The organism is Kitasatospora sp. NPDC059146 (assembly GCF_042786665.1).
Lineage (GTDB): Bacteria > Actinomycetota > Actinomycetes > Streptomycetales > Streptomycetaceae > Kitasatospora.
The window spans coordinates 1-44,294 of sequence record NZ_JBHZCY010000077.1; the positions used below are offsets into that span (position 1 = coordinate 1).

38 protein-coding genes and 1 pseudogene are annotated in these 44,294 nt (G+C 74.3%); 21 read left to right on the forward strand and 18 right to left on the reverse strand.

What is annotated here, in order from left to right; genetic code table 11:
* Positions 1 to 1,190 (forward strand): annotated as a pseudogene (locus ACFXPX_RS27990) (hypothetical protein); the annotation flags it as partial.
* 111 nt (positions 1,191 to 1,301) lie between these two features.
* Complete coding sequence (locus ACFXPX_RS27995) at positions 1,302 to 1,886, forward strand: hypothetical protein (protein WP_380527613.1); 585 nt, start codon at positions 1,302 to 1,304, stop codon at positions 1,884 to 1,886.
* A gap of 79 nt (positions 1,887 to 1,965) precedes the next feature.
* Here ACFXPX_RS27995 and ACFXPX_RS28000 read toward each other — a convergent pair whose 3' ends face one another.
* Positions 1,966 to 2,847, reverse strand: a complete 882-nt coding sequence (locus ACFXPX_RS28000) for a winged helix-turn-helix transcriptional regulator (protein WP_380527615.1) — start codon at positions 2,845 to 2,847, stop codon at positions 1,966 to 1,968.
* A 78-nt stretch (positions 2,848 to 2,925) separates the two neighbouring features.
* Between ACFXPX_RS28000 and ACFXPX_RS28005 the strand changes: the two genes are divergently transcribed.
* On the forward strand, positions 2,926 to 4,212 hold the full coding sequence (locus ACFXPX_RS28005) for an MFS transporter (protein ID WP_380527617.1): 1,287 nt from the start codon (positions 2,926 to 2,928) through the stop codon (positions 4,210 to 4,212).
* Between the two features lie 58 nt (positions 4,213 to 4,270).
* Here ACFXPX_RS28005 and ACFXPX_RS28010 read toward each other — a convergent pair whose 3' ends face one another.
* The gene (locus ACFXPX_RS28010; protein WP_380643921.1) at positions 4,271 to 5,842 is read right to left on the reverse strand and encodes an alkaline phosphatase family protein; all 1,572 of its coding nucleotides are present in this window, start codon (positions 5,840 to 5,842) and stop codon (positions 4,271 to 4,273) included.
* Between the two features lie 194 nt (positions 5,843 to 6,036).
* On the opposite strand from ACFXPX_RS28010, the gene ACFXPX_RS28015 reads away from it, so the two are divergent.
* Entirely contained in the window at positions 6,037 to 6,819 is a 783-nt protein-coding gene (locus ACFXPX_RS28015) for a GntR family transcriptional regulator (protein WP_380643922.1), read from the forward strand.
* A 55-nt stretch (positions 6,820 to 6,874) separates the two neighbouring features.
* Here ACFXPX_RS28015 and ACFXPX_RS28020 read toward each other — a convergent pair whose 3' ends face one another.
* Positions 6,875 to 7,714 (reverse strand): SDR family oxidoreductase, encoded by an 840-nt coding sequence (locus ACFXPX_RS28020; protein ID WP_380643923.1) that lies wholly within the window; start codon positions 7,712 to 7,714, stop codon positions 6,875 to 6,877.
* A gap of 113 nt (positions 7,715 to 7,827) precedes the next feature.
* Here ACFXPX_RS28020 and ACFXPX_RS28025 point away from each other — a divergent pair, with 113 nt between their 5' ends.
* On the forward strand, positions 7,828 to 8,292 hold the full coding sequence (locus tag ACFXPX_RS28025; RefSeq protein WP_380643924.1) for a winged helix-turn-helix transcriptional regulator: 465 nt from the start codon (positions 7,828 to 7,830) through the stop codon (positions 8,290 to 8,292).
* Here the strand turns inward: ACFXPX_RS28025 and ACFXPX_RS28030 are convergent.
* From ACFXPX_RS28030 to ACFXPX_RS28040, 3 genes are all read right to left on the reverse strand, one after another.
* Positions 8,268 to 8,978: a hypothetical protein gene (locus ACFXPX_RS28030; protein ID WP_380592914.1), complete on the reverse strand. Its 711-nt coding sequence runs from the start codon at positions 8,976 to 8,978 to the stop codon at positions 8,268 to 8,270. The genes ACFXPX_RS28025 and ACFXPX_RS28030 overlap by 25 nt on opposite strands.
* 175 nt (positions 8,979 to 9,153) lie before the next feature.
* Positions 9,154 to 9,942: a hypothetical protein gene (locus tag ACFXPX_RS28035; protein WP_380592912.1), complete on the reverse strand. Its 789-nt coding sequence runs from the start codon at positions 9,940 to 9,942 to the stop codon at positions 9,154 to 9,156.
* 270 nt (positions 9,943 to 10,212) lie between these two features.
* A complete protein-coding gene (locus ACFXPX_RS28040; RefSeq protein WP_380592910.1) occupies positions 10,213 to 12,306 on the reverse strand; it encodes a glycogen debranching N-terminal domain-containing protein in 2,094 nt (697 codons plus the stop codon).
* Between the two features lie 124 nt (positions 12,307 to 12,430).
* On the opposite strand from ACFXPX_RS28040, the gene ACFXPX_RS28045 reads away from it, so the two are divergent.
* The 4 genes from ACFXPX_RS28045 to ACFXPX_RS28060 all read left to right on the forward strand — a co-directional run bounded on the left by ACFXPX_RS28045 (position 12,431) and on the right by ACFXPX_RS28060 (position 16,799).
* A complete protein-coding gene (locus tag ACFXPX_RS28045; RefSeq protein ID WP_380527631.1) occupies positions 12,431 to 13,465 on the forward strand; it encodes a LacI family DNA-binding transcriptional regulator in 1,035 nt (344 codons plus the stop codon).
* Between the two features lie 128 nt (positions 13,466 to 13,593).
* On the forward strand, positions 13,594 to 14,847 hold the full coding sequence (locus ACFXPX_RS28050) for an extracellular solute-binding protein (RefSeq protein ID WP_380527633.1): 1,254 nt from the start codon (positions 13,594 to 13,596) through the stop codon (positions 14,845 to 14,847).
* Complete coding sequence (locus ACFXPX_RS28055) at positions 14,837 to 15,916, forward strand: carbohydrate ABC transporter permease (RefSeq protein ID WP_380527635.1); 1,080 nt, start codon at positions 14,837 to 14,839, stop codon at positions 15,914 to 15,916. The genes ACFXPX_RS28050 and ACFXPX_RS28055 overlap by 11 nt, the downstream gene beginning before the upstream one ends.
* Positions 15,903 to 16,799 carry a carbohydrate ABC transporter permease gene (locus tag ACFXPX_RS28060; RefSeq protein ID WP_380527637.1) on the forward strand — a complete coding sequence of 299 codons (897 nt, stop codon included), beginning with the start codon at positions 15,903 to 15,905 and terminating at the stop codon, positions 16,797 to 16,799. The genes ACFXPX_RS28055 and ACFXPX_RS28060 overlap by 14 nt, the downstream gene beginning before the upstream one ends.
* A 156-nt stretch (positions 16,800 to 16,955) precedes the next feature.
* Here the strand turns inward: ACFXPX_RS28060 and ACFXPX_RS28065 are convergent, their stop codons facing one another.
* Complete coding sequence (locus tag ACFXPX_RS28065; protein WP_380643925.1) at positions 16,956 to 17,129, reverse strand: hypothetical protein; 174 nt, start codon at positions 17,127 to 17,129, stop codon at positions 16,956 to 16,958.
* A gap of 22 nt (positions 17,130 to 17,151) precedes the next feature.
* On the opposite strand from ACFXPX_RS28065, the gene ACFXPX_RS28070 reads away from it, so the two are divergent.
* Entirely contained in the window at positions 17,152 to 18,267 is a 1,116-nt protein-coding gene (locus tag ACFXPX_RS28070) for a hypothetical protein (RefSeq protein ID WP_380643926.1), read from the forward strand.
* A gap of 120 nt (positions 18,268 to 18,387) precedes the next feature.
* Here ACFXPX_RS28070 and ACFXPX_RS28075 read toward each other — a convergent pair whose 3' ends face one another.
* The 9 genes from ACFXPX_RS28075 to ACFXPX_RS28115 all read right to left on the reverse strand — a co-directional run bounded on the left by ACFXPX_RS28075 (position 18,388) and on the right by ACFXPX_RS28115 (position 29,635).
* Positions 18,388 to 20,211 (reverse strand): DUF1003 domain-containing protein, encoded by a 1,824-nt coding sequence (locus tag ACFXPX_RS28075; RefSeq protein WP_380643927.1) that lies wholly within the window; start codon positions 20,209 to 20,211, stop codon positions 18,388 to 18,390.
* Between the two features lie 9 nt (positions 20,212 to 20,220).
* Positions 20,221 to 20,520: a hypothetical protein gene (locus ACFXPX_RS28080; protein ID WP_380533047.1), complete on the reverse strand. Its 300-nt coding sequence runs from the start codon at positions 20,518 to 20,520 to the stop codon at positions 20,221 to 20,223.
* A gap of 62 nt (positions 20,521 to 20,582) precedes the next feature.
* On the reverse strand, positions 20,583 to 21,296 hold the full coding sequence (locus ACFXPX_RS28085; protein WP_380643928.1) for a hypothetical protein: 714 nt from the start codon (positions 21,294 to 21,296) through the stop codon (positions 20,583 to 20,585).
* A gap of 90 nt (positions 21,297 to 21,386) precedes the next feature.
* Complete coding sequence (locus ACFXPX_RS28090) at positions 21,387 to 22,109, reverse strand: ribonuclease H (protein WP_380643929.1); 723 nt, start codon at positions 22,107 to 22,109, stop codon at positions 21,387 to 21,389.
* 42 nt (positions 22,110 to 22,151) lie between these two features.
* A complete protein-coding gene (locus tag ACFXPX_RS28095; protein ID WP_380643930.1) occupies positions 22,152 to 24,305 on the reverse strand; it encodes a trehalase family glycosidase in 2,154 nt (717 codons plus the stop codon).
* Positions 24,302 to 26,401 carry a beta-galactosidase gene (locus ACFXPX_RS28100; protein WP_380643931.1) on the reverse strand — a complete coding sequence of 700 codons (2,100 nt, stop codon included), beginning with the start codon at positions 26,399 to 26,401 and terminating at the stop codon, positions 24,302 to 24,304. The genes ACFXPX_RS28095 and ACFXPX_RS28100 overlap by 4 nt, the downstream gene beginning before the upstream one ends.
* A 7-nt stretch (positions 26,402 to 26,408) precedes the next feature.
* The gene (locus ACFXPX_RS28105; RefSeq protein ID WP_380592897.1) at positions 26,409 to 27,308 is read right to left on the reverse strand and encodes a carbohydrate ABC transporter permease; all 900 of its coding nucleotides are present in this window, start codon (positions 27,306 to 27,308) and stop codon (positions 26,409 to 26,411) included.
* Positions 27,305 to 28,231: a carbohydrate ABC transporter permease gene (locus ACFXPX_RS28110; protein ID WP_380592895.1), complete on the reverse strand. Its 927-nt coding sequence runs from the start codon at positions 28,229 to 28,231 to the stop codon at positions 27,305 to 27,307. Before ACFXPX_RS28110 ends, ACFXPX_RS28105 begins: the two co-directional genes overlap by 4 nt.
* Positions 28,232 to 28,240: 9 nt before the next feature.
* The gene (locus ACFXPX_RS28115) at positions 28,241 to 29,635 is read right to left on the reverse strand and encodes an ABC transporter substrate-binding protein (RefSeq protein WP_380527233.1); all 1,395 of its coding nucleotides are present in this window, start codon (positions 29,633 to 29,635) and stop codon (positions 28,241 to 28,243) included.
* Positions 29,636 to 29,731: 96 nt separating this feature from the next.
* Here ACFXPX_RS28115 and gcvPA point away from each other — a divergent pair, with 96 nt between their 5' ends.
* The 6 genes from gcvPA (at position 29,732) to ACFXPX_RS28145 (ending at position 36,194) form a co-directional block, all read left to right on the forward strand.
* Positions 29,732 to 31,090, forward strand: coding sequence for an aminomethyl-transferring glycine dehydrogenase subunit GcvPA (gene gcvPA, locus ACFXPX_RS28120; RefSeq protein WP_380527235.1), 1,359 nt, complete (start codon positions 29,732 to 29,734; stop codon positions 31,088 to 31,090).
* A 14-nt stretch (positions 31,091 to 31,104) separates the two neighbouring features.
* The gene (gene gcvPB / locus ACFXPX_RS28125; protein WP_380643932.1) at positions 31,105 to 32,733 is read left to right on the forward strand and encodes an aminomethyl-transferring glycine dehydrogenase subunit GcvPB; all 1,629 of its coding nucleotides are present in this window, start codon (positions 31,105 to 31,107) and stop codon (positions 32,731 to 32,733) included.
* Entirely contained in the window at positions 32,730 to 33,851 is a 1,122-nt protein-coding gene (locus ACFXPX_RS28130) for an ATP-NAD kinase family protein (protein WP_380592889.1), read from the forward strand. Before gcvPB ends, ACFXPX_RS28130 begins: the two co-directional genes overlap by 4 nt.
* Before the next feature lie 63 nt (positions 33,852 to 33,914).
* Positions 33,915 to 34,661 carry an SDR family NAD(P)-dependent oxidoreductase gene (locus ACFXPX_RS28135; RefSeq protein ID WP_380592887.1) on the forward strand — a complete coding sequence of 249 codons (747 nt, stop codon included), beginning with the start codon at positions 33,915 to 33,917 and terminating at the stop codon, positions 34,659 to 34,661.
* Positions 34,662 to 34,737: 76 nt separating this feature from the next.
* Positions 34,738 to 35,391 (forward strand): GntR family transcriptional regulator, encoded by a 654-nt coding sequence (locus ACFXPX_RS28140; RefSeq protein ID WP_380527241.1) that lies wholly within the window; start codon positions 34,738 to 34,740, stop codon positions 35,389 to 35,391.
* A gap of 134 nt (positions 35,392 to 35,525) precedes the next feature.
* Positions 35,526 to 36,194, forward strand: a complete 669-nt coding sequence (locus tag ACFXPX_RS28145) for a DUF4937 domain-containing protein (protein WP_380643933.1) — start codon at positions 35,526 to 35,528, stop codon at positions 36,192 to 36,194.
* On the opposite strand, the gene ACFXPX_RS28150 is transcribed toward ACFXPX_RS28145, so the two are convergent.
* Complete coding sequence (locus ACFXPX_RS28150; RefSeq protein ID WP_380643934.1) at positions 36,175 to 37,368, reverse strand: barstar family protein; 1,194 nt, start codon at positions 37,366 to 37,368, stop codon at positions 36,175 to 36,177. The genes ACFXPX_RS28145 and ACFXPX_RS28150 overlap by 20 nt on opposite strands.
* Positions 37,369 to 37,502: 134 nt before the next feature.
* Positions 37,503 to 38,558 carry an NAD(P)-dependent oxidoreductase gene (locus ACFXPX_RS28155; RefSeq protein WP_380643935.1) on the reverse strand — a complete coding sequence of 352 codons (1,056 nt, stop codon included), beginning with the start codon at positions 38,556 to 38,558 and terminating at the stop codon, positions 37,503 to 37,505.
* Between the two features lie 195 nt (positions 38,559 to 38,753).
* Between ACFXPX_RS28155 and ACFXPX_RS28160 the strand changes: the two genes are divergently transcribed.
* From ACFXPX_RS28160 to ACFXPX_RS28180, 5 genes are all read left to right on the forward strand, one after another.
* On the forward strand, positions 38,754 to 39,470 hold the full coding sequence (locus ACFXPX_RS28160; RefSeq protein WP_380643936.1) for a hypothetical protein: 717 nt from the start codon (positions 38,754 to 38,756) through the stop codon (positions 39,468 to 39,470).
* A 16-nt stretch (positions 39,471 to 39,486) separates the two neighbouring features.
* Positions 39,487 to 40,074 (forward strand): GNAT family N-acetyltransferase, encoded by a 588-nt coding sequence (locus ACFXPX_RS28165; RefSeq protein WP_380643937.1) that lies wholly within the window; start codon positions 39,487 to 39,489, stop codon positions 40,072 to 40,074.
* A 402-nt stretch (positions 40,075 to 40,476) separates the two neighbouring features.
* On the forward strand, positions 40,477 to 41,646 hold the full coding sequence (locus ACFXPX_RS28170; protein ID WP_380643938.1) for a damage-control phosphatase ARMT1 family protein: 1,170 nt from the start codon (positions 40,477 to 40,479) through the stop codon (positions 41,644 to 41,646).
* A gap of 165 nt (positions 41,647 to 41,811) precedes the next feature.
* The gene (locus ACFXPX_RS28175) at positions 41,812 to 43,194 is read left to right on the forward strand and encodes an amidase family protein (RefSeq protein WP_380643939.1); all 1,383 of its coding nucleotides are present in this window, start codon (positions 41,812 to 41,814) and stop codon (positions 43,192 to 43,194) included.
* A gap of 195 nt (positions 43,195 to 43,389) precedes the next feature.
* A complete protein-coding gene (locus ACFXPX_RS28180) occupies positions 43,390 to 44,271 on the forward strand; it encodes a S1 family peptidase (protein WP_380643940.1) in 882 nt (293 codons plus the stop codon).
* Positions 44,272 to 44,294: the final 23 nt, after the last annotated feature.

Genomic DNA, 44,294 nt, shown 5'->3' on the forward strand with positions numbered 1-44,294 from the left:
TCGCCGTGACCACCACCGGTTTCGGTGCCACCGTGCTCGACACCGTCGACCACGTCCGCACCCGGGCCGCGCGGATCGCCACCGGCGGGGACATCAGCGTCTCCCTGCCCGACTACGCCACCCTCACCGAGTCCTTCACCAAGGCCGCCGACACCCTGCCCGGCGTCCACGCCTCCACCGCGGTCTGGGTCGACAAGGTCCGGGTCCTCGCCGCCGACCAGACCTACACCGACGCCTACCTGGTGATGGTGGTCGACCCGGCGGCCTACGCCGAGATCTCCCGGACCCTCGGGATCGGCGAGTTCGACCCGGCGAGGCTGGCCGCCGCCCCCGGCGGCCGGGACACCCCGGTGCCCGCCCTGGTCAGCCGCGACCTGGCCAAGCGCCTGACCGCCACCGGGGCGTCCCAGGTGCGCACGGCCAACGGCAACGACCTGCGCCTCGGCGTCGCCGCGACCGTCGGCGCCACCGCCGCCCTGCCCGACCCCGGCGCGCCCTTCGCCGTGGTGGCCGCGGGCCCCGCCTGGGAGCGCCTGCCGGACACCCGGCGGGTGAACAGGTGGTTCGCCGTCGGCGGCGTGGATCCCGAGGCCGTCCGGACGGCGCTGCGCGGCAACGGCGGTGCCCAGCCGGTCGGCATGGCCAAGCTGGTCGCGGACGAGGCAACGGCCGTCGGCAAGGACGCGCACGGCCTGCCCGCCGGTTACGTCGTGCACAGCAGCCGGGACACCGCGGCCGCCCTGGCCGACGATCCGTTGCAGCACGCCGCCGAGCGGCTGTTCTGGTACGCGGCCGCCGCCGGAGCCGGCTACGCCCTGCTCGCCGTCCTGCTGACGCTGTTCCGCGCCGCACCCGACCGCACCGCCGTCCTCGCCCGCCTGCGCACCATGGGCCTGCGCCCCCGCCAAGGACTCGCACTGATCATCACCGAGGCACTGCCGCAGACCCTCGCGGCCGCCGTCGGCGGCGGCCTGGCCGCCCTCGCGGCCGTCGCCCTGCTCGGCGGCGCCTTCGACATCTCCACCCTCGTCGGCGCCGAGGTCGGCGACGCCATCACCCCCGTCCTGCTCCCCGTCCTGCTGCCCACCACCGGCCTCGCCCTGCTGGTCGGCCTCGGCATCGTCCTGGAGACCCTCATCGCCGGCCGACGCCAGATCGCCACCGAACTCCGCGCCGGGGAACAGGCATGATCCCCGGTCGGGTGGTCGAGGAGGCACCGGGCAGCCCCGGCCTCCCGCCTCCCGTGAAGATCGCGTCGAACTTCCTGTTCGCAGACGACGCACCGGAGTAGCCTGCGACCCGTGAACGAACTGGTGTTCCGGGGCAAGGACTTGTTCCGCCCCTCCAAGTCCCGTCTGGTCGGCGCGCTCGCCTTCCTCGTCCTCATGGTGTCCGTCGGGATGATGCGCTCCGGGCCGGTGTTCGTGGCCTGGTCGCTCGGCACCGTCGTGGTGCTGTTCGTGCCGGTCTTCTACAGCTCGTGGCGAGGCTGGAGCCGGGTCGGGCCCGAGGGCGTGACGATCTGCTGGGGGTTCGGGGCCGGGCGCACCTACTCCTGGGCGGAGATCCGCTGGGTCGACGTCCGCACCACCGCGTCCAGCGGCCCGTACGCCGGCTCAGGACCGACCCGCGCGGCGCGGATCTTCACCACGGGCGGGCGCCGGCGCTCGCTGCCGGGCCTGTCCTGGAGCCCGCTGTACCCGACCGAGGACTTCGACGTGAACGTCCGGCGGCTGCGCACCTGGTGGGAGTCCAGCACCGAGGAGGCGCAGCGGGTCGAGCCCGGGAAGCAGTTCCGGGACCGGCTGACGCCGACCGCGGTCGCGATCGTCGCCGTCGTCCTGATCATGGTGGTCGGCTGGTTCGTGATCGCCTCGCGGTACTGACCGCCGTCCGCCGCAGCACAGTTGAGCGGGTGCGCTCCCGGCCGGGCCGGGGGCGCACCCGCTGTCGTGCGTCCGGGGGTCAGCGGCGCAGCCCGTCCAGCAGGGTGAGGACGTCCTCGACCGAGCCCGCGGGGTCGGTGACGGGGTAGAGCACGCCGCGCACGGTGCGGCCGGCGTCGAGGACCAGGGTGAGCCGTTTGAGGCGTTCGACGCCCGCGGCGCGGAAGGTGGGCAGCCGAAGCCCGGCGGCGAGTTCCAGGCCGGCGTCGGAGAGCAGCGGGAACGGGATCCGGGCGTGCTCGGCGAAGGCCGCCAGCTGGTCCGGGCGTTGGGTGCTGACGCCGTGGACGACGGTGTCGCGGGCGGCGAACTCGCCCATCCGGTCGCGGTAGGTGCAGGACTCCAGGGTGCAGCCGGGCGCGCCGGGGATGTCGCCCCAGCCGGGCGGCTGGTCGGCCCCGCCCGGGGCGTAGGCGCCGGGGTAGCAGTAGAGCACCGTCCAGGCGTGGTCCGCGGCGACCGGGTCGACCCGTCCGCCGGCGGCGGCGTCGAGTTCCAGTGCGGGCAGCCGGTGGCCGGTGAGGGCCGTGACCCGGCGGGTCTCGGCGGAGTCGGGGGTGCTGGTGGCGGAGAGGGTGCCGTCGCCCAGGACGTAGCGTCCGCCCCAGTCCTGGAGGGCGACCAGGACGGGCAGGAGTCCGCGGCCGCGGTCCGTCAGGTGGTACTCGTAGCGCGGCGGGTGCGGGTGGTAGAGCCGTTTCTCCAGGACGCCGTCGGCGACCAGGGCCTTGAGGCGCTCGGTGAGCACCTTGCGGCTGATGCCGAGTCCGTTCTGCAGGGCGTCGAACTGGTGGGTGCCTCCGGCGACGTCCCTGACCAGGAGCAGGGTCCAGGTGTCCCCGACCACTGTCAGGGCCTGGGAGATCGCGCAGTCGGGGTCCGCCGCTTCCGTGTGCCGCATGATCACCCAGTATAGTGAGTTCCTAAAGGGAACTCACTCGGTCCCGCTGGTGGACCGGTGGCGGCGAAGGGGCGGACGTTGACGACCGAGACGGTGGGCGCGGCGAGAACGGCGGATCCGGCGGGCGGGGACGGGAGCGGGGGCGGCGGAAGCGGCCCCGGGGCGGGGGCGTTCTGGCGCTACTGGACCGCCTCGACCGTCAGCCGGCTCGGCGACCAGGTGACGACGGTGGCCCTGCCGCTGATCGCGGTGGTCACCCTGCACGCCTCGGCCTTCGAGGTCGGACTGATCACGGGCGCCGCCTACGTCGCCTGGCTGGTGATCGGACTGCCGGCCGGCGTGCTGGTCCAGCGGCTGCCCCTGCGCGGCACCCAGGTGGCGATGGACCTGCTGCGGGCCGCCGCCGTCGCCTCGGTGCCGCTGGCCGCCGCGTTCGGGGTGCTGGGGCTGCCCCAACTGGTCGCGGTGGCCCTGCTGGTCGGCTTCGCGAGCGTGCTCTTCGACGTCGGCAACTCGACCTTCCTGCCCGCCGTCGTCCCCAAGGAGGAGCTGACCGCCCGCAACAGCCTGCTCTCCGGCAGCGTCGCCGCCACCGACCTGGCCGGGCCGTCGCTCGGCGGCGTGCTGGTGCAGCTGGTCGGCGGCGCGGCCTCGATGCTGCTGGACGCCGTCAGCTACCTCGCTTCGGCGGCCCTGCTGGGCACCCTGCCGCCGGTCGCACAGCCCGCCGCCCGGCCGACCGGCGGCGCCGGGATGCGCGAGCAGATCCGCGAGGGCTGGCGGTTCGTCACCCGGCACCCGGTGATCCGGCCCTGCGTGGCCGACGCCACCGCGGTGAACTTCGTCTGCGGCGGGCTGATGACGCTCACCCCGGTCTTCCTGGTCCGCACCCTCGACGCCCCGGCCGCCGCCGTCGGCGCCCTGATGGCCACCGGCGGGCTCGGCAGCCTGCTCGGCGCGGCCGCCACTCCCCGGCTGGTCGCGCGGTTCGGCAGCGGCACCGCGCTGCGCTGGGCGGCCGTGGTCGCCACCGCCTTCGCCCTGCTGCTGCCGCTCGCCGGGCCCGGGTGGGCGACGCTGGTCTTCGCACTCGGCAACGCCGGGTTCTCGGCGGGGGTCGTGGTCACCAGCATCGTGACCCGCACCCACCGGCAGACCCGGACCCCCCCGGAGCTGCTGTCCCGGGTGATGGCCACGGTCCGCTTCGTCTCCTGGGGCGCCATCCCGGTCGGCGCCCTGGCCGCCGGGGCCGCCGCCGCGACCTGGGGACCGCGAACGGCGCTGCTCCTGGTCGCCGTGGTCAGCGTGGTGAGCCCGGTGATCCTGCTGGCCGGCCCGATCCGGCGGATGCGCGAGCTGACCTGACCCGGAGCCTGCGGGCGGGGGCCGGCGCACAGCCTCCGCCCGCGGGCCCGAGGGCGGTTCAGGAGGCCGTGAAGGTCACCTGGTCGACCGTCCAGAAGGCACTGTTGGTGCCGGTGTAGCGGAACTGGAAGCGGGCGCCGGTGGCGCCGGCCGGCACGGTGACCGGCAGCTGCTCGACGGTGTTGAGGTCGCTGCGGTAGGACTTCACCAGCTGCGGGGTGCCGTTGTCGAAGACCACGTACAGGTCACCGGTCTGCGGGCCGTCCACCTTGTAGTCGGTCGCGAAGGAGAGCGTGCCGCGGCTCAGGCCGGACACCGGGTAGACCGGGCTGATCAGGGTGGAGTCGAACTGCCCGGCGCCGTGCGCCTTGTCGTCCCACTCGTCGGAGTCCGCGACGGCGAACACGTTGCGGGCGCGCACATTGGTCTCGCGGGACTGGTTCAGCTCGGCGGCGGTCCAGAACTCGTCGGTGGCGAAGGCCCAGCCGCGCCACTCGGTCACACCGCCGCTGGGCATCCGGGAGTTGTCGATGCTCCAGCCGGCCGGCGGGGTGTGGGTCCAGCCCTTCACCCCGGCCGGGATGCCGGTCTCGTCGACCCGGGTCTGCAGGTTCGGGCGCAGCGCGTCGAAGGCGTCCGGGGTGATCTCGTCGATCGGCCGGCCGTCGAGCTTCCAGGCGGGGTCGACGGCGACGCCCTCGTGCTTGAGGACGGTGGGGGCGATGTCGACCGGCTTGACGTCGTAGCGGCGCGAGCCGGGGGCGTAGCCGGCGCCGTCGGCGATCAGGAAGGTCTGCCGCTCGTTGGCGCTGTTGCCGCCGTGGCCGCCCGCGTCGGTGTGGCCGTGGTCGGTGGTGACGACGATCAGCCAGTCCTCGGAGCCGTACGTGGGGCGGGACTTGACGGCCTGCACGACCTGGCCGACCAGGCCGTCGACGGTGTGGATGGCGGACAGGTAGTCGGCGCTGGCGCCGCCGTGGGCGTGGCCGGCCTCGTCGACGCCGTCGAAGTGCAGGAAGGTCTCGTCGGGGTTGCCGTGGGCGAGGTAGTCCGCGGCGTCGGTGGCGGTCTTGCCGTCGTTCTCGCTCTCCGGGATGCGCAGGTCGGCGCGGCCGTTGAAGACGTTGGCGGTGATGGGGTTCCAGGAGCCGATCACCAGGGTGGAGTTGCCGGGGTCGGCGGCCTCCAGGCGGGTGGCGTAGTCGGGGTACAGGTCGAAGCGGGCGCCGGTGAAGGCGTTGTCCTTGACCTTGTGCTTGTCGGGCCACACGCCGGTGGCGATGGTGGACCAGCCCGGGCCGGACAGGGTGGGCGCCAGCGGGTTGGCGTACAGGTTGCTGGTGGCGGTCAGGCCGCCCGCCATCAGGGCCTTGAGGTTGGGCGCGTCGGCGGTGAGCAGCTTGTCGTAGCGGGTGCCGTCGACGCCGATGACCAGGGTCTTGGCCTGCTTGGTGCCGTTCGGCAGGCCCTGGTACGAGCCGTCGGCCGCGACCGCGGCGGCCGCACCGGTGGCGGCGGACGCGGTCACGGCGGTGGCGGCGGACGCGGAGAGCGGGATCAGCGCGGCGACGGTCGCGGCGACCGTGGCGGTGGCGAGGGCCGTGCTGCGGATGGAGCGGGAGGTGCGCAAGGGGGGCTCCCAACTGGGCATCGGTTCGGTGCAGTTGCACCATCACCGAGAGTGGGGCGGCCGGGCGAGCACGAACCCTTGGCGAATCCACGGCGGCATGAACAACGGTCGAAATTCAGTCCAGACCGGTTATCGTTCCGTGACCTTCGCCCGGCCGCCGAGTCCCCGCCCCGGCCGCTCGATAGGCTTGCGCGGTGAACCAGCCCACCCCCCGGCCCGGCCCGGAACCCGCCCGCGCCGGCGTCCCCGAGCACGGCCGGGTGCCCAAGTACTACCTGGTCAAGGAGCGGCTGGAGGAGCTCCTCGGCGAGCTCGGCCCGGGCGGCCGGCTGCCCACCGAGGCCGACCTGGCGCAGCGTCACGGCGTCGCCCGCGCGACGGTCCGCCAGGCCCTGCGCGAGCTCCTGCTGGAGGGCCGACTGCGCCGCCAGGGGCGCGGCACGGTCGTCGCCGGACCGAAGATCGAGCAGCCGCTGTCCCTCACCAGCTACACCGAGGGCGTCACCCGCCAGGGCCTGCGCCCCGGCCGCACCCTGATCACCCTCGACCGCCTGGCCGCCGACCTCGCGCTGGCCGGGCGCCTGGCCGTCGCCGAGGGCGAACCGCTCTGGCACCTGGAACGCGTGCTGCGCGCCGACGAGGAGCGCGTCGGACTGGAGTCCACCTACGTGCCGGTGGCCCGAGTACCCGACCTGGCGACGGACTTCGACCCCGAGGGCTCCTTCTACGGCTACCTGCGCACGCACGGCGTCCACCTCGGCACCGCCGACGAGCGGATCGAGACCGTCCTGGCCACCCCGCGCGAGGCCCTGCTGATCGGCACCCCGCCCGCGCTGCCGATGCTGCTGCTGCACCGCCGCAGCCTCGACGCCGACGGCCGCCCGCTGGAACTGGTCCGCGCCCTCTACCGGGGCGACCGGTTCAGCTTCACCCTCGCCCTCGGCGCCCCGCCGCCCGGGGACGACGAGCGGCCCTGACCGGCCGGGCCCGGCGGACCCGACCCCGGCGGACCCGACCTCAGCGGACCCGACCTCAGCGGAACGCGGCGACGTTGCGCGCGGCCCAGTCCGCGAAGGACCGCGGCGGCCGACCGAGGACCCGCTCGACGTCCGGGCTGATCCGGGTCTCGGCCGGGCTGGGCGAGCCGAGGATGTCCAGGGTGTCGTCGGCCAGCTCCGCCGGCATGGCCCGGGCCATGCCGGCCCTGGCCTCCTCCCGGCTCAGCTCGTGGAAGCGCACCGGCTCGCCCAGCGCGGCGGCGAGGGCCGCCGCCTGCCCGCGCGGGGTGATCACCTCCGGCCCGGTGAGCTCGTAGCGGCCGCCGCCGTGCCGCTCGTCCAGCAGGCAAGCCGCCGCCACCTCGGCGATGTCGGCCGGGTCGACGACCGGCACGCCGACGTCCCCGAAGGGCGCGGCGACCAGCCGGTCGGTGCGCACCGAGTCGGCCCACCAGAAGGCGTTGGAGGCGAAGCCGCCCGGCCGCAGGATGCTCCACTCCACGCCGGCGGCGCGCAGCTTGTCCTCCAGCGCGCGCAGCGCGATCCGGGTCCGGCCGAAGGGCCTGGTCACCACGCCCTGGCTGGACAGCAGGACGATCCGCCGGACGCCGGCGCCCACCGCGTCGGCGACCAGGTCGGCCGGGCCGGCCCCGGCGCCGTGCAGGTCTCCGGAGAGCAGCAGGAACAGCGCCTCCGCCCCGGCCAGTACCGGCTTGAGGGCACCCGGCTCGGCCAGGTCGGCCGTCACGTGGCGGACGCCGTCCGGCACCGCCGCCGCCCGCCGCGACACCGCCGTCACCTCCCGGCCCGCCTCGGCCAGCGCCCGGGTCAACGGCCGGCCGATGTTCCCGGTGGCTCCGGTCACCACGATCATGTTCTGCTCCCACTACTCGTCTGTTCGTCCTGCTCGGAGGTCGCTCCGATGCCCTCAACCTAGGAGCAGCGACTTACTTTTGGTAAGGACATACCTCGAAGTAAGCTCCACACATGAAGGAAGGCCCGCAGTACAGAGCGGCCGCACCGGGGGGCCGGTATGACGTGTTTCACACCGACTGCCCCGCGCGCACCGTCGTCGACCACGTGACCAGCCGATGGGGGATCTGGGTGCTGATCTCCCTGCGGAACAACGACCTGCGCTTCTACGAACTGCGCGAGAGCATCCAGGGCATCAGCGAGAAGATGCTCACCCAGACCCTGCGCGCCCTGGTCCAGGACGGCCTGGTCCGGCGGGAGGTCGCACCGACCACACCGCCCCAGGTCAGCTACGGGCTCACCGGGTTCGGCCGCGAACTGGGCGAGCCGCTCAAGGAACTGTTCGACCGGATCACCCGGCGACTCCCCCCGCTCGGCAGCGACTCGGCGTCCGGCGGCGGTTCGGCGCCCGACGGCGTTTCAGCGCCCGACGGCGGCTCGTGGACGGCTCAGGCTCAGAGCCCGCTCGGCCAGTCGTAGCCGCTCGGCACCTTGACGGCGGCGTTCTCCGCGGCCGTGCCGTACACCAGGGCGATCTCGTCGTGGGCGTGCAGCACGATCGCCGCCGGGTCGCCGCCCACCGCCTTGCCGTCCACGTACGCGGTGAGCGCATGGGTGGCGTCGGTGCGCAGCCCGCCCAGGTGGTCCGCGGAGGCGGAGACCTGCCACTCGGTCAGGAACTGGCCCAGGGTGAAGTCGGCGGCCACCGGCGACTCGATGTGGACGACCCCGCTGGTGTCGTGGGTGTGCAGCGGGCTGATCCGCTGGGCGCTCTCGTCGATGCCGACCAGCGCGGGGACGGTCACGGGCTGCCCGTCGGCGTAGACGTCCAGGTGGGTGTGGATGTGCAGGGCGGTGCCCTCGGCGCCGAGCATCGGCAGGCCGGCCGCCTTGACGGCCGCCGCGGCGTCGGCGGGCGCGTCCCAGGGCGGCGGGGTGGTCCGGCCCTCGGCGGTGGTCCGGGGGTGCGCCGGGACGCCGGACGGCGCGGAGCTGCCCTGGTTGTCGGCGATCACGACGGCGATCACGCCGACCACCGCGAGCACCACCAGGACGACCAGACCGCTCACCAGCCACCGCCTGGTCCGCGCGTGCCGGACCTCCGCGGCCCGGAGCGCGGCCACCCGGCCCTTGCGCCCGGACGGCTCCGGGTTCTGCGCTGACATCGGTGCGGGCCTCCTCGATCGAGGCTGCTGTCCCTCTCAGCCTCGCAGAGTCCGCCCGGGCGGGCGCGCCGAGCCGGCCCCGGGCGCGGAGCCCGGCCTCGGAGCCCGCCGCGAAGGCCGCGGCCCCGGCTCCCCGCACGGGGGAACCGGGGCCGCGGTCGGCGCGGGCGCGCGGTCAGTGCTGGCCCGGGTAGCCCTGCTGGCCCGGGTACGGCACGTTCGGGACCTGCGGCGGGTACGGCTGGCCCTGCGGCGGCACCTGGGCGCCCGGCCGCGCCGGGTACGGCTGGGCCGGCGGGTAGGCCTGCGGCGGGTACGGCTGGCCCGGCTGCGCCGCCGGGTACGGCTGGTGCTGCGGCTGCTGCTGCGGCGGGTACGGCTGCGCCTGCGGCGCGCCGAAGCCCTGCTGCGGCTGCTGGTGCGGCGGCTGCTGCGGGATCATCTGCTGGCCGGGTGCGGCCTGGACGCCCATCGGGTACGCCGGCGGCGGGAAGCCCTGGTTCTGCGGCGTGTCGAAGGGCTGCGAGCTCGGGTCGATCGCCCCGGGCGGGAAGGCCGCGCTCAGCTGGTCCATCTCGGCCCGCCAGATGCGGTGGATGTTCAGGCGCACCGGGTTGGCGCTGCCCGGCATCTGGACGTACATCGAGCTCCAGATGCTCGCCCGCTTGACCCGGCTGACCGGGAAGGCCTGCCGCGGGAAGGCCGCGACCACGTCGCCGGGCCGGTTGTTCCAGCGGTTGGCCGAGTTGATCACCACGTGGCTGTTGGTGAGCGTCAGGAAGTAGTACCTGCGGGTCAGCACGATGATCAGGCCGACGAGCGGAATCTCACCGAGTGCGGCCGCGAGCCACGGGCTGGGCCCGCTCTCCGCGTGCACGCAGGCGATGAAGGTCTCGCCGGGCGGCGCCACCTGCGACAGCTTCTCGATGACCTGGGCCTTCTGCTTGGCCCGGAGGAATGCCATGGTCTTCTGTACCTCTTACCCCGTCTTGTCCGCCGACTCGGTGCGGCGGGAAATCGGCTGAGGTTAGCAGGTGGTGATGACACCTCGGACACCAGTGCCCCCGGGGCGGCCGGGGCCCCGCCGGGCAGATTCCCGGCGGGGCCGAGTCGGCACACGGAGCACCCGACGCCGGCCCGGGCGGCGGGCGTTCGGCGAGGTCGGGCGGCCGTCGGCGGGCTGACCGTCCGTCCGCCGGGCGACGCAGGACCTTCACAGGAAATCACGAAGCCCTCAGCCCGTGATGACGGTGAACCCCTCCGGGGCGCGCAGCCGGACGGCGCCGGTGTGGTCGGTCTCCACCTCGATCGGCAGCCCGGCCACCGTCAGCCCGCGGATCCGCAGCGACTCGTACCCGGCCGGGACGCTCCCGCGCACCCACAGCCGGCGCCCCGGAGCGTCCGCGGCGAGCCCGAGCAGCGCCTGCAGCACCAGGACGGCGGAGGCCGCGGCCCAGGCCTGCGGGCGGCAGGAGGCGGGGTACGGGACGGGGCGGTGGTAGCGCTCGCGCGGGTGGCCGCCGTACAGCTCGGGCAGCCGGTGGTCGAAGGCCGCGGCGGCGCGCAGCAGTCCGGCGGCCAGCGGCGCGGCGTCCTCGGGCCGGCCGGCCCGGGCCAGTCCGTGCACGGCGACGGCGGTGTCGTGCGGCCAGACCGAGCCGGTGTGGTAACCCAGCGGGTTGAAGCCGGCGGTGGCGGCGTCCAGGGTGCGCAGGCCGAAGCCGCTGTCCAGGCCGGGGGCGGTGAGGCGCTGCGCGACCAGCGCGCTCTCCTCGGCCGAGAGCAGGCCGGTGCCGAGCAGGTGGCCGAGGTTGGAGGCGACCGAGTCGACCGGCCGCTTGTCGCGGTCGAGGGCGACGACCGGGTGGCGGCCGTGCTCGTCCTCGGTCCAGAACCGGTCGCGGAAGCGCTCGCGCAGCCGCTCGGCCCACTGCCGCCAGCGCTCGGCGCCGGGGCGGCCGAAGGCCTCCAGCAGGTCGGCGGACTTGACGGCGGCCTCGTGGGCGTAGGCCTGGACCTCGCTGAGGGCGATCGGGGCGGCGGCGATCCGGCCGTCACGGAACCGGATGCCGTCCGAGGAGTCCTTCCAGCCCTGGTTGGAGAGGCCGCGGCCGGTGCTGTCGACGTACTCCAGGAAGCCGTCGCCGTCCGCGTCGGCGTACCGCTCCAGCCAGTCGAGGGCGGCCTCGGCGTGCGGGAGCAGGTCCTCGACCTCCTCGGCGGGCAGGCCCCAGCGCCAGGCGTCGTGCAGCAGCAGGAGCCAGAGCGGGGTGGCGTCGGCGGTGCCGTAGTAGCTGGGCGGCAGGTGGGAGCCGGTGTCGAGGTGCTGCTCGGCGCGGCGGACCTCGTGCAGGATCTTGCCGGGCTGCTCCTCGGTGGCCGGGTCGACGGCCCGGCCCTGACGGCGGGCCAGGGTGCGCAGGGTGCCGGCGGCGAGGTCGGTGCCGAGCGGGAGCATCATCCGGGCCGCCCAGAGCGAGTCGCGGCCGAACAGGGTGAGGAACCAGGGCGCTCCGGCGCCGAGGAAGGTGTCGGCGGGGCGCAGCGGGTCGGTGAGCAGCAGGCCGCGCAGGTCGTGGTGGGAGCGGGTGAGCCAGTGGGCGAGGTGGTGGTCGCGGCCGGTGATCTCGGGGGTGCTCCAGGGGGTGGTGCGGGCGGCGGGGAAGAGGTCGCCGTCGCGGTGTTCGGCGGTGCACTCCAGGACGGCGTGCCAGCTCCGGCCGGGGGCGAGTTCGAGGTCGTAGCCGAGGGTGCCGGTGGCGGGGTCGAGGTGGTGGGGCGGAGGGGTGAGGGTGAGGGCGGCGGTGAGCGGGCCGTCCTGCCAGCGCAGGCCGTCGGCGCCGTGGGCGCGGGGCTCGACCGGGGTGCCGGGGCGGCCGGCCTTGACGGTGTCCATGGCGGCGAAGTCGCTCTCGGCGCGGATCTCCAGGCGCAGGCGGGCGGGGCGGGTGCCGGCGTTGTGGAGGGTGCAGTGCTCGACCAGGCGGCCGGGGTGGAGTTCGCGGCGGCGTTCCAGGGTGGTGGCGGGGTCGGCGGTCCCTTCGCCGAGGCCGCGCAGCACGGTGACGAAGACGGTCCGCCCGTCCGGGAGTTCGGCGGTGGCGATCGGGGCCTCGGGAACGCCGGGGGCACCGATCTCCAGGCGGGAGAGGATGCGGCGGTCGCCGTGGTAGAAGCCGTCGGCGCCCTCGCCGATGCGGCCGTCGGGGCGGGCGGCGCAGAAGCTGGGGGCGGCCACGGAGAGCCGGGCGTCGTGCAGGAACGGCTGGAGGTCGGTCGCGGGCATGGTCTCCTCGTTCTCGGTGCGGGGCTTGACAGTTGCTTCCACCCGGGCGCAACCTTTCTGTCATTGGAGCGTTCCAAGACATTAACTCCCCTGGTGGGGTTGATGGAACCCCCGCTTGGAACGCTCCAAGCCAAGCCCTGTGGCGACAGAACCTAGGATCACCGTCATGCATGCACACTCATCGCCCAGGAGCGGGCCCGGGTCCGCGGTGACCCTCGAAATGGTCGCCGCCCGGGCCGGCGTGGGCCGTCAGACGGTGTCCAACGCGATCAACTCGCCCGAGCTGCTGCGCCCGCAGACGCTGGAGCGGGTCCGGCGCGCCATCGACGAACTCGGCTACCGCCCGCACCGGGCCGCCCAGGCGCTCAAGACCAGGGCCAGCCGGCTGATCGGCTACGGCATCCGCTCCAGCAGTACCGGCGTCCCGACCCCGGTCCTGGACCAGTTCCTGCACTCGCTCTCCGAGGCCGCCGACCGGGCCGGCTACCGGGTGGTGCTGTTCGCCGTCGCCCCCGGGGACGACGAACTCACCAGCTACCAGCAGCTGCTGGACGAGCACGGCGCCGACGGCTTCGTGCTCAGCGGCACCGACCGCGGCGACCGCCGCCAGGGCTGGCTGCACGAACGCGGCGTCCCCTTCGTCGCCTTCGGCCGCACCTGGTCCGGCAAGGACGTCGGGGACTGGGTCGACGTGGACGGCGCCGCCGGCACCTCGGCGGCCGTCCGCCACCTGGCCGGGCTCGGCCACCGCCGGATCGGCTTCCTGGGCTGGCCCAAGGGCTCCGGGGTCGGCGACGACCGCGCCCGCGGCTGGCAGGGCGCGATGCGCGAACTGGGCCTGTCCACCCGGGGCCGCCGGGTGGAGAGCCCGGACGACCCGGAGCACGCGACCGAGGCCGCCGGGAAACTGCTGGCCGGCGGTGCGACCGCCGTCGTCGCCGCCAGCGACACCCTCGCGCTCGGCTGGTACCAGGCGTTGCGCCGGGCCGGCCGCACCCCCGGCCCGGAGGCCGCCGTGATCGGCTTCGACGACTCCCCGATCGCCCCACTGCTCTTCCCCTCGCTCTCCAGCCTCGCCCAGCCGCTCGACGCGGTCGGCCGGGTCTGCATGCAGTTGCTGCTGGAGCGCCTCGGCGACCGCGGGCGGCCCGTCGAACACGTGCTGCTGGAACCGGAGCTGGTGCTGCGCGACAGCGCGTAGCACCCGCGCCCTCCCCGCGCCCCTTCCCCGAAACCCCGCCACCGAGGCCCGCCGCCGAGGCCCGCCCGAAGCACCCGTCCCCCGAAGGCCGTCCACCACCCACCCCCCCCCCCCGCAAGGAGACCCGCATGGCCACCTCCCGCACCCTCGCCGCGGCCGCCGTCTGCACGGCCGTCGCCCTCGGCGCCGTCACCGGCTGCTCCTCCTCGGGCGGATTCGGCGACACGTCGGCCAAGCAGTCCTCCGGCGCCGGCCAGAGCCTGACCGTCCTGATCGCCAGCTCCGGCGAGGCCGAGACCGCGGCGGTCAAGGCCGCCACCGCCGCCTGGGCGCAGCGGACCGGAAACACCGTCACCGTGCAGATCGCGAGCAACATCAACCAGCAGCTCGGCCAGGCCTTCGCCGGCGGCAACCCGCCGGACCTCTTCTACGTGAACTCCGACCAGTTCGCCAACTACGCCAAGGGCGGCTCGCTGTACGCCTACGGCGATCAGATAGCCGACGCCGCGGACTTCTCCGAGCAGCTGCGCAAGGCGTTCAGCCACGACGGCAGGCTCACCTGCCTGCCCAAGGACAGCTCCACGCTGGCCCTGGCCGTCAACACCACGCTGTGGCAGCAGGCCGGGCTCACCGAGGCCGACTACCCCACCACCTGGCAGCAACTCGCCGACGACGCCGCCAAGCTCACCAAGGACGGCGTGACCGGCCTGGTCACCGCCCCCGACTACCAGCGGCTGGGCGCCCTGTTCAAGCAGGCCGGCAGCTGGATCACCAACCCCGAGCAGACCGCGATGACCGCCGACGCCCCCGGCAACCGGCAGGCGCTGGAGTACGTCCAGGGCCTGTTGAAGGCCGGCTCGGCCAAGTACGTCGCCGAGGTGGACGCCGGCTGGGGCGGTGAGGCGCTCGGCAAGGGCAAGGCCGCGATGACGATCGAGGGCAACTGGCTCAAGGGCGCGATGGCCAAGGACTACCCGAACGTCCCGTACAAGGTGCTCCCGCTGCCCGCCGGGCCGGCCGGCCCCGGCACCCTGGCGTTCAGCAACTGCTGGGGCATCGCCGCCAAGAGCCGCCACCAGGCGGCCGGCGTCGACCTGGTCCGGCAGCTCACCTCCGGCGACCAGCAGCTGGAGTTCGCCAAGGCCTTCGGCGTGATGCCCTCGCGCACCAGCGCGCTCGCCGCCTACGCCGAGAAGTACCCGGAGTCCAAGGCCTGGGTGGACGGCGTCGCCCACGCCCAGCCGCCGGTCACCGTCCCCGGGTTCAACCAGGTGCTCACCCAGTTCAACACCGACCTCCAGTCGCTGCGCACGGCCGACCCGGCGGCAATCCTGGCCGCCCTCCAGCGCAACGGCGAGCAGGCCGTCAAGAATGCCCGCTGACCCCCGCCCCCGCGTCCGGCGCGGCGTGCGCGGCCTGCGCGAGGGGGCCTGGGGCTGGCTGTTCACCGCCCCCATGGTCCTGGTCCTCGGCCTCTTCATGGTGCTGCCGATCGCGATGGCGCTGTGGGTGAGCCTGCTGCACTGGGACGGCCAGTCCAACCCCTTCGACGGCACCGCGGACTTCGTGGGCCTGGACAACTACCGCCGGCTGTTCACCGTGGACGGCCTGGACCGCACCCTGTTCGCCACCTCGCTGCGCAACACCCTCTACTACGTGGTGCTGACGGTGCCGCTGCAGACCGTGCTGGCGCTGGCCCTGGCCCTCGCCGTCAACCAGCGGCTGCTGCGCGGCCGGGGCGCCCTGCGCACGGTGTTCTACTTCCCGTCCGTCACCAGCTCGATCGCCGTCTCGACGGTCTTCCTCTTCCTGTTCCAGGGCAGCGGCGCCGTCAACCGGATGCTGGGCTGGGTCGGCGTCGAGGGCCCCAACTGGTTCGCCGACCCGCGCGGGCTGGTCTGGCTGGTGCTGGGGTGGTTCGGCGTGGACCAGCCCGCGCCGACAACCGGCGGCCCGCTCGGGCTGGCCTGGTCGGAGTGGTTCGCCGGGCCCTCGGTCGCGATGTGCACCCTGATCCTGATGGCCGTCTGGACCACCTCCGGCACCTTCATGCTGATCTTCCTGGCCGCCCTCCAGGACGTCCCGCGCGAACTGGAGGAGGCCGCCGCCCTGGACGGCGCCGGCCGGCGCCAACTGCTGCGCCACGTCACCCTTCCCGCGCTGCGGCCGGTGCTGTTCCTGGTGCTGACGCTGGGGCTGATCTCCACCTGGCAGGTCTTCGACCAGGTGTACGTGATGGGCAAGGGCGCGCCCGGCAACACCACCCTCACCCCCGCCTACCTCTCCTACTCCTCCGGCTTCGACAACGCCGACTACGGGCAGGGCGCCGCCATCGCGTTCGTCCTGCTCGGCCTGGTCCTGCTGCTCACCGCCGTGCAGCGGTGGGCCCTGCGGGAGCGGGACGGCGCCCGGGGGCCCCGCCCGAAGGGAGTCCGCCGTGCGGCGCGCTGACCACCGGACGGGACCGGAACGTCCCGTGCTCGCCCGCTTCCCCCGGCCGCTGCGCCTGCTCGGGTACGCCGCGCTGCTCGCCTTCGCGCTGCTCTACCTGCTGCCGTTCCTCCTGCAGTTGGCGAACAGCTTCAAGACCGACCCGGACGCGGCCGCCCACCCGATGACGCTGCTCCCGGACGGCGGCACCCTCGACTCCTACCGCCGGCTGTTCGGGCTCGCGCACGGCGTGGAGAACGTGCCGTTCCTCGGCTGGCTGGGCAACAGCGTGCTGGTGACCGTCCTGGTCACGGCCGGGCGGGTGCTGTTCGACTCGATGGCGGGCTACGCCCTGGCCCGGATCGCCTTCCCCGGCCGCCGGCTGCTGTACGGCTTCGTGCTGGCGGTGATGGCGGTGCCCGGTGTGGTGCTGCTGATCCCGAAGTTCCTGGTGCTCAAGAGCTTCGGGATGTTCGACACCTACGGCGGGATGGTGCTGCCGCTGCTGGTCGACGCCGCCGGGATCTTCATCATGCGGCAGTTCTTCGTCTCGGTGCCGCGCGAGATCGAGGAGGCGGCGCGGATCGACGGCGCCGGGACGTTCCGGATCTTCTGGTCGGTGGTGCTGCCGATGTCCCGGCCCTCGCTGATCACCCTGACCGTGCTCTCCTTCCAGGGCTCCTGGAACGAGTTCACCCATTTCCTGGTCTCCACCCAGTCCAGTGGGCACGACACCCTGACGACGGGTCTGGCGCACTTCGTCTCCGGCGGCCTCGGTTCCGGGACGCAGTACCCGCTCAAGCTGGCGGCGGCACTGGTCTCCACCGTGCCGGTGGCGGTGCTGTTCTTCTGCTTCCAGCGCCATTTCGTCCGGGGTGCCAACTCCGGCTCGTCGAAGGGATGAAATCCGGCCAAAAGGTATCGATATCGGCCCGATCAGTTAAAGCCGGGGTCAAATAATCGCGTGCCTCCTTGCTGATAATGTGATCACCTGTGTATGCGCTGCGGCGTTCTTCACCGCAGGGGAGGGAATGGCCTGACCCGTTTCACTCAGGCCCCGTCAGACCAGGAGTTCCACCATCAACACCGCCATCCGCACGGCCGCCCGCGGTGCGCTGCCCGTCGCCGTCACCGCCTCCGTCCTCGCCACCGGCCTCACCGCCTGCGGCACCGCCGAGCAGCTCTCGGCCGGCCAGAAGGTGTCGAAGGCCTTCGGCAAGGTCGGTGACGGCAAGTCCGCCGGTTTCACGCTCTCCGTGGACGCCACCCCCGAGCAGATCGTCGCCTTCACCAAGGCCACCGGCGACGAGGCGATCGACGAGCAGAGCGCGAAGGGTCTGTCCGGCCTCTCGGTCTCCGTCGCGGTCGCGGCCGACAAGCCGCTCAAGGAGGTCGACGCCTTCAAGAACACCGGGGCGGGCGACCAGAAGAACCAGCAGGACATCACGCTCGACAAGTCGGTGCGGATCTCCTACCTGATCGCGGACAAGAAGGGCACCCCGCTCCTGGAGTACCGCCAGGTCGACGCCAAGGGCTTCCTGCACCTCGACATGAAGAGCGTGCTCAAGCTCACCGGCCAGGACCCGGCCGAGGTCGACACCGTCGCCAAGGACCTCTCCCCCGACATGGCCCCCGCCAAGAGCCTGCTGACCGGCAAGTGGGTCTCGCTCGACCTCCAGCAGCTCGCGGACGAGGCCAAGAAGGAGGACGGCGCCAAGGGCGGCAAGCCGGAGGCCGTGCCCTCGGTCGACCCGGCCGCCGGCAAGGAGCTCCTCAACTCGCTCAAGGACGTGTTCAACCGGACCGTCACCTTCGAGGACAAGGGCAAGAAGGACGGCACCGAGCACATCTGGATGAGCGCCCCGGCCCGCCAGGCCGTGGACGAGCTGTACAAGGCCGTCAAGCCGCTCTCCGCCAAGTTCCCGCAGCAGTTCAAGAAGTTCCCGACCGAGGCCCCGACCGACGTCCCGGACCGCAAGGTCGGCGTCGACCTGTACCTCAAGGACGGCGCGCTCAACTCGGCCACCTTCGACCTCGCGCAGCTGGAGAAGAAGGTCGACCCGGGCGTCAACTTCCCGGTGAAGCTCGCCTTCAACCAGGACGCGCCGAAGGTCGAGGCCCCGGCCGATGCCACCAGGATGACCAGCGAGGACCTGGTGAAGACCTTCCTCGTGCTGGCCTCCGGCGGCGAGGACCCGAGCGCCGAGGGCGACGCCACCGGCGTCCCGCCGTTCACCACCGAGGCCGCGCCGCTGACCGACGCCCAGCTCAAGTCGCTGGCCGCGCTCGGCATCCCGGAGGCCCAGGCCAAGGCGTTCAACAAGATGGGCCTCGGCTTCGACGACATCAAGGCCATGGCCGAGGAGAAGTGACCCGCTCCTGAGGGGCACCGTCCTGGCCGTCCCCACGGACGCCCCTGACGCGCACTCCTGACCGGCGCCTCCGACGCACCGACCGGCCGGCCGCTCCCGCGGTCGGCCGGTCGCGTCCGTTCAGCCGCGCTTGCGCGGGCCCGTCCTGGTCCGAGGCCGAGCCGTCGCGGCCTCGGGCTCGCCCAGGCTCGCGGCCCGGACGGCCTCCATGGCGGCCACCTCGTTCGGCACCCGGGTACGGGCGCCCAGGCCGAGGATGCCGCCCTCCTCGTTGGCGTCCGCGACCACGGTCGCGATCTCCCACAGGAGCTCCCGGTACCCGGCGAGCTCGTCCGGCGCCCGCTCGGCCACGATCCCGGTGGCCGAGCGGATCGTCTCCAGCGCGGGCCCGCGGTACTCGGCGTAGCGGGTGTCGGGCCGCAGCCCGGTGTCGAAGGTCGAGGCCGCCGCCAACTCCCGGACGAAGCGCCGCGGATGGGTGCTGCTCGCCTCGCGCAGCAGCTTGACGATCGCTATCACCTCCTCCGGGTCCGCGACGCCCTCGGCGAGCGCGACCAGGACGCCGGAGGCCATCAGGGCCCGGCCGAGGGTGGCCCACTCCTCGGGGGTGAAGTCCAACTCCCCCGCGCCGTCGGCGACCCGGCCGATCCGGATCACCTGGAAGCCGACCTCGGCGAGCACGGCGGGGATCAGCCGCACCGACTCCACCGTCCGGCCCCGGGCCCGGTCCGACAGCTCCTCCCAGGGCAGGAACGCCGCCCGGCCGTCCCGCTGGCCGGGGAGCAGCGCCTCCGGTTCAGCGCCCGTGCCGTAGCGGTGCTCGTGCTCGTGCTCCAGCCGGGCCAGCACCTCGGCCTCCTCCTCGGTGAAGTCCTCGAAGCCGCCGACGGCGTCCGGGGCGACCCGCTCGGAGGTGGGCACCATCAGGCAGCCGACCGCGGCGAGGCGCTCGCCGAGCTGGCGGGCCTGGCGCCGGTTGGCCGTGCGCAGTTCCTCGGGCAGGTCCTCCCAGGGCAGCAGGGCCGGGCGGCTGCCCGCCTCCTCGCCGTCCTCGACCGCCGCCGCCACCCGGCTGCGGTGGATGGCCCGGGCCAGCTGCCGGGTGACCTGGGCGTCGGTGTAGTCGGCCAGGCTCTCGATCACCCTCCCCTGCGCCTCCAGCCGGGCCTTCATCCGGCCGCACTCGTGCAGCACGGCCTCGGCGTCCAGCAGGGTCTGCTCGGCGCGGCGGTCGCCGGCCTTGCCCAGCACGTCCTGCCCGACCATGATCACGATCATGAAGACCAGCTGGGCCAGGGTGGACAGGAAGCTCATGAAGGCGAACGGGTACGGGTCGAAGGTCTGCACCCCGAGCTGGGACAGGCCGATCCACAGCACCTGGGTCACGGCGGCGAGGTAGAACGCCCACATGCTGCCCAGCCGCCCGGTCAGCCAGGCGGCGATCCGCCCGTTGGTCCCGGCGGCCTGGTCCAGGGCCTGCGGCGGCGGCTGCACCCGGTGCCGCTGGATCCACGGGTGCCCGCTGGTCTCCAGCAGGCTCACCCCGCGCCCGAGCGCCCGGTCGTGCCGGTCCAGGTGCGCCTGGAGGTCGGCGACCTTGACGAAGATCGCCTCGGCGTTCTCGTAGGTCTGCACCGCCCGGCGGTCGGCGGCCTGGCCCAGCACCCGCTGGCCGACCAGGATCGCCAGGCAGAGCACCAGTTGGACGACGTTGTCCAGGAACAGCAGGAAGCCGAAGGGGTAGGGGTCGATCGAGTGCAGCGGCCCCCAGGTCGCCAGCGCCATCCAGCCGGCGACCAGCACCAGGGTCACGTACAGGGCGGGCATCGAGCCCACGGCCCGGGTCAGCGCGGCCGCGATCGCGCCGTTCAGCCCGACCTGCTCGTCCGCCACCGTCACCGGCTGCTGCCGCGGCTGGTCGATCGCCGTACCGGCTTCCGTCACGCCAGCTCCTCACGGTCGAACTCCGGCGCCCGCCGCCGGTGTCGTGCCCATGATGGCAGCGGCCGGGGCGGCCGGAGGCTTTCCGGGGCAGGATCTTAACGCTCCGTCAACACCCTTCCGGTGCAGGCCGTGCAGCTCGACCCGGCCGTGCCGCAGGTGGTTGCGGTGGCCGTCGGCGAACTCCAGCCGCAGGCTGCGGTCCGCGGGGGTGTCCACCACGACGGCGCTCTCCACCGCGCCGTAGGAGGATTCCCGGTACACCCACACCCGGTCGCCGATGTGGAACTCCGGGGTCTCGGAGACGATCACCGCTCTCACCTGCCTTCGCCGACGTGCCCACCCGGCTGTACGGAGCGCGGTGGGTCGGGTACTCAGCGGGCGCGCAGCTGCTTCGGGGCGGTGGGGGTCGGCAGCGCGGTCGGCTGCCCGGCCCCGTCCACCGCGGTGCCGTCGGTGAAGCGGGAGCACTCGGCGCCCGCGCCGACGGTGAGGGTCCGGGCCACCGGGTCGTAGCGGAGCGAGGCGCCCTCGGCGAGGGCGCCCGGGCCGTCCGCGGGCGGTGCCAGGCTCAGGCTGGGGACGGGCGCGGACTCGTCCGCCGAAACGACCGTCCAGCCCTGGGCGGTCAGGGTCCGCCGGGCGTGCCCCAGGGCCTCCGTCCCCTGGGTGGCGCCGACCCCGGCGAGGGTGAAGCGGGCGGCGAGCACGGCCGTGCGGGGCTGGTCGGCGCCGCCGTCGTTCATGCTCTCCAGGAGGTGCTCCAGGCCGCGGGCGTGGCAGACGCCCTGGACCTTGGCGGAGATCCCGTCGTCGCCGACCGGCACCGGGGCCAGCGCCACACCGGGCGGCAGGGCGAGGGCGTCGTAGACGGCCTGGGTCCGGGCGTCCAGGTGCGCGGCGACGGCGGCCGGGTCGGCCACCGGGTACGGCTCCCCCGACCACACCCGCGGGACCTCCTCCGCGACCGTCACGGCGCCGCGGTAGCCGACCGTGCCGAGCACCGCCGCTCCCGCGACCGTCGTCACCAGTGCCACCCGCACCGCCCTGCGGCCGCCCCGGCCGTCCGTCCCCGCGCGCTTCGTCATGATCACCATCGTGCCCGCCGGGCCGGGCCGCCGCCTGAGTACCCGTACTCAGACGGCGGGCCGGAGGTGCTCAGACGTGGCCGGAGGTGCTCAGGCGTGGGCGGCGGCGCACTCCGGGTGGCCCCAGCTGCTGCCGACCTTGGTGATCTTGTCGCCCTTGGCGTACGGGCGGCTGCACGGGCAGGTGCCGGGGAAGCGGGCGTTCAGGGTGCGCGAGCCGCCGCCGGTGCGCTTGGCGGCACCGGCGCCGGTGCCGGAGCCGGAGCCACCGGAGGCGGAGGCGGTGCGCGGCTTCGCGGCACGGGGCGCCTTGACCGCCGCGGCCGGGTCGGGCACCGGCAGGTCGGCGGCCGTCCCGGCGGCGGCCTGCTGGGTGCGGGCGGCGTCGCTGGCCGCCTTGTCGGCGATGGCGTTCAGCGGGTCGCCGTCCACCTGGTGGGCGGGGACGTAGACGAAGGTGACGTCCCGGCCCTCCAGCAACTCGTCGATCCGCTGGATCAGCTCGCGGTTGGCCACCGGCTTGCCCGCCGCCGTCTTCCAGCCGTTGCGCTTCCAGCCCTTGAGCCACTTGGTGACCGAGTCGCGGGTGTAGGTGCTGTCGAGCCGGACCTCCAGCGGCACGGCCGGGTCGGTGGCGGACAGCAGCTGTTGAAGCGCCGTCAGCTCGCCGATGTTGTTGGTGCTGTGCCCGAGCGGCCCCGCCTCCCAACGCTGGGGCGCCCCGGCGGCGTCCGCGACCACGTAGGCCCAGGCCGCCGGGCCGGGGTTGCCCTTGGCTGCTCCGTCACACGCTGCAATGACTCGTTCGACCATGCCCCGATCATGCCTGGTCAGGCCCCTCGGAGCCAAAGCGGGTCAGCTGCGCAGCAGGGGCAGCAGCAGCGCGGCGGACCAGCTGAAATTGGTGGAGTTGCGGCCGCGGCCGGTCAGCGGGTCGTAGTTCTCCCGGACCGGCCCGTCGCCGCTCAGCCCCTCGGCGGCGGTGAGCAGCCGCTCGACGGCCCGGCGGGCGTCCTGGTCCCAGCCGTACCGGCGCAGCCCCTCGATCGCGAAGTAGCTCTGGTCGAGCCAGGCCAGGCCGCGCCAGTAGCCGGCCGGGTCGAAGGACGGCGAGCTGCGGGCGACGGTCGGGAAGGGCATCGGGGTACCGAACTCCGCCGGGTCGAGCAGCCGGGCCCGCACGGTGCGGGCCTGGGCCGGGTCGGCGGTGCCGGACCAGAGCGGGATCGCGCCCTCGATGCCGCGGCCGCGGGCGGTGAGCCGGGCGCCGGTGGCGAGGTCGGTGTCGTGGAACCAGCCGGTGGCCGGGTCGTACATGGTGGCGCGGATCGCGGCGTCGATCCGCTCGGCCCGGCCGCGCAGCCGCTCCGCCATGGGGCGGTCGCCGAGTTCGGCGGCGATCAGGGCCAGGTGGCGGTGGTCGGCGGCCAGGTAGGCGTTGAGGTCGACGGAGCGCTGGGTGAGCGACCAGCCGACCGGCTCGCCCTTCGGACCGTGGTTGGCCACGACGGTGGCGGCGTCGAAGCGCGGGGCGTTGTCCATGCCGGACTCCCAGGCCGCTGCCTGGCGGCAGTCCTCGGGCGCGGCGTTGGCCGGGTCGAGGGTGGCGCCGTACTCGCACAGGCCCTCGCCGAGGTGGTCCCGGGTGCGGTACCACCAGTCCTGGTAGGCGGTGAGCTTGGGCAGCAGCTCGCGCAGGAAGGCCCGGTCGCCGGAGCGGCGGTAGACCTCCCAGACGGCCCAGGCGGCCAGCGGGGGCTTGGAGTTGCGTTCGTTCCAGTTGCCGCCGCCGGTGGACGGGTCGTTGTAGAAGACGCAGTCCGGGACCATCCCGGCGTCCTGCGGGCGGTCCGGCGAGCCGGGCCCGGTCTGGTGGTCGAAGACGGCGCGGATCTGGTCGGCGGCGAGGCCGGGGGCGAACAGCGCGGTGCCGACGGCCTGCTTCCAGGTGTCCCAGGCCCAGACCCCGCTGAACCACTTGTCGGACAGCGAGGGGGTGACGGCGTCGTGCCGGATCCGCCCGGCGGGGCTGCGCCAGTTGGTGACCAGCGTCTGCACGCACTTGACGGCGGTGCGGCGGCGGGCGGCCGGGACGCCGTCGGTGGCGCGGGCGAGGTAGCCGGCCCAGCGGGCCCGTCCGGTGGCGGCGGTCCGCTCGGGTGCGCGCAGCGCGGCCTCGGCCTCCCGGACGGCGCGGGCGCGGTCCTCGGCGGTGAAGGTGTAGCTCTCGGTCCAGTCCAGGGTGCGGCTCGCGCCGGGCGGCAGCCGTACCGGGTCGGCGAGTTCGGTGCGGTGGCGGTCGCCGTCCACGGTGACCCGGACGGGCTGGGCGTGGCGGACGGCGAAGCTCTCGGTGCCGTCGGTCAGGTACTCCCAGGTCCGGCGGACCCTGGCGAAGGCCACCTCGACGCCGCGCTCGGCGGCGAGCAGTCGCGGGGCGTCGCGCTGGGGGCCGTCGGCGGGACGCAGCAGGGTGCCGGTCCAGGCGACGGCCAGGGTGCGTGCGGTGCGTCCGGTGTTGGCCAGACGGGCGCGGAGCAGGGCGGTGCGGTTGCTGGCGAAGCGCAGTTCGAGGGTGAGGGCGAGGCCGTCGGCGAGGGCGTAGCGCTGGCGGAGCAGTCCGGGCAGGGCGGTGAGGGTCGGGGCGCCGCCCGCGGCGAGGTCCAGCGGCCTTCCCTGCTCGGCGAGTTGGAGTCGGGTGAGGCCGTCGCTGAGCCACCAGGGGTACTCCTGGGCGAGGTGCAGCGGGCCGGTGAAGCCGCCGAGCGGGTCGGTCGGGCGGGGCAGGGCGTAGGCGTGCCAGGCGCCGAGGTCGGCGAAGACGGTGATCGGGTTGTTGTCGCCGGGGTAGGCCTGGGCGGGTGTGCCGTGCAGGTCGAGGACGTCGGCGTAGCGCTCGGCGTCGAGCCCCTCGTCCGCGTGGGCGGCCGGGGCCGCCGGGGCGGCCAGGGTGCCGGCCGTGGCGAGCGCGGAGGCGGCCAGGAAGTGGCGGCGGGTCAGCGGGTTCACGGGCGCTCCTCGGGGGCGGGCAGGCGGAGGACGGCGGCGCCCAGCGGCGCGAGGGTGAGGGTGGTGCCGGTGGCGGAGCCGGTGTGCAGATCGGTGCCGGTGAGCAGGTCGGTACCGGTGAGCAGCTCGGTGCCGGTCAGCAGGTCAGTGCCGGGCCGGGCGAGCGGCACCCGGGCCTCGGCGGGGCCGTGGTTGAGCAGGAAGAGGTAGGCGGTGCCGTCCGCGGCGCGGCGGCGGGTGGCCTCCACGCCCTCGGGCAGGCCGGGTAGTTCGGGGCCCGCGCCGGACTCCGTCAGCGCCAGGTCGAGCACGGGGCCGGTGTCCGGGCCGAGGTGGCAGCTCAGGTACCAGGCGCTGCCGGTGCCGTGGCGGTGGCGGGTGACGGCGGGCCGGCCGGCGAGTTCGCCGGAGGTGTAGCGGGCGACGGTCTCGGCGCCCTCGGGTTCGATCCACTCGCTCCAGTGCTCGGCGCGCAGCTCGGGGTGCGGTTCGGCGTCCCGGTCCGTCCCGTCCAGCCGTACGATGGTGGCCTCGCCGTCCGGGATCGGCCAGTGCTCGTCCACGACCAGGCCGAGCAGTGCGCGCAGCGGGCCGGGGTGGCCGCCGGGGTGGATGTGGTCGTGCCGGTCGGTGATGCCGCTGAACGGGCCGCAGACCAGGTGGCCGCCGCCGTGGACGTAGCCGGTGAGGCGTTCGGCGGTGGCGGTGTCGAGCAGGTACAGGTTGGGGGCGAGCAGCAGCCGGTAGCCCTCGTACCCGGCGGTGGGCGGGAGGAAGTCGACGGTGACACCGCGCTCGTACAGCGCCGCGTACCAGGGGCGGAGCAGGTCGGGCCAGCGCATCCGGGCGGAGGGGTGGTCGTCCAGTTCCAGGGCCCACCAGCTGTCCCAGTCGAGCAGCACGCCGACCTGCCCGCGGATCCGGCTGCCCGCGACCTCGCCGAGCCGGCGCAGTTCGGCGCCGAGGGCGACGGTCCGCTGCCAGCCGCGGCCGGCCGTGCCCCGGTGCGGGAGCATCGCGCTGTGGAACTTCTCGGCCCCGGCCACCGAGGCGCGCCACTGGAAGTGCAGCACCCCGTCGGCGCCGCGGGCCAGCGCCTGGAGCGACCAGAGGCGGTAGAGGTCGGGGCGTTTGGGGACGTTCACCGGGCGCCAGCTGACGGCGGAGGGGGCCTGTTCCATCAGCAGCCAGGGCCGGCCGGCCTTGAGGGAGCGCATCAGGTCGTAGTTCATGGCGGCGTTCACGTGGGCGCGCGGGTCGGCCGGGTCGGGGTAGGCGTCGTCGGAGACGAAGTCCTCGTGCCGGCTCCACTCCCAGTAGTCGAGGGCCTTGAGCATCGACATGAAGTTGGTGGTGACCGGCACCCCGGGCGAGACTTCGTCGAGCACGGCCTTCTCGGCGCGGTGCAGGGCGAGCAGGGCGTCCGAGCAGAACCGGCGCCAGTCCAGCAGCTGGGTCGGGTTGACCGGACCGGGCGCGGTGCGCGGCGGCTCGACCTGGTCGAAGGAGTTGTACCGCTGGGACCAGAAGGCGGTGCCCCAGGAGCGGTTCAACTCATCGACGCTGCCGTGCCGTTGGCGCAGCCAGCGGCGGAAGTCGGCGGCGGACCCGGCGCAGAAGCACTCCTGGACGTGGTCGCCGTACTCGTTGTGGACGTGCCACAGGGCGAGCGCCGGGTGGCCGTGGTAGCGCTCGGCGAGCCTCCGGGTGAGCCGGACGGCGGCCGCGCGGTAGGCCGGGGAGGACGGGCAGTAGTGCTGGCGCGAGCCGAACTCCAGCCGGACGCCGTCGGCGGTGACGGGCAGCAGGTCGGGGTGGGCGCGCACCAGCCAGGCGGGCGGGGAGGCGGTGGCGGTGGCCAGGTCGACGGCGATGCCGTGCCGGTGGACCAGGTCGAGCAGCCGGTCCAGCCAGCCAAAGTCCCAACGGTGGGCGTCGGGTTGGAGCCGGGCCCAGGAGAACACGCCGACGGTGACCAGGTTGACCCCGGCCTCGGCCATCAGCTCGACGTCCTGGGCCCACACCTCCTCGGGCCACTGCTCGGGGTTCCAGTCCCCGCCGTACAGCAGGCCGGGCACGCGGGTGAGTCGGTCCATCGGCGCGTCATCCTTTCAGGGCTCCGCCGAGCAGTCCGGCCACGAACTGCCGCTGGAAGAGCAGGAAGAGCACCATCAGCGGGAGGGTGGCCAGGAAGGAGCCCAGCATCAGGCCGGAGTAGTCGACGTGGGTCAGCCCGGTCAGGGTGTTGAGCGCGACCGGCACGGTGTACCTGTCCTGGGTGTTGAGCATCAGCAGCGGCCAGATGAAGCTGTTCCACTGGCCCATGAAGGTGAAGATGACGAGTGCCCCCAACTGCGGCCGCACGCACGGCAGGACGACCCGGTAGAAGGTACGCAGCTCGCCGGAGCCGTCGATCCGGGCCGACTCCAGCAGTTCGTCGGGGAAGCCCAGGAAGCTCTGGCGCATCAGCAGGATGCCGAAGGAGTTGGCGAGGAAGGGCAGGACGACGGCCTGGTAGCTGTCGATCCAGCCGAGGCTGGCCATCATCTGGAACAGCGGGACCAGCAGCACCTGGAGCGGGATCATCATGGTGGCCAGCACCAGGCCGAGCAGCAGACCGCGGCCGCGGAAGCGGTACTTGGCCAGGCCGTAGCCGCACATCGCGGACAGCAGCGAGCTGAGCAGGGTGTGGACGACGGCGATGCCGAGGCTGTTGAGCAGGACCCGGCCGAAGCCGATGCTCTGCTGGAGGTGCACCAGGTTGTTCAGCAGCTCGCCGCCGGGCAGGAACGGCGGTGGGGAGTGGAAGAGTTCGGAGCTGCTGTGGGTGGCGGCGATCAGCATCCAGGCGAAGGGCAGCAGGCTGGCGACGGCGCCGAGGCCGAGCAGGGCGAGGACGGCGGCGCGGCCCAGGAGTCCGGCCCTCGTCGGTGTTCCGGCCTTCGACGGCGAGCCGGCTCTCATCGGCGGCGTTCCGGCCTCCATCGGCGATCTGGCCTTCATCGGCGGCGTTCCCTTCCGTAGAGCCGGAACTGGAGCAGCGAGACCGCCGCGATGATCAGCACGACCACCCAGGCGATGGCCGCCGCGTAGCCGAAGTCGAGCTGCTGGAAGCCGACCTTGTAGAGGTAGACCACCGGGGTGAGGGTCGCGTCGCCGGGGCCGCCGCGGGTCAGCACGTAGTTCTCGTCGAAGAGTTGGAGGGTGCCGATGGTGGAGGTGATGACGCAGAACAGCACCACCGGCCGCAGCTGCGGCAGCACCACCCCGGTGTAGGTGCGCACGGTGCCGGCCCCGTCGAGGGCGGCGGCCTCGTACTGGTCGCGGCCGATCGCCTGGAGTCCGGCCAGCAGGATGACGGCGTTGTAGCCGGTCCACCGCCAGGTGACCGAGCCGATCAGCGAGATCCGCGCCCAGGTGGGCGAGTTGAGCCAGTCGACCGGTCCGGCACCGAGCGCCTGGAGGGCCTGGTTGGCGAGGCCGCCGTCGGTGCGCAGCAGCACCTGGAAGACCACGGCGTAGGCGACCAGGGTGGTGATCGCGGGCAGGAAGAAGACCGCCCGCCAGCCGGAGCGGAAGCGCAGCCAGGACTGGTTGAGCAGGACGGCGAGCACCAGGGCGAGGCCGATCATCACCGGCACCTGGACGGCGAGGATGAGGCCGGTGTTGACCAGGGAGTGCAGGAAGGCCGGGTCGTCCAGCAGCCGGCGGTACTGGTCGAGCCCGACGAAGACGTCCACGCCGTCGCGGCGGGCGGTGAGGCTCTGGTAGAGGCTGGCGCCCAGCGGGTAGGCGAAGAAGAGGGCAAACAGGACGGCGGTGGGGCCGGCGAACAGCCAGGCGGCGGTGCGCGGGGAGCGTCGTCGGCGGGCCGGGGCGGTGCGGGCGGCGGGCTTGCGCAGGACGGCCGGGAGGCTGCTGGTCATCGCGCCCGCCTACGGGGTTACCGTGGCGCGGCCGGTCGCGGTGGCGATCTGGCGGGCGGCGGAGCGCAGCACGGTGCCCGGGTCGGCGCCGTTGTGCAGCACCTGGTTGACGGCGGTGGTGACGATGTCGCCGGCCTTGGAGTCGTCGGCGGTGCGCTCGACGGTGGGGATGGTGCGGGCCAGGTCGGCGAACAGCTTCATGGCGGGCTGGCCGCCGTAGTAGGGGGAGGGCTGCTGGAAGTACGGGTCGTCCAGGGCGGGGAGGAAGGCCGGGAAGAGGCCCTCGTGCTGCATCATCGAGGCCTGGTTGGCCTTGTCGGCGAGCAGGAAGGAGAGGAACGCCCAGGCCGTCTCGGGGTTCCCGCTCTGCGCGGGGATGCACAGGGTGGAGCCGCCGCTGTTGGAGGTGCGGGGGCCGCCGGCGGTGAAGGCGGGCAGCGGGACGACGCCGAACTTGCCGGACAGGTCGGCCATGTCGGCGGTGAGGGTGCCGTCCCACCAGGCGGCGGTGGGGGTGGTGGCGGCCTTGCCGTCGTGGGTGCCGGAGACCAGGCCGTCCCAGCCGTTCTCGAAGTCGACCAGGTCGCGGTCGACCAGCTGCTTCAGCAGGGTGAGCGCCCGTTCGGCGGCGGGGGTGGCGACGGCGACCTTGCCGTCGACGAACCAGGACTGGCCCTGCTGCTGGAGGAGTTGGGCGAACAGGCTGTCCTGTTTGGAGTCCAGGATGAGCAGCTTCCTGCCCGTGGCGTTCTTGAGGGTCGTCCCGGCGGTGAGGTAGTCGTCCCAGGTGGTGAGGGTGGCGGGGTCGATCCCGGCCTGGTGGAAGTGGTCGCGGCGGTAGAAGAGGGCGCACGGTCCGCTGTCCCAGGGCAGCGCGAGGACCCGGCCCTTGGCGTCCGTCACGGTGCGCCATGCGGCCTCAGCGTACTGGGACTTGAGGCCTTCGGCCCGGCTGCTGAGGTCGACCAGGGCGTTCGGGAAGTTGCCGATGTAGCTGGGGATCCGGCTGCCCTCGACGGTGAGGACGTCGGGCAGTCCGCTGCCGGCGCCGAGCCCGACCGTGATCTTGTCGTAGGCGTTGTCGTAGCCGATGTCGACCACCTCGACGGTGCTGCCGGGGTGGGCCTGTTCGAAGGCCTTGCCGAGCCGTTGCATGGCCTTGGCGGCGACGTCCCAGGACCAGATGGTGACCTTCCCGCCGACGGTGGCACCAGGGCTGCCGGTGAGCTTCCGGGCATCCGGGCCGCCCGCCCCGCCGGTGGCGCAGCCGGTGGCTCCGGCCGCCAGCAGGGCGCCGCCCGCGAGTCCGGCGCCGAGGAACCGGCGGCGGCCCAGGGCGGGGCCGGACTCCCGCTGCTCACAGGCGAGTTGGAGGGGTTTTCTGTGCCGGGTTTCTGCGGACATCTTGCCTCCCGACTGGTGAATGCCGAATGCTGTATACAGAACTCAGCATGCACAGTGCCGTCAAGGCCTGTGACTGAAATCGCGGAAGGTGCCAGGATGACCGCACGCGTTCCCCGGACCCACCCGTACGTCCCCAACTCCGCCCCCGAGGTGCGCGCCGCGATGCTCGCGGAGATCGGCGCCCGGGACGTCGAGGAGTTCTACGCCGACATCCCCGCCGAACTCCGGCTCGGCCGCCCGCTGCGGCTGCCGGCACCGTTCGACTCCGAGGCCCGGCTGGTCGCCCACCTGGAGGAGCTGCTCGCCCGCAACACCCCCGTGCCGCCCGGCCGTTCCTTCCTCGGGGCCGGCTGCTACCGGCACCACGTGCCCGCCGTGGTCGACGAGATCGTCAACCGCAGCGAGTTCCTCACCGCCTACGCCGGGGAGCCCTACGAGGACCACGGGCGCTTCCAGGCGCTCTGGGAGTACCAGTCCCTGATGGCCGAACTGCTGGCCGTCGAGGTGGTCAACGTGCCGACGTACGACGGCTTCCAGGCCGCCGCCACGGCCCTGCGGATGGCCGGCCGGGCCACCGGGCGGCGACGGCTGCTGCTGGTCGGCGACATCGACCCGGACCTGCTGTCCCGGATCCACGACTACGTCCGGGGCGTGCACCCGGTCGAGCCGGTGCCCGCCGAACCGAAGGCCGTCCGGGCCGCGCTCGCGACCGGCGACTGCGCCGCCGTGTTCGCGCAGCTGACCGACTTCTCCGGCCGGGTCGACCCCCGGCTCCCCGAGTACGTCGAACTCGCTCACACGGCAGGCGCGTTGGCCGTGGTGCAGGCCAACCCGATCAGCCTCGGCGTACTCGCCCCGCCCGCCGACCTCGGCGCCGACCTCACCTGCGGCGACCTCCAGCCGCTCGGCATCCACCCGAGCTTCGGCGGCGGCAACGCGGGCTTCATCGGCTCGGCCGACGACCAGCGCCTGGTGGCCGAGTACCCGAGCCGGCTGTTCGGCCTCGCCCCGACCGAGGTGCCCGGCGAGTACGGCTTCGGCGACGTCGCGTACGAGCGCACCTCCTTCGCGCTGCGCGAGGAGGGCAAGGAGTGGGTCGGCACCGCCGCCGCCCTGCACGGCATCGCCGCCGGGGCCTACCTCGCCCTGATGGGCCCGCACGGCATGCGCGAGCTCGGGGAGACCGTCCTCGCCAACACCGCCTACGCCCGGCAGCGCCTCGCCGGGGTGCCCGGGGTGGAGCTCGCCGAGCCGGAGGCGGTGCACTTCGCCGACTTCACCGTGCGCTACACCGGCGGGCCCGGCGCCGCCGCCGTCGCCGACGCGCTGCTCGCCCGCGGCCTGCACGGCGGCACCCCGGCCGGACCGCGCGAGGGCCGGTACTGCGTCACCGAGCTGCACACCCAGGCCGACATCGACCACCTCGCCGACGCGCTCGCGGAGATCACGAAGTGACGGGAGATCGTGAAGTGACCGACCATCGGACTGCCACGGCCGCCGAAGCGCGGATCGCCGCCAAACCCCCGCTGCGCCGCTTCCACCAGGCCCGCTGGGACGAGAAGCTGATCTTCGAGCTCGGCACCCCCGGCGAACGCGGCGTGCTCCCCCCGCTGCCCGAACCCGGCGTCACCGCCGCCGTCGGCGACCCGGCCGCCCGGCTGCCCGCCGCGCTGCGCCGCACCACCCCGGCCGCCCTGCCCGAACTCGGCCAGCAGCAGGTGCTCCGGCACTACCTGCGGCTCTCCCAGGAGAACCTGGGCGCCGACCTCAACGTGGACGTCGGCCAGGGCACCTGCACCATGAAGTACAGCCCCAAGGTCAACGACGGCTTCGTCCGCGACCCCCGGATCGCCGCCCTGCACCCCGCCCAGGACGCCTCCACCGTCCAGGGCGTCCTCGAACTCGCCCACCGCCTGGAGCAGTTGCTCAAGGAGATCTCCGGCATGGACCGGGTCAGCCTGCAACCGGGCGCCGGCAGCGCCGCGATCTGGACCAACGTCTCGGTGATCCGCGCCCACCACGCCGCCCGCGGCGAGGCGCAGCAGCGCGACGAGATCATCACCACCGCCTTCTCCCACCCCTCCAACGCCGCCTGCGCCAAGACCGCCGGCTACCGGGTGATCACCCTGCACCCGGACGCCGACGGCTACCCCGACATCGAGGCGCTGCGCGCCGCCGTCGGCCCGCGCACCGCCGCGCTGCTGATCACCAACCCCGAGGACACCGGCATCTACAACCCGCGGATCGCCGAGTTCGTCCGGATCGTGCACGCGGCCGGCGGCCTGTGCGCCTACGACCAGGCCAATGCCAACGGCATCCTGGGCATCACCCGCGCCCGCGAGGCCGGGTTCGACCTGTGCCACTTCAACCTGCACAAGACCTTCTCCACCCCGCACGCCTGCGGCGGACCGGCGGCCGGCGCCTGCGCGGTCACCGCCGAACTGGCGCCCTACCTGCCCTCCCCCACCATGGAGTTCGACGGCGAGCGCTACCGGCTGGAGACCGACCGGCCGGAGTCGATCGGCAAGATCCGCCCCTACCTCGGCGTCGTCCCCAACCTGGTGCGCGCCTACGCCTGGATCATGTCGCTCGGCGCCGAGGGCCTGCGCACGGTCGCCGAGACCGCCGTGCTCAACAACAACTACCTGCTGCACCGGGTGAAGCGGATCCGCGGCGTCTCCGTCCCGTACGCCGAGGGCCGGCCGCGGGTCGAGCAGGTCCGGTACAGCTGGCAGCGGCTCAACGAGGACACCGGCCTGCACAGCGAGGACCTCGGCCACCGCGCCGCCGACTTCGGCACCCACTACTGGACCAGCCACCACCCGTACGTCGTCCCTGAGCCGATGACCCTGGAGCCCACCGAGTCCTACTCCCGCGCCGACCTGGACGAGTACGCGGCGATCCTGGCCGAGGTCGCCCGGGAGGCCTACGAGGACCCGGAGACGGTCCGGACCGCGCCACACAACTCCACCGTGCACCGGATCCGGCACGAGCCGCTGGACGACCCGGCGGTCTGGTCGGTCAGCTGGCGCGCCTACCGCCGCAAGGTCCTCGGCGAACAGCCTCCGGGCGAGCAACCGCGGGGCGAACAGCCGTGACGGCAACCCCGGTCGGGCTGGTGGTCAACCCGGTCGCCGGACTCGGCGGCCGGGTCGGCCTCAAGGGCAGCGACGGCCCCGAGGTCCAGCGGCGCGCGCTGGCGCTCGGGGCCCGCCCGGAGGCGCTGCGCCGAGCGGAGCTGACGGTCCGCCAACTCGCCGGCGTCCGCCTGCTCACCGTCGCGGGAGCGATGGGCGAGGACGCCGTCACCGGCCGGCCGGCCCGCGTGGTGCACCGGCCCGGTCCCGCGCCCACCACCGCCGCGGACACCCGGGCGGCCGTCCGCGCCCTGGTCGCGGCCGGCGCCGGGCTGCTGCTGTTCTGCGGCGGCGACGGCACCGCCCGGGACGTCCTGGACGCGCTCGGGCCGGACGCCGACGGGGTGCCCGTACTCGGCATCCCGGCCGGGGTGAAGATGCACTCCGCCGTCTTCGCCGTCCACCCGCACGCCGCCGCCGAGGTGGTCACCGCCTGGGCCCGCGGCGCCGTCCGCCTGGAAGCCGCCGAGGTGGTGGACCGGGATGAGGCGGCGCTGCGGGCGGGCCTGGTCCGCACCCGGCTGTACGGCCGGCTGACCGTCCCGGTGCTGCCCGCCCGCGTCCAGCAGCGCAAGACCGGCAGCGGCCTCCCCGCCCCGTCCACGATCGGCGGGATCGCCGCCGAGGTCGCCGAACGGGTCGGGCCCGGCGGCCTGCTGGTGCTCGGCCCCGGCACCACCACCCACGCCGTCGCCACCGCCCTCGGCGCCCCCGACACCAGCCTCACCGGCGTCGACCTGCTCCGCCTGCACGCCGACGCACCGCCTGCCGTCCTGCGTCGGGACGCCCGCGCCGACCAGCTGTGCGACCTGCCCGGCGCCCCCTGGATCGCCCTCTCCCCCATCGGCGGCCAGGGCTTCCTGCTCGGCCGCGGCAACCGGCAGCTCACCCCCGACCTGCTGCGCGCGGCCGGCCGGGACCGGCTGCTGGTCCTCGCCACCGAGGCCAAACTGGCGGCCCTGGCCGGCCGCCCGCTGCTGCTGGACACCGGTGAACCGGAGCTGGACCACGCCCTCGCCGGGCACGTCCGGGTGATCACCGGCCACCGCTCCGGCGCCGTCTACCGCCTGTCCGCCTGAACCCCGTCCGCCTGGCGCCCGTCCACCCGTCCACCTTTCCCCCCGCCCGCGAAGGAGTTCCCCATGATCGACCTGCACGGCAAGCGCGCCCTCGTCACCGGCGCCGCCTCCGGCATCGGCCTGGCCACCGCCGCCCTGCTCGCCGAACTCGGCGCGGCCGTCGTCCTCGCCGACCTCGACGCCGACCGCGGCGAGCGGGCGGCCAAGGAGACCGGCGGCACCTTCGTCCGCTGCGACGTCTCCCGGCGCGCGGACTGCGAGCGGGCCGTCCGCACCGCCGTCGACCACCACGGCGGCGTGGACGTGCTGTTCAACAACGCGGGCATCATCCGCCGGTCCACCGTCACCGAGATCACGGACGAGGACTGGGACCTGGTGATGGCCGTCAACGTCCGCTCGATCATGCTGCTCAGCGGACTCGTCGTCCCGCTGATGGCCGCGAACGGCGGCGGCAGCATCATCAACACCGGCTCCGGCTGGGGCATCAAGGGCGGCGGCCGGGCCGTCTCCTACTGCGCCTCCAAGGGCGCCGTGGTCAACATGACCCGGGCGATGGCCATCGACCACGGCCCGGACAACATCCGGGTCAACTGCGTCTGCCCCGGCGACACCAACACCGGCATGCTCGCCGAGGAGGCCCGCCAGCTCGGCGAGAGCGCCGCCGCGTTCTACGCCGACGCCGCCGACCGCCCGCTCGGCCGGATCGGCCAGCCCGGGGACATCGCCCGCACCGTCGCCTTCCTGGCCAGCGACGCCGCCGCCTTCGTCAGCGGCGCCGTCATCGCCGTGGACGGCGCCGGAACCGCCTGACCGGCCACGCCGTCCGGCCCGGCGGGGGCCGGACGGCGGCCGGTACTCTACGGGACGAACGAGGAAGGGAAGCCCGATGGCGATCGAGCGGCGTCCGCTGCGCGAGCAGGTGAAGGACGAACTGCTGGAACAGCTCGGCCGCGGCCGGTTCACCCCCGGCGAGTCGATCAACGAGGTCCAGCTCGCCGAGGAACTGGGCGTCAGCCGGACCCCCCTGCGCGAGGCGCTGATCAGCCTGGAGCGCGAGGGCATCATCACCAGCGAGCGCGGCAAGGGCTTCCGCTTCGCACCCACCGGCAAGCAGGAGTTCCTCGACCTCACGGCCATCGTGATCGCCCTGGAGTCGCTCGCCCTGCGCACCTCCGACCCGGCCCACCTGTCCGCGATCGCCCCCAGGCTCCTCGCCGAGGCCCGCGCCTTCTCCGCCCCCCAGGCCCCGCACGGCACCATAGAGCGCCACGACGACGCCTGGCACGCCCTGTTGCTCTCCGGCTGCGCCAACACCCGGCTGCGCGACATGATCGACTCGCTGAAACTGACCCTGCACCGCTACGAGCGGGTCGTGGTCGGCGACGACGAGATCCTCCGCCGCGCCGCCGAGGAGCACGAGCGCATCGCCCAGTGCCTCCTCGACGGCGACCTCGACCAGGCCGTCGTCGCCCTGGAGGCCAACTGGACCAGCGGCATGGCCCGCATCCTCGAACGCCTCCCCCCGGTCGGCGCCCGCTGAGGCATCCCCCCACCCCCCGCCGCAGAGCTCCCGCTCGACCAGCCCGGCGCCACGCCCTACGCCCCTGGCCGGAGCCCGCCCGCGACCTCCGGCCGATTGCCACTCGTCCCACCCGGCGCAGCATGATGGCGCCCATGTGGGGCAAGTGGATCAACTGCCGGGTCCGGCCCGGCGCACGCGCGGACTTCGCCGCCGGACAGCGCCGCTGGTCGGCGATCGCGGACCAGCCCGGGCTGCTCGGGCAACTGGGCGGCTGGGACGGCACCGGCCGCCGGGCCCTGCTGTACGCCCTCTGGGCGGACCGGGCCGGGTACGACCGCTTCCTGCGCGAGCGCCACGACGCGATCGCCACCGAGGCCGCCCAGCAGGGCAGTTGGGAATCGATCCGGGTCGCCGCCGGCCCCGTCGTCCAGGCCTTCCCCGGCACGGCCCCCACCCTCCCGGACGCCCTCCGGCACGCCACCGTGCTGCGCGCCGCCGACTGCCGCCTCCACCCGAGCCGCGCCGAGCACTTCCTCGCCGTCCAACGCGACGTCTGGGCCCCCGGCATGGCCGCGGCCGGCGGCCTCCTCGCGGGCACCGTCACCCGCCTCGCCGCCGACCGCTACCTGGTCACCACCCTCTGGACCTCCCCCGAGGCCCACACCGCCTACACCACCCACGCCTTCCCCGCCCTGCGCGCCCGCGCGGACGTCCCCGTCGATGTCGCCACCCTGACCGGCCACGTCGTACCGCTGGAACCCAGCTGGCACGTCGGGTGGGCGGGATCGTCCGTCGGCTCCCTCACCGGAGTTCGACGGTGACGCCGTACTCGCGCAGGAGGTTCACGGTCAGCTCGAAGTAGGACAGACCGCCGCAATGGTGCAGAACGTGTCCGGCGAGGGCGTCGCGGGCGATGTCGGCGTGGTGCCAGACGAGGGTGAACGGGGGCACGACGGAGAACCCGCCGGCCAGGCAGTCCGTCATCGCGTCCAGGTCCCTGCCGTAGTTGGCGCCGGGGCCGAGCAGGGCTTCGCCGAGCGCCAGGAGCAAGCCGGCCCGGTCGGTGACGTGCTGTCCGTCCAGGTGGTACGTCCCGCCGGAGAGGCCCTCCGGCCCGTACGGGCCTCCGTGGGTGAGGTCCAGCCACGCGGACCGGCCCTCGGCGTCGAACCGCGCCCACTGGCCGGGCCGCGTGGGAACACCGTCGGACCAGACCTCCCGGACCGCGCGGGCGGCCAGGGTGGGGCGGTCGTCGCCGGGGTCGGTGACGGTGACGTCGATCAGGGCTCCGCCGAGAACGGACGGGCGTGCCTCGACAATATCCAGGTCGAGGCGGTGCCTGGTCATCGTCCGGCCGTGGCGGTCGATGCACCGGAGCGTGATCGGGTCGCCCTGCTGCGGAAGGGGACGGCGCAGCAGGGCCAGGAGCGGTGCGGCGGGTTCGCAGCCGATCAGCTGCACGGGCCGGGTGGGTCGCCGCGGGCGCGGGGTGAGCAGGCCGTCGACGGAACGGCAACCGCCCGACGGGCTGTCCCCCCGGATCGAGGGGAACCACAGGTCGAACCGCGGACTCGAAGGCAGCCGCCTGCCGCCCCAGAAGTCGTCCTCCCTGACGCCGGTGCCCACGACGATGTCCACGCACCCGGGATCGCCCGGCGTGGGCCACTGGGCCAGGACGGCCGTGCCCTCCAGGTCCCAGAAGCGGGCCGGCCCGTCGTTCGAGGGGTCCTCAGGCTCGATCGAGAGCATTCCGTCCCCCAGCAGCCGCACCGGTTCGGCGCCGGCCGCCACGGCCTGGACCAGCAGGCTCCCGCGCGGGCAGCCGCGCAGCGTCAGGACCTCTCGCGGCAGCGGCAGCGGGTCCGTGAACAGGCCCTCGACCTCCGCGCACCGCCCCCACAGCACGCCCTCCCCCTCACCGTCGATGTCCTCCCGCACCAGGAGGTACCGGACCGGGAAGTCCCGCTCCCACCCCGCGTGTTCCTCGGACCGCACGCTTCTCCCCCGCTACCCGGCCGTCTCGGCGCGCCAACCCTACGGCTCGCCGACGCCGACGCCCGCCGAATATCGCGCGCCCGGAACAACCCTCCTCGCCGGTCCTGCCGTAACCGGCCCGACGACCCCATGGCTCAGCTCACCACCGGCACACCCTCCGGCCGGCCCGCGAGCAGCGCGGCGACGTGGTCGGCGCAGCGCAGTGCGGCCTCCGTCATGGCGCTCCTGGTCATCCCGGCGACGTGCGGGGTGAGCAGGGCGTTGGGCAGCCCGGAGAGCGGTGAGGCGAAGGCGGCGTGCTCGTGGGCGAAGGTGTCCACGGCGGCCGCCGCCAGTGGGTGGGCCGGGTCGCGGAGGGCGTCGGCGAGGGCCTGCTCGTCGACGATGCCGCCGCGGGCGGTGTTGAGCAGGATCGAACCGGGCCGCATGCGGGCCAGTTCGGCGCGGCCGATCAGCCCCCGGGTGTCCGGGGTGAGCGGCACGTGCAGGGAGACCACGTCGCTGGTGGCGAGCAGGGCGTCCAGGCTCGCTACCGACCGCACGGTGGCGAGGGCCGGGTGCCGGGTGAGGGCCTGGACGTTCAGGCCCGGCGCCGTGGCCCGCTCGGCCAGGACCCGTCCGATCCGGCCCAGCCCGACGATGCCCAGGGTCAGCTCCGACAGCCCGACCGCGGGCGCGCCGGGCGAGGTCCAACGGCCCTGCTGTGCGGCCTCGTTGTACGGCACCAGGTTCCTGGTCAGGGCGAGCAGCTGGGCCAGCGCGAACTCGGCGACGGCGTTCGCGTTCGAGCCGGGCGTATGGGTGACCGTGACCCCGAACCGGGCGGCGGCGGCCAGGTCGACGTGGTCCGTGCCCGCCCCCGCCCGTCCGACCACCCGCAGCCGGTGCGCCACCCCGGTCTGCGTCGCCGCCGCGAGGAGCGCGGAGCCCAGCGGCACGCCCGCCCGGGACTTGAGCGCGTGGAAGCCCAGCCCACCGCGCGTCAGCTCGGCGCGCAGCGCCGCCTCGTCGAACAGGTCGACGTCGGTGAACTCCACCCGCCCCGCCCACCGGGCCGTGACCCCCGCAGGATCCGCCACCCGCCGCAGGTTCAACGTGACGGCCAGACCGTGCCCGACCAGGCGCTCCAGCTCCCGGTCGAGCAACTCCCCCGGCGCCGCGTCCAGCACCAGCAGCCGCTTCGGCCCCACGGCCACCACCCCCTCACGCCCCTGTCTGCCAGCAGTGTGCGGCCGCCCCCGATCGTGCCAGGTGCCACTGACACCCCCGCGCCTCCCCGAGTTCCACAGCTCTCCCGCCACCGACCTCCACATGCGGCCCGCCCCGGTAAAGGGCTCTCCCCCGGCACCGCCCGCCCACTGTCTGACCTGGCAGGATCTGCCGCCATGACGCACCACGAGACGCCCGCGCCGGCCGCCGGCCACTCGCACCGGCGGGGTGGCCGGGCCGGCGGTCGCCGGACTCCGCGCGGGAAGAACGACGTGCCGTGGCCCCGGCGGCCGGTGCTGACGGCGTTGTGGATCCCGGCCGCCGCCGCGCTGCTCCCCGTCGGCGGGGCGCTCGGCGCGTTCGGGCCGTGGTTCATCCTGCCCTCGCTGGCCCTGGCCCTGACCGGTGGGGCGGGCCTGGTCTACGCCGTGCTGTCCCTGGGGCAGTCCGCGGTGGTGCGGGGCCCGGCGCTGGCGCTGCTGCTCGCCCCGCTGATCGCCGTCCCGCTGATGAGCCTGAACACCACCCAGGCCACCGTGCTCTCCCTGCGGGGCACCGCGCACCCGGGCACCGTCACGGGCGTCACGGTGCACCACGGCAAGGGCACCAGCTACTCCTGCACCGTGCGCTACGACGACGCCCCGGCGCGCAGCCGGTCCGTGTCCTGCGGGTCGTTCGACGCGGCGGGCGAGCGGGTGAGCGTCACCGAGGATCCGGACGGCCTGGTGGACCCGGAGTTCACCGCAGCCGCCGAGAACCCCCGGTTCGACTTCGCCATGGTGGGCGTCGCCGATCTGTCCCTGCTGCTCATCGCCGGTGTCGCGGCCGGCCTGGGTGCGCTGGTCCACCTGCTGCGGGGGAGCCGAAATCCCGTTGCGCCGGCGGCGGGGTGACGACCATGATCCGTGAATGGAGCTGACGGAGCTGACGGAGCTGACGGAGCTGACGGAGCAGACGGAGACGGCCGAGCCGGAGATCGACCTGGGCGAGGTGCTGCTGCGCCGTTTCCGCGGCGAGGCGGACTTCCCCGAGCTCTTCCGGGTCATCGAGGAGTCGCTGGAGCACCTGCGGCCCTGGATGCCGTGGGTCGCGGAACACAGCGAGGCCAAGACCGCCGAGTTCCTGGCCGAGCGGCCGGGGAAGTGGGAGAGCGGCCAGGACTTCACCTACGCGATCCTGCTGGACGGCGCGATCGTCGGCGCCTGCGGGCTCTTCCGGCGCGCGGACACCGCCGACCACGGCCGGGAGATCGGCTACTGGCTGCACCCGTCCGCCACCGGCCGCGGCATCGCCACCCGTACCGCCCGGGCGCTGGCCGACCAGGCCTTCCGGCTCCCCGGCGTGGACTTCGTCGAGATCGTGCACGACCCGGCCAACCTCGCCAGCGGCGCCGTCCCGGCCCGCCTCGGCTTCACCGAGCACGCCCGCCGCCCGGCGAAGGCGATCGCCCCCGCCGAGACCGGCGAGGAGCAGATCTGGCGGCTCCACCGCAGCTGACCGACCCGGCCCTGCGGCCGGCGAGGGCCCGGCGGCCCGCAGCCGTGGGGGAATGCGTGCGGACCGCCGGGCGGCGCCGGTCGGACGGGACGATCCGGCCGGGCGCCGTGGGAACGAACGCGACCGGAGACTCACGCCTCCGTGCGGAGCGCCCCATTTCGAACCCCGCAGACCGGCCGCATACCCTCTGCTGCGACCTTGCGCGTTCGTTCCCACGCCCAGGAGAGTCGGCGTCGGCGCGACGGATAACACTTTTCTCCCCGGCCCCTCCGGCGCCCTTGATCGTCTACCCTCGGCTCCGACCCCCGACCCCCGACCCCCGACCCCCGACCGCCGGGCCCCGCACCCCCGCCCCCGTACCCCCGCCCCTCGGCGGCGACGACGAGAAAGCCGAGCCCCACCGTGCCGAACGCCCCCGTGATCCGCAGCGACGCCCCCGGCTCCTTCGCCTGGGGCGTCTTCCACGAGCGCCACCCCGAGCTGGTCCGCCGGGTCCTCGGCGCCCTGCCGTACGGCCCGGGCCAGCGGGCGGCCGTGGAGCGGCTGCTCACCGAGAGCACCAGCGGCGTCCTGGAGCCGCCGGCCGCGGACGGCCCGGACGCCGCCCGCTGGCTGGCGTGGGGCGAGGGGCTGTGGGGCAGGCCGTGGGGCGAGGCGCCGTTCCTGTGGGCGGAGAGCTGGTTCTACCACCGGCTGCTCGACGCCACCGGGTACTTCGGGCCCGGTGCCTGGCAGGGCGTCGACCCGTTCGCCCCGTTCAAGGACGCCGAACTGGCCGGACCGGCCGTCGACGGGGAACTGGCCGCGCTCGACGGGCTCGACGCCCTGCCGGAGCCGCGCCGGACGGACGCGCTGCTGCGGTCCGCGCTGTGGGGCAACCGCGCCGACCTGAGTTTCCAGCTCACCGCCGAGCCGGGCAGCGGCCCGGCCGACGCCGACCTGCTCGCCGACGACAGCGCGCTGCTGCGGGCCGAGTTGCAGCGGGCCGGCGGCGGGCGGGTCTGCGTCATCGCGGACAACGCGGGCCGGGAGCTGCTGCCGGACCTCGTCCTGATCGACCACCTGTTGAGCACCGGCCCGGTCGCCGAGGTCGTCCTCCACGTGAAGCCGCAGCCGTACTTCGTCTCGGACGCGACCACGGCCGACGCCCTCGCCGCGGTCGAGCGCCTGCGCACCGCGCCGTCACCGGCGGCCGGGGCCGTCGGCCGCCGCCTGTGGCGGGCGTTGGAGAGCGGCGCGCTCACGATCCGCACCCACCCGTTCTTCTGCGCGCCGCTCCCGTACCACGACCTGCCGGACGACCTGCGGTCCGAACTCGCGGGCGCCGCGCTGACGATCCTCAAGGGCGACCTCAATTACCGCCGCCTGGTGGGCGACCGCGACTGGCCGCCGACCACCCCGTTCCGCACGGCGGCCGAGCACTTCCCCTCGCCCGTCGCCGCCCTCCGCACCTTGAAGTCGGACGTGGTCGTCGGCCTCGCCCCCACCACCGTCGCCCAGCTCGACGCCGCCGGCGCCCCGTGGCGCACCACCGGCCGCCACGCCGTCATCCAGGTCCGCACGCACCGGTAGCCGGGGCTCCCGCGCCGGCGCGGCACCGGTTCCGGGCCCGGGTCTTCGCCCCGGTACGGTGTGACCGACCGTCACCCGAGCCCGTCAGCACGTCAGCCCGTCCGTACGCCAACACATCAGTACGTCAGTACGTCCGTACGTCTGCACCGAAGGAGCCGACCCCCCATGGCCGAGCAGCACACCACCGCCGGCCGGGGCCGCGCCCACGACCTGGTGTCGGCCGCGCTGGAGCGCGCCGCCGCCGTCGAGCACCTCAACGCCTTCATCACGCTCGACGCCGAGGGCGCGCTCGCGCAGGCCGCCCGCAGCGACGAACGCCGTGCCGACCGTGGCGGCGGCCCGGCTCCGTGGTCCCTGGTCGTCAAGGACAACACCCACGTCGCCGGCCTGCCCAACACCGCGGGCACCCCGGCGCTCACCGGCTTCGTGCCCGCCGCCGACGCGCCCGTGGTGGCGGCGCTGCGGTCGGCCGGGGCGATCGTGCTGGGCAAGACGAACATGCACGAGCTCTCCCTGGGCGCCACCTCGTGCAACCACACCTTCGGCGCGGTCGGCAACGCCACCGACCCGGCCCTGTTCGCGGGCGGCAGCAGCGGCGGTACGGCCGTCGCGGTGGCGGCGGGCGTGGCGGAGGCCGGGCTCGGCACCGACACCGGCGGGTCGGTCACCATCCCGGCCGCGCTCAACGGCGTCTACGGCCTGCGGCCCAGCGCCGGGCGCTACTCCTCGGCGGGGGTCACCCCGCTGTCCACCACCCGGGACACCCCCGGCCTGATGGCCCGTACCCTGGAGCGCCTCACCACGCTCGACGCCCTGGTCACCGGAGCCCCCGCCAGTCCGCCCGCCCCGCCCGCCCTCGCCGACCCGGTGCGCCCGCCGCGGCTCGGCCTGCCGAGGCAGGTGTTCACCGAGGACCTGGAGGACCCGGTCCGTACGGCCTGGGAGCAGGCCGTCGACCGCCTCACCTCCGCGCGGACCGAGTGGGTGCCGGTGGACACGGCGCACCTGGTCGAGTACGACGACCGGATCGGATTCCCGCTGGTCTTCGGCGAGTTCGCCACCGCCCTGGGCCGCTACTTGGCGGAGCACGGCGCGGGGCTCGGCCCGGCCGAACTGATCGCCGCGGTCGGCGACCCGGACATGGCGGCGCTGCTCGGGGCCGCCGCCCTGCCCAGTTCTCCCGGGTACCCGGGAGAGGCCGGTCTGCGCGGTGCGCTCGCCACCCGCCGCACCCTCCAGGAGGCCTACGCCGAGCTGTTCACCGCGCACGGCCTGGACGCACTGCTGAGCCCGACCGTCCCGGTGTGCGCCCGGCCGCTGCGCCGGTACGAGGACAGCCTCCCGCTCAACGGCCGGGACGCGCCCACCTTCCAGACCCTGATCCGCAACACCTCCCCGGCGGCCACCGCGGGCCTGCCCTCGGTGACGATCCCGCTCCCGGTCAGCGGCTCCGCCCCGGTCGGCGTCCAACTCATCGGGCCCCGGCTGGCCGACCGTGAGCTGCTCGCCACGGCCGCCCGGGTCGACGCCGTCCTCCGGTGCCGGTGAGCACGGCGCGCTGAGCCGAACCGCGTCGCACGGCGGGGTTCGCACGCCGGGTCCGTACCTCCGACGCCGTCTCAGGACGTCTGTACCGGAACCGTCCGCGGTCCGCATACTTCCGGTCAGCGCCCGTCAGGAGCAGCTCGTCCCGTGCCGCTCCCGGAGGCGCCACCCCCAGGGCCCGCCCCCAGGAGGAAGACCATGCGCAGGACCGCCGCCCGCATCCCCGGGACCACCGCACTGCTCGCCCTGCTGACCGCCACCGCCCTCACCGCCCCCTGCCCCGGCGCCGCCGCCGCGACCGCGACCGCGCTCACCCGCACCGCCGCCGGGGCCGAGCGGCTCGCCGTGGTCAGCGAGGCCGTCCTGAACGCCGAGGTGGACGGGACGGCCTGGTACGTCGACCGGGTCGGCGGCCGGGTCGTGGTGACCGCCGACAGCACCGTCTCCCCGGCCGCGCTCGCCGAACTCGTGCGCGCCGTCGGCCCCGACGCGCCCGCCCTGACCGTCCAGCGCGTCCCCGGACGGTTCACCCCGCTGCTGGCCGCCGGCGACGCCGTCTACGGCGGCCGCTACCGCTGCTCGCTCGGCTTCAACGTGGCCGACGGCGGCGCCCACTACTTCCTCACCGCCGGGCACTGCGGGAACGTCGCCGCCACCTGGTACGCGGACGGCGCCCACCGCACCGCGATCGGCCCGACCCTCGCCTCCACCTTCCCCGGCCACGACTACGCGCTGGTCCGCTACGACAACGAAGCGCTCGACCACCCCGGCGGGTTCACCTCCGCCCCCGACGCGTACGTGGGCGAGGCGGTCACCCGCACCGGGTCGACCTCCGGCACCCACACCGGCACCGTCACCGGCCTCGACGCCACCGTCCGCTACACCGGCGGCGGGACGGTCCGCGGCCTGATCCAGACCGACGTCTGCGCCGAGCCGGGTGACTCCGGCGGCCCGCTGTACGAGGGCGACAAGGCGCTCGGTCTGACCTCCGGCGGCAGCGGGGACTGCACCACCGGCGGGACGACCTTCTTCCAGCCGGTGAACGCGGCCCTCGCCGCGTACGACGTCAGCGTCTACTGACGCCGGTGCACTGAGCCTCCCGC

Bases quoted from the DNA above. Each gene is read 5' to 3' on its own strand.
- ACFXPX_RS28090 (WP_380643929.1), bottom strand. From the start codon at position 22,109: ATGGTCGAACGAGTCATTGCAGCGTGTGACGGAGCAGCCAAGGGCAAC.
- gcvPA (WP_380527235.1), top strand. From the start codon at position 29,732: ATGACCGCACGCGTTCCCCGGACCCACCCGTACGTCCCCAACTCCGCC.
- ACFXPX_RS28020 (WP_380643923.1), bottom strand. From the start codon at position 7,714: ATGATCGTGGTGACCGGAGCCACCGGGAACATCGGCCGGCCGTTGACC.
- ACFXPX_RS28160 (WP_380643936.1), top strand. From the start codon at position 38,754: ATGACGCACCACGAGACGCCCGCGCCGGCCGCCGGCCACTCGCACCGG.
- ACFXPX_RS28165 (WP_380643937.1), top strand. From the start codon at position 39,487: ATGGAGCTGACGGAGCTGACGGAGCTGACGGAGCTGACGGAGCAGACG.
- ACFXPX_RS28140 (WP_380527241.1), top strand. From the start codon at position 34,738: ATGGCGATCGAGCGGCGTCCGCTGCGCGAGCAGGTGAAGGACGAACTG.
- ACFXPX_RS28100 (WP_380643931.1), bottom strand. From the start codon at position 26,401: ATGGACCGACTCACCCGCGTGCCCGGCCTGCTGTACGGCGGGGACTGG.
- ACFXPX_RS28110 (WP_380592895.1), bottom strand. From the start codon at position 28,231: ATGACCAGCAGCCTCCCGGCCGTCCTGCGCAAGCCCGCCGCCCGCACC.
- ACFXPX_RS28085 (WP_380643928.1), bottom strand. From the start codon at position 21,296: ATGACGAAGCGCGCGGGGACGGACGGCCGGGGCGGCCGCAGGGCGGTG.
- ACFXPX_RS28175 (WP_380643939.1), top strand. From the start codon at position 41,812: ATGGCCGAGCAGCACACCACCGCCGGCCGGGGCCGCGCCCACGACCTG.
- ACFXPX_RS28145 (WP_380643933.1), top strand. From the start codon at position 35,526: ATGTGGGGCAAGTGGATCAACTGCCGGGTCCGGCCCGGCGCACGCGCG.
- ACFXPX_RS28135 (WP_380592887.1), top strand. From the start codon at position 33,915: ATGATCGACCTGCACGGCAAGCGCGCCCTCGTCACCGGCGCCGCCTCC.
- ACFXPX_RS28055 (WP_380527635.1), top strand. From the start codon at position 14,837: ATGCCCGCTGACCCCCGCCCCCGCGTCCGGCGCGGCGTGCGCGGCCTG.
- ACFXPX_RS28180 (WP_380643940.1), top strand. From the start codon at position 43,390: ATGCGCAGGACCGCCGCCCGCATCCCCGGGACCACCGCACTGCTCGCC.
- ACFXPX_RS28030 (WP_380592914.1), bottom strand. From the start codon at position 8,978: ATGTCAGCGCAGAACCCGGAGCCGTCCGGGCGCAAGGGCCGGGTGGCC.
- ACFXPX_RS28000 (WP_380527615.1), bottom strand. From the start codon at position 2,847: ATGCGGCACACGGAAGCGGCGGACCCCGACTGCGCGATCTCCCAGGCC.
- ACFXPX_RS28045 (WP_380527631.1), top strand. From the start codon at position 12,431: ATGCATGCACACTCATCGCCCAGGAGCGGGCCCGGGTCCGCGGTGACC.
- ACFXPX_RS28025 (WP_380643924.1), top strand. From the start codon at position 7,828: ATGAAGGAAGGCCCGCAGTACAGAGCGGCCGCACCGGGGGGCCGGTAT.
- ACFXPX_RS28105 (WP_380592897.1), bottom strand. From the start codon at position 27,308: ATGAAGGCCAGATCGCCGATGGAGGCCGGAACGCCGCCGATGAGAGCC.
- ACFXPX_RS28115 (WP_380527233.1), bottom strand. From the start codon at position 29,635: ATGTCCGCAGAAACCCGGCACAGAAAACCCCTCCAACTCGCCTGTGAG.
- ACFXPX_RS28035 (WP_380592912.1), bottom strand. From the start codon at position 9,942: ATGGCATTCCTCCGGGCCAAGCAGAAGGCCCAGGTCATCGAGAAGCTG.
- ACFXPX_RS28050 (WP_380527633.1), top strand. From the start codon at position 13,594: ATGGCCACCTCCCGCACCCTCGCCGCGGCCGCCGTCTGCACGGCCGTC.